The organism is Plantibacter elymi (nom. nud.) (genome assembly GCF_900177795.1).
Classification (GTDB): Bacteria; Actinomycetota; Actinomycetes; order Actinomycetales; family Microbacteriaceae; genus Plantibacter; species Plantibacter elymi.
Genome location: NZ_FXWJ01000005.1, coordinates 394,190 through 451,860 on the forward strand (window position 1 = coordinate 394,190; position 57,671 = coordinate 451,860).

The 57,671-nt window shown below is 68.2% G+C and carries 45 protein-coding genes (2 of these 45 running past the window's edge); 19 read left to right on the forward strand and 26 right to left on the reverse strand.

The genetic code is table 11. The features are described 5' to 3' along the window. A protein-coding gene (locus CCK91_RS17060; RefSeq protein ID WP_133060031.1) for a hypothetical protein crosses the window boundary here: on the forward strand, positions 1–916 show its 3' portion. It extends 167 nt beyond the left edge of the window; only the last 916 of its 1,083 coding nucleotides appear in the window; its start codon lies beyond the left edge, outside the window; it ends in the stop codon at positions 914–916. Between the two features lie 801 nt (positions 917–1,717). Here the strand turns inward: CCK91_RS17060 and CCK91_RS17065 are convergent. Beyond that, positions 1,718–3,316: an HNH endonuclease signature motif containing protein gene (locus CCK91_RS17065; protein ID WP_086475016.1), complete on the reverse strand. Its 1,599-nt coding sequence runs from the start codon at positions 3,314–3,316 to the stop codon at positions 1,718–1,720. 152 nt (positions 3,317–3,468) lie between these two features. Here CCK91_RS17065 and CCK91_RS17070 point away from each other — a divergent pair, with 152 nt between their 5' ends. Beyond that, positions 3,469–3,822, forward strand: coding sequence for a hypothetical protein (locus CCK91_RS17070; protein WP_086475017.1), 354 nt, complete (start codon positions 3,469–3,471; stop codon positions 3,820–3,822). A gap of 310 nt (positions 3,823–4,132) precedes the next feature. On the opposite strand, the gene CCK91_RS17075 is transcribed toward CCK91_RS17070, so the two are convergent. After that, the gene (locus CCK91_RS17075) at positions 4,133–5,893 is read right to left on the reverse strand and encodes an alkaline phosphatase family protein (RefSeq protein ID WP_086475018.1); all 1,761 of its coding nucleotides are present in this window, start codon (positions 5,891–5,893) and stop codon (positions 4,133–4,135) included. A gap of 379 nt (positions 5,894–6,272) precedes the next feature. Between CCK91_RS17075 and CCK91_RS17080 the strand changes: the two genes are divergently transcribed. Then, positions 6,273–7,259, forward strand: coding sequence for an acyltransferase family protein (locus CCK91_RS17080; RefSeq protein ID WP_369821911.1), 987 nt, complete (start codon positions 6,273–6,275; stop codon positions 7,257–7,259). Positions 7,260–7,346: 87 nt separating this feature from the next. Here the strand turns inward: CCK91_RS17080 and CCK91_RS17085 are convergent, their stop codons facing one another. Genes CCK91_RS17085 through CCK91_RS17095 form a run of 3 tightly spaced genes read right to left on the reverse strand, consistent with a single transcriptional unit; the run spans position 7,347 to position 10,922 of the window. After that, positions 7,347–8,570, reverse strand: a complete 1,224-nt coding sequence (locus CCK91_RS17085; protein ID WP_133060033.1) for a lipopolysaccharide biosynthesis protein — start codon at positions 8,568–8,570, stop codon at positions 7,347–7,349. A gap of 22 nt (positions 8,571–8,592) precedes the next feature. Then, positions 8,593–9,855 (reverse strand): rhamnosyltransferase WsaF family glycosyltransferase, encoded by a 1,263-nt coding sequence (locus tag CCK91_RS17090; RefSeq protein ID WP_086475021.1) that lies wholly within the window; start codon positions 9,853–9,855, stop codon positions 8,593–8,595. Continuing rightward, on the reverse strand, positions 9,852–10,922 hold the full coding sequence (locus CCK91_RS17095; protein WP_086475022.1) for a glycosyltransferase family 4 protein: 1,071 nt from the start codon (positions 10,920–10,922) through the stop codon (positions 9,852–9,854). The genes CCK91_RS17090 and CCK91_RS17095 overlap by 4 nt, the downstream gene beginning before the upstream one ends. Before the next feature lie 257 nt (positions 10,923–11,179). Between CCK91_RS17095 and CCK91_RS17100 the strand changes: the two genes are divergently transcribed. Further along, positions 11,180–12,547: a hypothetical protein gene (locus tag CCK91_RS17100; protein ID WP_133060034.1), complete on the forward strand. Its 1,368-nt coding sequence runs from the start codon at positions 11,180–11,182 to the stop codon at positions 12,545–12,547. A gap of 76 nt (positions 12,548–12,623) precedes the next feature. Here CCK91_RS17100 and CCK91_RS17105 read toward each other — a convergent pair whose 3' ends face one another. The 8 genes from CCK91_RS17105 to CCK91_RS17140 all read right to left on the reverse strand — a co-directional run bounded on the left by CCK91_RS17105 (position 12,624) and on the right by CCK91_RS17140 (position 21,360). After that, positions 12,624–13,727, reverse strand: coding sequence for a glycosyltransferase (locus tag CCK91_RS17105; protein ID WP_086475024.1), 1,104 nt, complete (start codon positions 13,725–13,727; stop codon positions 12,624–12,626). Next, positions 13,724–14,620 (reverse strand): glycosyltransferase family 2 protein, encoded by an 897-nt coding sequence (locus CCK91_RS17110; protein ID WP_086475025.1) that lies wholly within the window; start codon positions 14,618–14,620, stop codon positions 13,724–13,726. Before CCK91_RS17110 ends, CCK91_RS17105 begins: the two co-directional genes overlap by 4 nt. After that, a complete protein-coding gene (locus CCK91_RS17115; protein WP_086475026.1) occupies positions 14,620–15,570 on the reverse strand; it encodes a glycosyltransferase family 4 protein in 951 nt (316 codons plus the stop codon). The genes CCK91_RS17110 and CCK91_RS17115 overlap by 1 nt, the downstream gene beginning before the upstream one ends. Beyond that, positions 15,567–16,712 (reverse strand): glycosyltransferase, encoded by a 1,146-nt coding sequence (locus tag CCK91_RS17120; protein ID WP_086475027.1) that lies wholly within the window; start codon positions 16,710–16,712, stop codon positions 15,567–15,569. The genes CCK91_RS17115 and CCK91_RS17120 overlap by 4 nt, the downstream gene beginning before the upstream one ends. Beyond that, positions 16,712–18,220: a sugar transferase gene (locus CCK91_RS17125; RefSeq protein WP_086475131.1), complete on the reverse strand. Its 1,509-nt coding sequence runs from the start codon at positions 18,218–18,220 to the stop codon at positions 16,712–16,714. The genes CCK91_RS17120 and CCK91_RS17125 overlap by 1 nt, the downstream gene beginning before the upstream one ends. Positions 18,221–18,398: 178 nt before the next feature. Continuing rightward, positions 18,399–19,301, reverse strand: coding sequence for a hypothetical protein (locus CCK91_RS17130; protein ID WP_086475028.1), 903 nt, complete (start codon positions 19,299–19,301; stop codon positions 18,399–18,401). An 80-nt stretch (positions 19,302–19,381) separates the two neighbouring features. Further along, on the reverse strand, positions 19,382–19,981 hold the full coding sequence (locus CCK91_RS17135; protein ID WP_086475029.1) for an arsenate reductase/protein-tyrosine-phosphatase family protein: 600 nt from the start codon (positions 19,979–19,981) through the stop codon (positions 19,382–19,384). After that, positions 19,978–21,360: a polysaccharide biosynthesis tyrosine autokinase gene (locus CCK91_RS17140; RefSeq protein ID WP_086475030.1), complete on the reverse strand. Its 1,383-nt coding sequence runs from the start codon at positions 21,358–21,360 to the stop codon at positions 19,978–19,980. The genes CCK91_RS17135 and CCK91_RS17140 overlap by 4 nt, the downstream gene beginning before the upstream one ends. A 148-nt stretch (positions 21,361–21,508) precedes the next feature. Between CCK91_RS17140 and CCK91_RS17145 the strand changes: the two genes are divergently transcribed. The 3 genes from CCK91_RS17145 (at position 21,509) to CCK91_RS17155 (ending at position 24,853) form a co-directional block, all read left to right on the forward strand. After that, positions 21,509–22,258 (forward strand): CPBP family intramembrane glutamic endopeptidase, encoded by a 750-nt coding sequence (locus CCK91_RS17145; protein WP_086475031.1) that lies wholly within the window; start codon positions 21,509–21,511, stop codon positions 22,256–22,258. A gap of 185 nt (positions 22,259–22,443) precedes the next feature. Next, positions 22,444–24,168: a DUF4012 domain-containing protein gene (locus CCK91_RS17150; protein ID WP_165767082.1), complete on the forward strand. Its 1,725-nt coding sequence runs from the start codon at positions 22,444–22,446 to the stop codon at positions 24,166–24,168. A 142-nt stretch (positions 24,169–24,310) separates the two neighbouring features. Next, a complete protein-coding gene (locus tag CCK91_RS17155) occupies positions 24,311–24,853 on the forward strand; it encodes a hypothetical protein (RefSeq protein ID WP_086475033.1) in 543 nt (180 codons plus the stop codon). Between the two features lie 75 nt (positions 24,854–24,928). Here CCK91_RS17155 and CCK91_RS17160 read toward each other — a convergent pair whose 3' ends face one another. Further along, the gene (locus CCK91_RS17160) at positions 24,929–25,108 is read right to left on the reverse strand and encodes a hypothetical protein (protein ID WP_064296076.1); all 180 of its coding nucleotides are present in this window, start codon (positions 25,106–25,108) and stop codon (positions 24,929–24,931) included. Between the two features lie 337 nt (positions 25,109–25,445). Between CCK91_RS17160 and CCK91_RS17165 the strand changes: the two genes are divergently transcribed. Together CCK91_RS17165 and CCK91_RS17170 are read left to right on the forward strand one after the other, a co-directional pair. After that, a complete protein-coding gene (locus tag CCK91_RS17165) occupies positions 25,446–25,868 on the forward strand; it encodes a hypothetical protein (RefSeq protein WP_086475034.1) in 423 nt (140 codons plus the stop codon). Continuing rightward, the gene (locus CCK91_RS17170; RefSeq protein ID WP_086475035.1) at positions 25,865–26,719 is read left to right on the forward strand and encodes a CPBP family intramembrane glutamic endopeptidase; all 855 of its coding nucleotides are present in this window, start codon (positions 25,865–25,867) and stop codon (positions 26,717–26,719) included. The genes CCK91_RS17165 and CCK91_RS17170 overlap by 4 nt, the downstream gene beginning before the upstream one ends. Positions 26,720–26,887: 168 nt before the next feature. Here the strand turns inward: CCK91_RS17170 and CCK91_RS17175 are convergent, their stop codons facing one another. From CCK91_RS17175 to CCK91_RS20100, 5 genes are all read right to left on the reverse strand, one after another. Beyond that, positions 26,888–27,487 (reverse strand): hypothetical protein, encoded by a 600-nt coding sequence (locus CCK91_RS17175; protein WP_086475036.1) that lies wholly within the window; start codon positions 27,485–27,487, stop codon positions 26,888–26,890. After that, entirely contained in the window at positions 27,484–28,794 is a 1,311-nt protein-coding gene (locus CCK91_RS17180; RefSeq protein ID WP_242664591.1) for a signal peptidase I, read from the reverse strand. The genes CCK91_RS17175 and CCK91_RS17180 overlap by 4 nt, the downstream gene beginning before the upstream one ends. A gap of 10 nt (positions 28,795–28,804) precedes the next feature. Then, complete coding sequence (locus CCK91_RS17185; RefSeq protein ID WP_133060035.1) at positions 28,805–29,452, reverse strand: SipW-dependent-type signal peptide-containing protein; 648 nt, start codon at positions 29,450–29,452, stop codon at positions 28,805–28,807. Positions 29,453–29,472: 20 nt separating this feature from the next. Then, on the reverse strand, positions 29,473–30,117 hold the full coding sequence (locus CCK91_RS17190; RefSeq protein WP_242664592.1) for a SipW-dependent-type signal peptide-containing protein: 645 nt from the start codon (positions 30,115–30,117) through the stop codon (positions 29,473–29,475). A 197-nt stretch (positions 30,118–30,314) separates the two neighbouring features. Then, the gene (locus tag CCK91_RS20100; RefSeq protein WP_086475038.1) at positions 30,315–33,203 is read right to left on the reverse strand and encodes a helix-turn-helix transcriptional regulator; all 2,889 of its coding nucleotides are present in this window, start codon (positions 33,201–33,203) and stop codon (positions 30,315–30,317) included. Between the two features lie 513 nt (positions 33,204–33,716). Here CCK91_RS20100 and CCK91_RS17200 point away from each other — a divergent pair. The 8 genes from CCK91_RS17200 (at position 33,717) to CCK91_RS17235 (ending at position 50,403) form a co-directional block, all read left to right on the forward strand. Further along, positions 33,717–42,203 carry a hypothetical protein gene (locus CCK91_RS17200; protein WP_133060037.1) on the forward strand — a complete coding sequence of 2,829 codons (8,487 nt, stop codon included), beginning with the start codon at positions 33,717–33,719 and terminating at the stop codon, positions 42,201–42,203. Between the two features lie 115 nt (positions 42,204–42,318). Beyond that, positions 42,319–43,359, forward strand: coding sequence for a DUF5819 family protein (locus tag CCK91_RS19830; protein ID WP_086475040.1), 1,041 nt, complete (start codon positions 42,319–42,321; stop codon positions 43,357–43,359). After that, positions 43,356–44,381, forward strand: a complete 1,026-nt coding sequence (locus CCK91_RS17210; protein WP_086475041.1) for an HTTM domain-containing protein — start codon at positions 43,356–43,358, stop codon at positions 44,379–44,381. The genes CCK91_RS19830 and CCK91_RS17210 overlap by 4 nt, the downstream gene beginning before the upstream one ends. 145 nt (positions 44,382–44,526) lie before the next feature. Further along, positions 44,527–45,966 carry a phytoene desaturase family protein gene (locus CCK91_RS17215; RefSeq protein ID WP_086475042.1) on the forward strand — a complete coding sequence of 480 codons (1,440 nt, stop codon included), beginning with the start codon at positions 44,527–44,529 and terminating at the stop codon, positions 45,964–45,966. 156 nt (positions 45,967–46,122) lie between these two features. Continuing rightward, a complete protein-coding gene (locus CCK91_RS17220) occupies positions 46,123–46,911 on the forward strand; it encodes a DeoR/GlpR family DNA-binding transcription regulator (protein ID WP_086475043.1) in 789 nt (262 codons plus the stop codon). Continuing rightward, positions 46,908–47,909: a 1-phosphofructokinase family hexose kinase gene (locus CCK91_RS17225; RefSeq protein ID WP_086475044.1), complete on the forward strand. Its 1,002-nt coding sequence runs from the start codon at positions 46,908–46,910 to the stop codon at positions 47,907–47,909. The genes CCK91_RS17220 and CCK91_RS17225 overlap by 4 nt, the downstream gene beginning before the upstream one ends. A gap of 102 nt (positions 47,910–48,011) precedes the next feature. Next, complete coding sequence (locus CCK91_RS17230; protein ID WP_086475045.1) at positions 48,012–50,054, forward strand: PTS fructose transporter subunit IIABC; 2,043 nt, start codon at positions 48,012–48,014, stop codon at positions 50,052–50,054. Between the two features lie 79 nt (positions 50,055–50,133). Further along, entirely contained in the window at positions 50,134–50,403 is a 270-nt protein-coding gene (locus CCK91_RS17235) for an HPr family phosphocarrier protein (protein ID WP_056014456.1), read from the forward strand. Positions 50,404–50,698: 295 nt separating this feature from the next. On the opposite strand, the gene CCK91_RS17240 is transcribed toward CCK91_RS17235, so the two are convergent. Both CCK91_RS17240 and CCK91_RS17245 read right to left on the reverse strand, forming a co-directional pair. After that, complete coding sequence (locus tag CCK91_RS17240; protein ID WP_086475046.1) at positions 50,699–51,334, reverse strand: response regulator; 636 nt, start codon at positions 51,332–51,334, stop codon at positions 50,699–50,701. Continuing rightward, on the reverse strand, positions 51,328–52,524 hold the full coding sequence (locus tag CCK91_RS17245) for a sensor histidine kinase (protein ID WP_086475047.1): 1,197 nt from the start codon (positions 52,522–52,524) through the stop codon (positions 51,328–51,330). The genes CCK91_RS17240 and CCK91_RS17245 overlap by 7 nt, the downstream gene beginning before the upstream one ends. Positions 52,525–52,717: 193 nt before the next feature. Between CCK91_RS17245 and CCK91_RS17250 the strand changes: the two genes are divergently transcribed. Continuing rightward, the gene (locus CCK91_RS17250; protein ID WP_086475048.1) at positions 52,718–53,284 is read left to right on the forward strand and encodes a heme-binding protein; all 567 of its coding nucleotides are present in this window, start codon (positions 52,718–52,720) and stop codon (positions 53,282–53,284) included. 86 nt (positions 53,285–53,370) lie between these two features. On the opposite strand, the gene CCK91_RS19410 is transcribed toward CCK91_RS17250, so the two are convergent. Continuing rightward, positions 53,371–53,538 carry an LPXTG cell wall anchor domain-containing protein gene (locus tag CCK91_RS19410; protein ID WP_133060038.1) on the reverse strand — a complete coding sequence of 56 codons (168 nt, stop codon included), beginning with the start codon at positions 53,536–53,538 and terminating at the stop codon, positions 53,371–53,373. Between CCK91_RS19410 and CCK91_RS17255 the strand changes: the two genes are divergently transcribed. After that, entirely contained in the window at positions 53,537–53,806 is a 270-nt protein-coding gene (locus tag CCK91_RS17255) for an HPr family phosphocarrier protein (protein ID WP_056014456.1), read from the forward strand. The two genes, CCK91_RS19410 and CCK91_RS17255, sit on opposite strands and share 2 nt — an antisense overlap. Before the next feature lie 201 nt (positions 53,807–54,007). Here the strand turns inward: CCK91_RS17255 and CCK91_RS17260 are convergent, their stop codons facing one another. From CCK91_RS17260 to CCK91_RS17275, 4 genes are all read right to left on the reverse strand, one after another. Continuing rightward, complete coding sequence (locus tag CCK91_RS17260) at positions 54,008–54,988, reverse strand: aminotransferase class I/II-fold pyridoxal phosphate-dependent enzyme (RefSeq protein WP_086475049.1); 981 nt, start codon at positions 54,986–54,988, stop codon at positions 54,008–54,010. Beyond that, positions 54,985–56,220 (reverse strand): hypothetical protein, encoded by a 1,236-nt coding sequence (locus CCK91_RS17265; protein WP_133060039.1) that lies wholly within the window; start codon positions 56,218–56,220, stop codon positions 54,985–54,987. Before CCK91_RS17265 ends, CCK91_RS17260 begins: the two co-directional genes overlap by 4 nt. Before the next feature lie 111 nt (positions 56,221–56,331). Continuing rightward, on the reverse strand, positions 56,332–56,781 hold the full coding sequence (locus CCK91_RS17270) for a hypothetical protein (RefSeq protein ID WP_133060040.1): 450 nt from the start codon (positions 56,779–56,781) through the stop codon (positions 56,332–56,334). Positions 56,782–57,209: 428 nt separating this feature from the next. Continuing rightward, positions 57,210–57,671 carry the 3' portion of a glycoside hydrolase gene (locus CCK91_RS17275; RefSeq protein WP_086475052.1) on the reverse strand. Its footprint extends 3,444 nt past the window's final position, so only the last 462 of its 3,906 coding nucleotides appear in the window; its start codon lies off the right edge, out of view; it ends in the stop codon at positions 57,210–57,212.

Sequence of the window (57,671 nt, forward strand, 5' to 3'; positions counted from 1 at the left end):
CGCCACGCCCGGTGCCCCGGCCGTCCTGAGCGACGCCGGTCTCACCATGACCGGTGACTCGCAGATCATCTACGGCTTCAACAACACCGGCGGTGTCCCGGTCGAGGCTGGCGGCTTCCTCGACGCAGCGGCGAGCATCAGCTACGCGTCTGTCGAAGACGACCTGTACTTCCAGATCCCCGTTTTCGCAGACGGCACTTCCGACACCTTCACAACCCTGCGTCCTGTGGCGCCGGGCGTCGAGAACCTCGGTGGCGACTGGGTCGTCAGCCAGAACGTTCCGGGTCTCGCAACCGACGCGACCTACACGCCCGCAGAGCTCAGCGAAGCGCTCGGCGACTTCAACCTGCTCGCGTTCGGTGTCTTCGCCAACGCCGGCACCGTTGACACGCTGCAGTCGGTGACCTTCGGTGCGGACACGTACAACTTCGCCGCTCCGGTCGTCGCTCCTGATGAGCCGTCCGTCGCCATCAACCCGGAGACGATCTTCTTCTCCGATGTCCGCCCCGGCGGCTCTGGCTTCACGGTCACCATCGCGGGCTTCACGCCTGGCGACACGCTGTCGATCGCGGTCACCGACCCGAATGGCGAGATCTTCGGTGCTGCTGACGGTGGGAACACCTTCATCGCCGACGAGAACGGTGGAGCCGTTCTGCCAGGCCTCACCCTGCAGGGCGAGGGCATCCAGGTCGGTACCTACACGTTCACGGTGACCGACACCGCGGGTGTGCCTGCGGCCGACTCCATCGCCGTCATCGCCGATCCGGTCGCCGCTGGCGCTCCGGTCCCGACGCTGGCTGACACCGGCTCGGACTCGGGTGTCCTCGTCGGTGGCGCTGCCGCGCTGCTGCTCCTCGGCGCTGCCGGCATGCTGTTCGCAGCTGCTCGCCGCAAGGGCGCGCAGGTCACGGCCTAGTCTCACCCTGCGAAGCCCCGTCCCCGACTCCGGTCGAGGGCGGGGCTTCGTGCTGTCGCCGGGGTGCCGACGCGTCGACAGCCTCAGTGACCGATCCCCGCCCCGTTCCCTGAGCCTGTCGAAGGGTTGTCCGTGGTGCATTTCGACAGGCTCAATGACCGGTCTCCGTTCCGGAGTGCTTCCTCCGGTCCCTGAGCTTGTCGAAGGGCGAGGTTTCTCGTGTGCACTTCGACAGGCTCAGTGACCGATACCCGCCCCGTTCCCTGAGCGTGTCGAAGGGTTGTCCGTGGTGCATTTCGACAGGCTCAATGACCGGTCTCCGTCCCGGAGTGCTTCCTCCGGTCCCTGAGCTTGTCGAAGGGCGAGGTTTCTCGTGTGCATTTCGACAGGCTCAGTCACCGATACCCCCCCCCGTTCCCTGAGCGTGTCGAAGGGTTGTCCGTGGTGCATTTTGACAGGCTCAATGACCGGTCTCCGTTCCGGAGTGCTTCCTCCGGTCCCTGAGCTTGTCGAAGGGCGAGGTTTCTCGTGTGCACTTCGACAGGCTCAGTGACCGACACCCCCCCGTTCCCTGAGCTTGTCGAAGAGCCCACGGATGACTTCTTGGCTCGAGCCGGCCGGGGAGGAAGGCGGAGCGGCAGCTCCGTTGCTGCACTCCGCCCGGTCGCATGTGCCGGGGCCGCTTGACCCAGGCCATGCGCGCCGGCCATTTGCGCATTCGGGTAACGAAAATGACCGGAACCCATACTTCGGAGCGCTCCGCAGACTGGTTTGGATCAAAGTCGGAGCACGAAGGATTCGTCAGGCGGCGCGCAGTCTCGGCTTGCCGCCGCGTCGTGGAATGCGATGCGGGTCGATATGCGCGGGCGGGATGAACCAGGGCACGTGGTCGCGCACGATGACCTCCCATCCGTCGTTGTGGATGCGATGGTGATGGAAGCCGCACAACAGGATGCCGTTGGACAGGTCGGTCGGTCCGCCTCGTGACCACCAGACGAGGTGATGGGCCTCGGTATACGACGGTGGATGGGTGCAGCCGGTCCAGGCGCAGCCGCCATCGCGCTCGGCGAGGGCCATCTTCTGGTTCTTGGTGAACAATCGTGTGCCAACTCCGAGGTCGAGCACCTGCGACGGCCCGCCGAGCACCATGGGGATGACCCGGCCATCGGCCGCCATGCACCGCGCGGTGCCGGCGGAGATCGGTTCGGAGACGCCGTCGATGTAGGCCTTGCCGTCGGACCACTGGCCGTCGTCGGCCAGATCGGGTTCGTCCATGCGGATGATGAGGGAGACGGGCGCCAGTTCCATGACCGCCGACTCGCAACCCGCGGCGTGACGGAAGACCCCGACGAGGGCTTCCACTCGGCGCTCGTCCATCGTGCGGGTGTCGGGCATCTCTGCGGCCGGAACGTAGGCGTCGTCGAGGGGATCCGCGGAGGGCAGCTCGCTGCTGGTTGCTGCCGCCGCGGCCGTTTCATCGGAGGGATCGACGAACCGGACCTGCCGCAGCTGCTTGCCGACGACGGCGTCCATCGTCGCGCGGACCCATCCCGCCGCCTCGGGTGCGAGGAAGGCGCGGAGCTCGGTCATGCCGTCGGGGAGTTCGCGGAGGGTGCAGCGCTGCTGCTTCCGGAGGGCGATCTCCCGTGGCACCGGCCCGTCTTGGTTGAGGCTGGTGCGGACGAGCTTCGAGAGACTGGTGACCTCGGCGAGGGGCGCGCCGTCGCAGTGCTCGATGCCGGCGCTGACGGCTCGGTGGATGCGTTCGTCGTCGACCCCGGAGCCCACCAGCCGCAGCTCGCGCAGCAGGATGCCCGCACCCTCGACGCTGAGGGCGGACCGGACGAAGCCGGATGGGGTGGTCGCCTCGTCGTGGTCGACCGTGCACGTCGGGTTGTCGCCTTCGGACAGCGGCAGGCACGGGGCGTCGGCGGCTGGCCGGGGTTCGATGGCCGCGGCGATCTCGGGGCGGTCGCATTCGATGACGTCGCCGGTGAGGGCGCGCTTGGGGGTGATCGCCTGGGCGACCGAGGTGATCGTGGCGGCGCGTCCGCGAGGCATGCGCCACCGCTCCGAGAGCATGACGGCCGGCGTCGCATACCCGTGGCTGCGGGCCAACGGGTCGTGGCCGACGATGCCGCTGCGGGAGCGCTCCGACACCGAACCCATGACTCGTGCGGCGAGGACCTCGACCACGTGCTGCACGGCACCCAGCTGGTCGAGCACGCGGACCACGCCGGCGTCGTTCATGCCGGCGAGCTGCTCGATGGCGTCGTCGCCCGGTCGGATCGGGTCGAGCGCGCCCGACCAGGTGCGGAGGAACTCGGATACCGTCTCGCCCAGCGTGCCCAAGGGGTCGGCGGAGACCGGACCGAGGGGAACGCGTGGGCTGCTGGACATGGGACCATCCAAACACGAGCCACTGACATTCGAACGCGGACCGATTATGCCGCTGATCTGGGGTATATAGCCAACAGATGTTGCGCGTAGGTGCCTCGTTGGGGTCGGCGAGCGGGGAGGGGCTTCTCGCGCGGCCCGCGTACACTCGCCGTATGCGCTCCCTGTCCGCTCGCGAGCGCGACCTCATGGTCGCCCTGATCACCCGCGGAACCGATCACGGTGCAGACCGGGCCGTCGCCGCCGTTGATCGGGAACGATGGGCGTGGCAACTCGCAGGCGTCTCGGTGCACGGGACGTGCGGCTGCGGCAGCTGCCCGTCGATCGACTTGACTCCCGACAGCGGCAACCGGCCGACCGCGACGCGTCAGACGGTCCTCGAGGCGAGTACCTCGAACGCGTTCCTCCTCCTCTTCATCGAGGACGACCGGCCGACGTACCTGGAACTCGCCCCGTTCGGCGATGAACCGATCACCGAGTTCCCGTTGGTGGCGGACGTCGAGTTCTGAGGTCGCACCTCGACGGGGGTCGCCGCCCTTCGACAGGCTCAGGGACCGGTGGGGGTGCTCAGGCACCGGGAGTGGTACTCGGGGACCGGGAGCGGTGCGCGGGGACCGGAACGGATGCTCGGGGACCGCGAGGGGTGCTCGGGGACCGGGAGGGGTGCTCAGGGATCGGGTGGGGTGTTCAGACCGGGAGGATGCTCAAGGACAAGGCGGGGTGCGCAGGGACCGGGAGCGGTGCGGAGAGAACCGGAGCGTTCGCATCCGTCGCGATCCGGTTCGGTCCCTGAGCTTGTCGAAGGGCACCACCGCCCGGTCAGTCCCGCGTGCCGAACAGTCCTTCGCCGTGCTTCGTCAGCACCTCGTACGCGTCGGCGTAGTTGTCCGGCAGCGGGGCGCCGGGTTCGTACTTCGCGAGGAGGATCCCGATGAGTCCGAGGGCCGGCGGTGTGAGTGGTCGCTTGCGGTCCTTGTCCTTGTCGGCCCGCGCGTTCGCCTCGGGGTTCGGCGGCACGTAGGCGGGCGTCACCGTCGGCCACAGCACCGGTTGCCGTGGGGACGTGAGGTTCACGGCGTTGAAGATGCTCGTGGCGGTGCGGTCGCGTTCGGTCAGCGGATCGAGGCCGTGCAGTTCGGCGAGGGTCTTCATGAGTGAGCCGTGGTGCATCTCCTCGTTGATGACACCGCCGGCCTTCGTGTACGCGGAGATGACGATGGTGGGCACCCGCAGTCCGAGGCGGTCGAAGGTGAAGCCCATCTCGCCGGCCTCCGGCTTCCCTGACGGCGGGGTCGCCTTGGGTGGTGCGACGTGGTCGTAGATGCCGCCGTGTTCGTCGAAAGTGACGAGCATGACCGTGTTCATCGCGTTCGAGCCGGTGGTCGACGCCCCGTGCTTGATCGCCGTGTAGACCTCGCCGAGGAGTTGCTCGCCGGCGCGCATGTCGGAGTAGGCCGAGTCGAGCTCCGGGTCGACGTCGTCGCGGCCCGGATTGTCGGGACGGACGACCGGCGGGTGCATGTCGTTGTGGTCGAACACCATGCGTGGTTCGACGAAGGCGTAGTCGGGAAGGTCACCGTTCGCCGCGTCCTCGTGGAACTGCTCCATGCTGCGGAAGTTGCTCTTCCAGTACTGCTCGATCGACGGCGCGCTCAGGAGACCGGTGAGGGACACGACCTGTTGGGCGTCGTAGTAGACGCGCCAGGTCTTGCCGGCTTCCTCGAGTCGGTTGAACACGGTGGGGACGGCCGGTGCGCTCAGCCACTTGCCGATGCCGTCGCCCTCGATGTTGGTGACGTAGCCGTGGGAGGTGCTCGCGTGGAAGAAGGAGCGGTTGCAGAAGGTCTGGGAGGGGACCGCCGCGTACCAGTGGTCGTAGACGCCGAAGTTCTTGGCGAGCGTGGACAGCACCGGCAGCATCTCGGGGGAGAAGCCGCCCATCACGGTGGAGTACTCCTCGGGCGTCGGCTTGCGTCCACGGGCGAGCGTCGAGTTGACGATGTAGTCCTTGACGAAGCCGTCGTTCTTGGGGGAGGAGGTGTCGGCGGGGAGGTTCCACGGCGGCTGCAGCGGATTGCGGAGGTCGCCGTTGCTCTCGGGGTCGATGGTGCCGAAGAGCTGCGTGTTGACGTGTGGGTAGAACTCGCCGGGGTCCGGGTCGGGCTGGGCCATGATCTGGTCGGTGGGGCCCGTGTAGACGTGGGCGCGGACGGCTTCGCCGGACTCGCCGGGGTTGCTGTAGTCGCCCTGGGCGAGGCCGTCGAAGGTTTGACCGGCCGGCTCGCCACCCGCGGGGTACAGCCATCCGAGCATGTGGTCGAAGGAGCGATTCTCGAACATCACGACGACGACGTGGTCGAAGCCCGGTTCGCTGCGCTTGGGGAGAGGCGTGAAGCCGTAGTCCTCCTGCGGGTTGGACGCGGTGGCCGCTGCGATCCCGCCGGCGACGGCACCACCCGCCGCTAGCCCCGCGACGCCGAAGCCCGCGGCGCGAAAGAAGTCGCGGCGGGAGGTGGGGCGTTTGGGGTGGGCAGTGGGGGCACCCTCGGCTGCCGGCGTGGAATCTCTGCCTGCTGCCATTCTTTCCTTCTTCGCTCTCGACGGCGTTACCGTGCTGTTAGTAGCGTAAGCCGCTTCGAAGAGATCCACGTGAAAGCGCTCGCGCATCGGGCTGGGTTACGTCGATCTTGTGGTCGTGTTGCACGCCGACGCGAATCGAGCTGGTCAGAGCTTCGCACCCACCGTGGGCAACCGCTACAAACGGCTGCCCACCGCTGGCTGAAAGCGCCATGGTGCAGTTGCTCGTGCGGTAACCTCCGGTGACGCAATCGAAACTTGGGGAGTTCTATTTGTCGCGCACTGCCGCTTTGCCAACGCTCGAGCTTGTGTTCAACCCCAAGCTCAACGCCCTGAACGCGATTCGTCTGCTTCTTGCTGCGAGCGTCATCGTTGCGCACTCGTGGCCGCTCACCGGAAGAGAATTCGGGGGACACCTCATCACACTCGGGGTGGACGGATTCTTCATCCTGTCGGCTATCTCATTGCTGGCAGCTGGGCCCGTCGGCCAGATTGGCGAGCGTTCCTCCTCGCCCGTGCGCGGCGCATCCTTCCCGGCTTCTGGGTGGCGCTCCTCGTTACCGCCTTCGTGCTGGCGCCAGTCGGAGTTGCGCTGCAGGGGAGTGACGGATGGAAGCTGATTTCGTCCGGAGAATCAGTTTCATATGTCGCTCAGAATGCGGCGCTTTACATATTCCAACACTCCATCGGGAACACTCCGAGCGGTGTGCCGTACCCGGGCGTCTGGAACGGGTCGCTGTGGACGCTCCAATGGGAGGCATTCTGCTACTTGGGGCTACTTGCCCTCGGCCTCACCGGGTTGCTCGCTCGTAAGTGGGTCGTGCCAGTGCTCACTGTTGGCTGCTGGGCGCTCTACGTGGCTCTGCAAGGTCGACTCGACGCAGACTCATTCGTGCTAAGCCGTATGGCGGACGGCCTTCGGTTTGCCCTGCTGTTCCTGGTCGGTGTCTTGATCTTCACGATTGGCCGAAGACTGCCTGTGACCTGGCCGATCGTCACCTTGGCCGCTGCGTTGTTCGTCGGATCCCTGTTTCTGCCTGACTATCGGACTCTTGGGGTTTGGCCGTACGCGTACCTCTTGGTGTCCGTCGGCGCACTGACGAAAGTGCGGTGGCTCACGATGAGGAACGACCTCTCGTATGGCCTCTACATTTACGCTTTTCCGATTCAGCAAGTAATGGCTGGAACGATCCTCGCGAGCTTGCCGGTCGCGGCGTTCGCCGGTCTGGCTGTGGCTTCGACTATTCCGTTGGCTGCGGCAAGTTGGTTCTTCGTGGAAAAGCCGTCGTCAAGACTCTTCACCCAACGGAGGCCGGATCTGGCACCGACCGTGGGGCCGCTGTCGTCAGCGACAGGTGAACCTCGCTAAAGCGCGCTCTCGGTGTCGGTGCATAATGCACGCTGTGGCGCCCGTCTCGAACTGCGCGGACGTAGCTGGATGGGCCGCGGGGCAACCTCAGGTCAGGTGCGCGTCGCGCGGCGGCCGCTTCAGGAGGAACAGGCAGAACGCCTGCACCGCGATACCGACGAGTTCCGCGCAGAGGCCGCCGAGCTGCGCGCCCGGTGCGCCGAGCGGGCCCGTGAGGGCGAACGTGGTCGCCACGCCGGCGATGGCCGCGAGGACGTTCGCCAGGGCAATCCAGTTGGCTCGGCCCTCAGCGACGAGCGACAGTCCGAACCCTCGCGAAGCACAGATCGCGAACAGGATCGCGCCACCGAGGACGGCGACCTGCCAGACGATGTCGATCGTTCCCGAGAAGACCAGGTTCGCGACGAAGGGGACGAGCACCGCGAAGCCCACGCCGGAGATAGCACCGAGAGCGGCGTTCATGAGCAGCGACTGTCGGCTTCGTTTGACGCGCCCATCCTCGGGAGCGCTACCGACCCAGCTCTGCAGACGGCTAGGAACGCCGCCGAGGATCGCGAGGGCCATCCGCATGAGTCGGTCGACGGCCGCGAACACCGCCACCGCAGAAGGATTCACCAACCCCACGATCGCGATCGGCAGCGAGGTGTAGACCACGCTCACGGCGCGTCCCCCGGTGAGCGGGAGCTGCTGCTTGATGATCGCCCCACCACTCGTGAATGCTGAGAGCCGCGGCAGGAGTCGCTGACCGAAGCGAAGCGATACCGCGACCTGGGTGAAGATGACCGCGACGAGGGTGCCGATTCCGTAGACGAGCAACGGCGCTCCGGCGAGCAGGAGCCCGGCCACCCCGGCCATGATGAGCAAGCGGGGGATGCCTTCGAATGCCAGGATGGCGAGGGGCCGGTTCGCGCCTACGAGGAACCAACCCGGGCTGAGGCAGGTCGCCACGGAGGCGGCAGCCAGGACCGCGGCGGCAGGCTTGTAGTCGGTGGCGATGACTGCGGCAGCGACCGCCGCGACAGGAGCACCGACCAGCGTTGCAAGGAGCTTGGTCGCCAACGCCGATTGATAGAGCGAGGCGCGCTCAGCCGTCTGTGCTCTCGCGACCCGTTGCGGGCCGAGCACGCTCCACCCGAGCTCGCAGATGGTCGCACCGGCCAGGCCGAGCGACTGCGCGACGGCGACCGCAGCGAAGCCGGTGCTCCCGTACTGAGCCGTCAACGCCGGGTAGACCAGCAGTGGAGTGGCCGCTCCGAGGCCCGGGATGAGCAGGTACAAAAGGAGGTTCGAGGCTTGGCGCAGTCTTCTCATCAGATGTGGGCACGCATCCTGATCAGGCGACGAGCGCGCTGGCGTGCTTCACGACGTCGGTCAGCGGTGCGCCGAGTTTCGTGATGAACGTGGAGTCGAATCCGGCAGGTTCGCTCGATCGGGCCATCTCAATGGCGTCGTTCAGGCGCTGTCCGAGGAGTGTGGGATCAGGTTCGGCGGTGAGCAGTCGTGGGTGCAGCGCGGCCCTGGTGCCAGCCAGTTCATTCGTCACGGTGATGCCACCGGAGACGACCGAATCGAGGGGTGGGTGAGACGGGTGGGGGCTGTGCTGCAGTGAGAACATCACATCCGTGTTCGAGAGCAGCTCGAAGTATCCCTGCCAGGACAACTTCCCGCGCGACGCAAGCGTGGTGGTGCCTGACAGTGCGACGGTCGCGTGCGATTCTCCGACGGACGAATAGGAGACTCCACTACCCGCCGGCGATGTGGCGGAGAGCTTCAAGGCGGAGATTCCGATCGCGAAGAGGTTGCGGGGCTTGTTCGGTCTTCCGTAGAACATCACGGACGGCTGCGCGTACTTCCGACGATTCGCAGCCGATTCCTCGAGGCGTCCGAGGTCGAGGCTCGGCGCGAACACCAGTGCGGGATCGACGTCGAGCTGCTCTGTATCCCGGAGGTACGCAGCGAGTGGTTCGGAGTTCACCACCAGTCGGAAACCGGCGTGGTAGGTGGCACGAGCAATGGCGAATTCCGTCGACCAGGGATAGAAGCCAGGCTCGTAGTCCTGAGCAAGGTAGATGACGCGGTCCGGTCGGATCACGTTGAGTCGAGCAGCGACGTCCAGCGGGTGGACCGTGGTCCAATGCGTGCCGATCCACAGTTCGTCCGCGCTGACGGCCAGACCGGTGAGCGCTGACACGTGGAGGACCTCGGCCTCGGCCCAGCGCGAGAGTCCGAACTCATCCCGCAGGAATTCCCGGATGCTGGCCGACGCCCGCGGGTTGGGCTCATCCCACAGCGCGAAGATGCGGAGTGGCAGCTCGAGCGAGTTCGCGACACCGACACTGACCTCCAGCGCCGTGCGGATCCCGGCGAAGATGGCTTCGGCCTTGATCTCGGGCACGATCAGCGAGACACGAGACGCGACCTGGTCGCTCGGTCGGACCGATGCAACGGCAAGGCTCATCGGGTTGAGGCCTGCGAAGGCGTTGGCTCCCGGAACACGAGCGGATGCTTCGATGAAGCCCCGCTCAACTCGATCCCGCTTCGCCTTGCGTCTGGCTCGCATCGCGAGTGTTCGCGCCTGGTTGATGACAGCGTTCACTTGGTACCCGTCTCCTGCGAGAACCGACGAACGGCGCCCTCGCATATCGCCCGAAATGCGTCTTGGTGTGCTTCGACCGTGAACAACGCGAGGGCACGTTCCCGCGCCTGTTGTCCCAACGACGTCCGGGTGTCCGGAGACGCCACCTCGCCGAGCGCCGAAGCGAGCGCCGAGACCGACGACGGTTCCACCGTCAGGCCGCCGGATCCCACTGCCCAGGTCATGGGTTCGATGTCGCTTACGATGACCGCGCGGCCGGCGAGCATGGCGTCCATCAACTTCGCCGGGAGCTGACCGTGGGCGTATCCGTCGTCCTTGCTCGGGATCACCACAATGTCCGCGTTCTCGACCAGCGCGAGGCCCTCATCGAAGGAGGTCATTCCGACCCACTGTTCCCAGGGGCGAGCGTCCTCAGGCGCTTCGTCGGTGAGCTTGAGCGTGATGCCAAGATCCTGACGGTTCTCGACCGCCTCACGCAGGATGTCGACGCCCTTGTGCTTCCGATTCGTTCCGACGAATGCGATGGAGGGCTTGGAGCTGGTGTGCGGTGCTCCGAAGCCGCGGTCATCGCGAACGTGGGGAACGATGGGCCCGCCGTAAATGGCTTGGAGGACCGGATTGCTCACGATGGTGTCCGCCTGCAGTGCGAGCCGCTTCAGCTCCGTGTTCTTGCGCACGGCGCTGAACTTCAGGATGCTCTTCGCAAAGCGGCGCAGCGGGCGCCGCCACGACAGCGCGGCTTCGAGATCCGGGTCGTCGACATCGAGAAGGAGCGGCCGTTGTGCAGCGCGCGCGAGGCGTCTTGCGCGCCCGAAGGAGGTCTCCACCGGCTTGACTGCGAGGACCAAGTCGGCAGCTTCGACAGCCGCAAGGAGTTCGGGATCATCCTCGTCGACCGCGCGGCAGTTCGTGGCGAAGTCTCCGCCGCGCAGCGGACCCCATATCTCGCCGCCACGTGGCGCGAACACCTCGGTCTCCCAGCCGTTGGCCCGCATCAGCAACCAGAGGCAGTACGTGCGACCAAGCGAGTTCGACGTGATGTCGGGGGTGAAGATCGCGATTCTCATGCGTCCTTCTCACCTCGAGAGAGCTCCGGGAAGCACAGCCGACCCATACAAGATGCCTTTCAGGGCGAAGCGGGAACAAATGGCGTGATCTCAGCACTGTCCTGAGCATGATGGTGCGTCCCAGACTACCAACGGGGTACATCACTGAACATCGCATCACTCATCCGGAATGCCGGTCATTCTGCGGGGTGTCGCTCGTCCCATCGATATCGGAGAGAACTCCCGGGACCACTGGTCGGGTGAGACATACTGGACCAGTGAACAATCGCGGGGTGGTCTGGGGGATCGGCGGTGCTATCGCCACAGCGGTCCTGGTGCTCGCCTGCCTTCGTTTTCTCTCTCCAGTGATCTCCCTGCTGCTCCTCGGGGCTGGGCTGCTGATCGTGTGGGCACTCTTCAAACCGCTCCAAGCGGCGTGCGTGCTCGCCTTCTTGACGGCAGCGTTCCCGAAAGCCGGAATCAAGGTCGACGGATTCCCCTTCCCTGTGTTCTTGTTCGGGCTCATCCTCGCTGTCGGCCTCGCCACGATCGCACTCGGATGGAAGCGTCGCGCGCCGACGATGGACATCCTGCTGCTGATCTACCTGGTCTGGGTCCTGTGCCGGGTCGTCGCAGTCGGGCTCCCGGCCGGTTTCACACCTGCATTCCAGTTGCTCGCCTGGTCGGCGATCCCAGTCGTCCTCCTCGTCATCACGACTCACCTCAAGGGTGACGGGACGCCCATTCGAAAGAGCTTGGAGCGCGGATTCCTGGTTGCCTGCGTATATGCGCTGGTCCAGTTCGTCGGTGGAGTGGTCGAGACAGCGATTCCCGGCCTTTCCTACGCTCTGGGCGACGACATCCTGGAGAAGAACAACGTCATCTACTCGAGCACTGTCGCCGACTTCTCCAAGATCCCGTCGACCTACCAGAACGGCAACATCTTCGGGCTGGCGGCCGCAGTGTTCTTCTCAGCCGCACTGTTGCGGATCGCGAAGAAGCAATCCAGCGTTCAAGACGTCGTCGTCCTCCTGGGGGCGCTCGCGGCGATCGCGCTCTCTGGCTCCAGGACGGCCATCCTCGCGGCCGTGATCGTGACGCTTGTGGTGTTCCTGCGCGGAGGAAGCCTCAGCCGCAAACTCGCCATCTCTGCCGTGGCAGTGGGCGTCGTGATGACCGTGGTCACGATTCAGCCAGGCTTCATCGAGCGGTACTCGATCGACAACATCCTCGCATCAGGTGGTGCCGGCAGGAGCGATGTCTGGTCCATGGTGTTGTCGCAGCTGACACCGCTCGAGTACTTCTTCGGGATGGCGACCTGGCGAACTCCCGCGGAGGGGATCATCGGGATGATGATGCAGATCGGCATCTTCGGGATGATCCTGCTCGTCGCCATCATCGCGCGTTCCATCTCGCGCCGAAGCGGCATGTGGGTCGTGTGGTTGACGCTCGCTATTGGAGCGAGCATCGATTCCAGCTACATGCTGTTCCCGACCTGGTTCATCCCCGCAGCACTCGCGGCCGCAGCGGTGACGGCCCCGGCTCGTCCGGCGGAGAGTCAGCCCAAGATGGTTCTCCCGAAGTCAACGACCTGGACGAGAGCGACCGGCCCGTCTCGAACTGCGGCCGGAACGTCGTCGGTCTGAGACTCGGCTTGGAGCAACACCCTGCAAGCTCGATGTGAGTGACGACGGTCCGACACAACCGAGGCCGTTACGGCGATCAGATCGACGGGACGAACAACCATCGATCAGCGGCAAGTCGACCGTCGACCTGAGGGAGATCGTCTAGTACAGCCGAGCGCGGCCGCCGGGATTGGAGGGCGTCGACGACTGCGGCCGCTAGCGCGCTTCGCGGAGTGTGAGGTGCCAGCACCCGATGTCCGTGCTGCTCGAGCCAGCCAGCAATGCCGGTCTCCGAGCTGGCGACGATCTCAGTTCCGACGCTCAGACCCTCAACGATCGGCAGGCCGATCTGCTCTTTCCAGTTGGTGAAGGGTTGCGAAAGCAGGACGGCGACGTCCGCGTGGCGCTGCGCCTCGAAGATAATGTCACGGGTGGGGTCGATGACGACGGTCGTGCGCGGAGCGGTCTGCGCCCATTCGAGAACCTCAGCTTCAAGAGACCCCTTGCCGAGGATCTGCAGTTCGGCGTCCGGCGAAGCGGCCAACACGTCTGACCAGCTGTCCATGAGCTGGCGAATCCCCTTCCGCTCGTCGAGCGCACCCACGAACAGCACCTTCGATGCCGGCCCGTCGCTGTCGACGGTGAGAGCGGACGGGTGGGCTGTCGGCAGGCCCCAGATCAAGGTCGTCTCCGGTGGACGACGCTTCATCCGAGCGCCAAGGAGGGCTTCGTAGTTCGTCTCCGCGTCGGCGGTGCCGAAGACGACGCGAGTCAGTGACCGGTAGCAGAATCCAACCGTCAGACGGAGCAACGCTCGGGTCACGACGACTGGCAGATGTGTGCTTGCGGCGACCTTCCGCGGCAGGTCGGCGTTCTCGATCGCGTAGGTCACGAGCTGCGTTGGCTGCCGATGAAACACTCGGCCGATACGTGCCGCCGCCGAGAGAACCAGGTTTTGCGGCAGTGCGCTCGGAGCGTACGGTTCGACGATTTCCAACCTCGAGTAGGTGCCCTTGAGGACCAATGCCGCGATGTGCACGAAGGACGTCTGTTCGACCCGGACTCCTGCAGGAGCTCGCGTCATGTCGAAGTCGTACATCGGCTTCTGATAGAAGAAGTCGCCCGGGGCGCTGTCGTGCAGCCGCTCGAGGTGCGTCGTTCGCGCGCCGCGGTAATACCGGGCGGTGGGTTTCTGGGTCATCGGGGCCAAGCGTCCTTCGTCACACGTTCGAAAGCAGGCTGTTCCGTCTGGCGCAGACCGTCTTGATACGCCAGCCAGATGTCAGCACCGAAGCGGAATCGGCCTGCGGCGACGCGTTTGCCAACACGCAGCGTCGCGCGGATGACGGACGCCAGGAGGAAGTGCCGCTGACGCGCAGCGACACGGCCGAGTCCATACGCCGAGTAGAGCTGGACTCGGTCGCCGGCGATGCTGTGCGACGACGAGACCGCATGAGCGACGGTCGCGTCGGGTGCGATCGCAACCCCGAAACCCGCGGCGCGGGCGCGGTAGCCGAACTCCACGTCCTCCCAGTACATGAAGAAGGTCTCGTCCAGCAGGCCGATCGTCTCCAGAAGTCGTCGGGAGACCAGGACACACGCCCAGGTCACGAAGTCGGGGCTCGTCGACCCCGCCGTCTCGTCGATCCGCAATGGGAACCCGATGGCCGGGCCGAGCGCCTGGAGTGAGCCGTCCTCATTGAGAATCGCCGGGCCGACGATTCCCACACTCGCATCGCGTTCGAACTTCGCCAGCATCGCGGACAACGCCCCCTCGTGCAGCCGAGCATCGTTGTTGATGACGAGCGCGAAGTCTGCGCCAGCGTCGAGGGCGTAGCGCAAACCGACGTTGACTCCGGCGGAGAAACCGCCGTTCTCCGACCGTTCGAGCAAGACGTGATCCGGAGCGTCCGACGTGTCGAGCGCTTGCCGAAGCGTGCCGTCCGCCTCGTTGTCGACGATGACGATCTGGTTCAGGCCGCCGTCCTGTGCGAGCGAGGCGATGCACGCGCTCGTATTCGCGGCGTCGCGCCAGTTCAGGACGACCGCGGCAATCGACGGTTGGGGCGAGGAGACCGCTTCAGGACGATCCATCAACGCTCTCGCAACACGTTCGAGACGATCTCGGCCGTCCGGTCCCAGCTGTAGGTCGCCGCGAGCGCGTCCGCACGGGGTCGTTCGACAAGGGCGCGTTCCATCGAGTTTGCCCAGGCCAGGTCGTCGTGCGCGTCACCGACCGGGAACCCCTGTCCGCTCGAGATCTCGGCGATCGACTCGCAGCCCTCCCAGAAGATCACCGGGGTTCCGCAGGCGATACTCTCGACAGCCGGAAGCCCGAACCCTTCGACCAGTGACGGGAAGACTGTCGCGACTGCGCCGCGGTAGAGGTCGGCGAGCTCCGGGTCGGTCAGGTCACTCCACACTTCCACGCGATCTGCCACGCCGAGTTCGCCTGCACGACGCTCGGCGCCCTCACGATCGTTCATGACGACGACGAGCTTGGCGTCGGGAACGCGAGCCAAGGCACGGAACACCACATCGACGTTCTTGTGCGCCCGCAGGTTGCCGACGTAGAGGAAATATGGCTCGGAGACGTCAGTAACCGGGGTCTCGCCCGGGTGGAATGCCTCCGACAGCCCGTTGCCGGCGTTGACGACCTGGACGCGATCGTCGTCGACCCACTCCTCGATCGCGCGCTTCGACGTCTCCGACACGGTCAGCACCAGTCGGTTCCTGCGGATGATCGGGCGCAGGACAGCCGAATAGTGAGCGAGGTACACGGCACGACGGTTCGTCGTCGGATGCAGATGGATGAGGTCGTGCACCGTCACCACCTGTGGCGAGCGCGCGAGGAACCCGTTGTAGCCGGGGGAGTAGATCGTCTCGCCGCCGGGTGTCCGGCGCACGCGGAGGAAGTCCTGCGGGTCGGACGGCTTGCCGCTTACCTCGAGCGGCGACCAATCGATGCTCAACCGCGGGAGCACTTCGGACGCGTAACGACCGATGCCGTGGACGCCGCTCCACCTGGTGTCGGCAAGGATCATGAGGCGAGGGTCCGATCGGTTCCGTCAGTGCGGGCGGAATGACCGACCCAGCCGGTGAGCTTGGTGGCGAAGGCGGCGGAGCCGAACAGCGCGTTGACGCGCTCCTGCGCCGGAACCATGTCGACCAAGAGGGCGCGCTCGACCGCCTCGCGCAGCGTCGCGTCGTCGAGCGTATCGACGACGACACCGCCGTCGATGGCGAGCACGCTCTCGGACGCGCCACCTTCGGACAACACGAGCGCGGGCGTGCCGAGGGCCATCGCCTCGACGGGCATGATGCCGAAGTCCTCCACTGCTGCGAACACGAGGAGTGACGCCGCCTGGTAGAGCGCGAAGAGCAACTCGTCGCTCGGCCTCGACATGATGATGACCGGCACCGTCGCGGCGTCTGCCAGTGCTTGCAGTTCGGCATGCTGCGGCCCGGCGCCCGCGAGCACGACCGGCAGACCGGCGAGTTCACCGGCGCGGATTGCGACGTCGAGTCGCTTGTAGTCGACGAAGCGGGAGGCGCCGAGGACGAACTCTGACGGCAGCGTCGAGAACAGGTAAGCGTCCTCGGCGCTCAGGCGGTCAGCCCAGGACGGCACGCTCTGGAGGTACTCGACGCGGACCGGCGGATGGATGACCTCGGCCTCGACGTCCCACGAGCGTTCCATCCGCTGGCGGATGTAGTCGCTGTTGGCGGCGAACGTCGCGCCGTCCTGCGCGCGCTTGCGGTCGACTCGACGGAGTGCGGGCGCGAGTGCGCGGGCAGCGAGGCTGCCGCCGCGGACGTCCAGCTCGGGGGCCCAGAGGTATCGAGCAGGCGTGTGGACGTAGACGAACCGCTGCGGGCCGTCCGCTCCCTGCCGTCCGCCGGCGTGGTGCGCGAACGCGTGCGAGCTGATGAGGACGAAGTCGGCGGCGGAGACGTCGGTCCTCGCCCACGTGGTCGGCATGAACGGCAGCGCGGCTGCCTTGCTCTTGCGGAGTGGTGTGCGGGCGATCCAGGATTCACTCACGGAATGGCCGGGGAAGCGATCGGGCGCGTTGCTCCACAGGCAGTGGATGTCGGCGTCGGGATAGGCGGCGGCCATCGCATCGACGACGTTTTCAGAACCACCGTGCCGCTCGATCCACTCGTGGATGATGAGCCCCGGCATCAGTGGGCTTCCTTGCCCGGAGCCACGACGGCCCGGATCGTGCGCCAGAGGATGATGACGTCGCCGGTCAACGACCAGTTCTCGACGTAGTACAGATCCAATCGGATCGCGTCCTCCCAGCTGAGTGCTGAGCGCCCGCTGACCTGCCAGAGTCCGGTCATGCCGGGCTGCACGATGAGGCGACGCTTCGCCGCGGAGTCGTAGAGCGCGACCTCGCCCTCACGCTGTGGGCGCGGACCGACCAGGCTCATATCACCGCGGAAGACGTTGATGAGCTGGGGGAACTCGTCGAGTGAGAACTTCCGCAGGGTGGCACCGACACGGGTGAGGCGCGGGTCGTTCTGCACCTTGAACAGCGGGCGATCGCTCGTGCCCTGCTGGGCAAGCAACGTGGCCAGCTCGGCGTCGGCGTTCACTCGCATGGAGCGGAACTTCAGCATGTTGAACGGCTCACCGTTCAGGCCGATGCGCTCCTGGCGGTACAGGACCGGTCCCGGACTGGTGAACTTCACCAGGAGGGCGACCACCAGCAGGATGGGCGAGGCGACGAGCAGGATGAGGCCGGAACCGAGGATGTCGAAAGCGCGCTTGGAGAAGCGCTTGCGACCCTCGTAGCGCGGTGTCTCCACATGGATGAGCGGTAGACCCGCCACCGGCCGGGTGTGGATGCGTGGGCCACCGACGTCGGTCAGGCTCGGGGCTACGATGAGGTGCTGACGTCCTGGTTCGAGGCTCCAGCTCAGCTCTCGGACGCGCACCGGGGTGAGCTCGTCGGAGCTTGTGATGATGATCGTGTCAGCGCCAGTGACCGAGATCGCCTCGAGCACGGTGTCCACCGTTCCGGACACGGGGATGCCCGTGTCACCGAGCGTTCCACCGACCTTGCCCGTCGGGACGCAGGCGCCGACCACTCGGTAACCGGCGTCCGTGTTGCGGGTGAGTTCTTTGGCGATGTGTTCGGCCGAGTCAGCCGATCCCACGAGGAGGACCAGTGACGCGTACCGACCGTGCGCACGTTGAACCGACAGCCACTGGCGCCACATCCACCGTGAAAGCAGCAGAACGAGGATCCCGAGGGGGAAGGCCAGCAGGAAGTATCCGCGCGCGAGATCGAGTTTCACGAGGAAGGCGATGATCGCGATGATGCCGAAGAGGCGGATGCTCGCGTCGGCGATGAGCCGGTACTCCGCGTTCCCACTCCCGACCACTCGGTACTCCCGAGTGCCGAAGATGCGAAGCGTCACGAGCCAGGCGACGATGAGGGTGATCGAGATGACGGTGTAGTTCACGACAACGCGTGTCATGTCGAAACCGACCGAGGTCGTCTCCTGATCGAAGTCGAACCAGAACAGCTGGGTGCCGAAGACGATCCAGATGAGGACGATCGCATCGGTGACAGCGAGACGACGTGCGTAGACCCGTCGCCAATCGCGCGCGACAGTGCGAGTTGGGTCGGGGGGAGTGCTCGCAGGCGTCGTTGGCAGCGGCACGGAAGGCTGCGACAGCATGCGGTCTCCGTGGTGGAACACGTAAGTACTACGGGTGACGAGGGAAGAGCTTTGTCGTTCGATACGCGGATGTATCCATCCTGTTGCTGAGGATAGCGGTCGACGTACCCGACATCTGTCCTCCTTTTAGCGATTGACCCCCAGTCGGGGTCAATCGGCAACAAGTGTAGGGAAAACCCTATCCCCAGGTGACGCCCCCGTCTGCCGAGCGGTACAGCTGGTCGCCGACCCAGAGCCACGCGCCCTGGCCAGCGATCGTGAGTGCAGCGGGCGCTGAGGCGTCGGCTCCGTCGATGCAGCCGACGAGCGGGGCGCTCGCGAACGCTGCGGGGACCCCATTGATCGCCAGCGCGCCCAGGCCGTTGCACCCGGGGACACCGCGGGCTACGAACATGAGGCGGTCGCCCTCGGTGGCAAGCGCGTGCACGCCGGCGTACGGGGTGGTGTTCCACGATCCGGTGGTCGGGTCCCATTCCGCCATGACGGCCGCACAAGCGGTCACGGTCCTGTCGGTCGTCGCACTCATGACGTCGACGGCTGGGCAGGGAAGCCCGACTCCCTGGCCCGACACGACGATGGCCGCGTCATCAGGGGTCGGGTAACTGATCTCGCCGGGCAGAGCGGCATCCGGTGCCCAGGAGTCACCGGCATCTGAAGAGGAGAAGCCTCCGACCGCACAGGCTTCGCCGGTTGCACCGATGATCTCGATCTCCCCATCGTCGCCGGTCGTGAGAGCGAGCACCTGACGGAGGTCGAATGCGCTCGTCGCCAGCGGTGTCCAGGTCTCCCCGGCGTCGACGCTCCGCTCGACGACTGCGGGCGTCGATGAGCAGGCGCCCGCAGTGGCACGCCAGAGGGTCTGGCCGTCCACCGTGGTGATGAAGCGCTTGCCGTCCGCTGCGGCGTCGCCCGTCGGCTCCGCCGATGCGCCAGGCGCGGGTTCCGGCTCAGGCGTCGTGTTGAAGGTGACGAGTGGCCGCGGTGTGCGGTCAGCTGTCGGTGCACGGTTCGCCGTGAGGGCGAGCCCAACGAGGATCACATCGACGATGAGGAACAGCACCAGACCGATGATGACCAGCACTCGCTGGCTGGAACTCAGGGAATCGCGCCACCGCGACCGGACGTTCGCCGATCGGAATGTGGAGCGTCCGCGCTTCGTGCTCACCGCCGATCGCCCGACTGCGCCAAGTGCTTCGCGATGATGTCGATGAACTCATTGATCTGCGCACCGACTCGCTCGTACGTTTCCGAGCTGCGACGGTACGGGTCTTCGATGTCGTCGTCGTCAGGGTTCACCGGAGGTGGCACCAGGCCGCGTTCGGCCGCGACCGACGCGACGAGCTCCCGGAGATCGGCGGCTGGTTCAGTCTCCGCGATCAAGCGAGCGAACTGCGGGACGGTGAATGTCACTCGCGAGGCACGGGGGAGGAGACGGGCGACATCGCTCCGGTGCTCTCGCGTCGCCGTGAGGATGAGATCCGCTTCCGCGACGATGTCCCGGTCGAGCTGCCGCGCGACGTGGTTGCTCGGATCTCCGCCGAAACGACGTGACTGCTCGACGACCTCCGGCGGCATGGTCAGCTCAGGTTGCATCCCCGTGCCTGCACTCGACACGCGGATGAGGTGGCCACCCGCGGTGACGCCGGCACCATCGAGCCGTACCTTGAGGAGCTGGGCACCAAGCGCCGACCGGCAGATGTTCCCGGTGCAGACGAAGAGCACCGAGAACGGACGGGTGACCGCCATCGTGGCTTCGGTCACGCCTTCACGTCCTCGGCGTAGCCGTAGCCGGCGCCGTAACCGTAGCGCGCGTATCCGTAGGCGTCCGGGCCCTTCGTCGGGACCATCGTCATGACGAGACCGGCAACCGAGGCGTTCACGTGGACGAGCGCCTCGAGCGCACCCTTCAGTTGGTTCTTGTGGGTCCGACCGGCAGCGACGACGACCAATGCGCCGCCAGTGTGGCGAGCCAGCAGGGCGCCATCCGTGACGGGCAGGAGCGGCGGAGCATCGATGAGCACGTAGTCGAACTGCTTCTCGAGACCGGAGATGAGCTTCTGCATAACGCTCGAGCCGAGGAGCTCGCTCGGGTTCGGCGGGATCGCGCCGGCAGGGAGGATGGTGAGCGCACCGCGACCCCATGGCTGCATGGTGTCCTCCAGCGTCGCGCGACGGATGAGGACGTCGCTGAGGCCGACGGCCCCTTCAATGTCGAAATAGGTCGCGAGCTTGGGTCGACGGAGGTCGGCGTCGATGATGATGACGCGGTGGCCGGCGTCCGACAGGGCAATCGCGAGGTTCGCCGCCGTCGTGCTCTTGCCCTCGCTCTGGATCGATGAGGTGACGACGTAGCTGCGCGGTTGATCGCTGACGTCGAGGAACTGGAGGTTCGTTCGGAGGCTGCGGAACGATTCGGCGCGCGGGCTCTTCGGATCGGCTTGGACGATCAGGGGGCGCTGCTTCGCCTTCGGATCGAACGCGATGCCGCCCATGATCGGGATCTCGGTGAGACCCTCGATGTCGCGTTCGTTCCGGATGCGGGTGTCGAGCGTTTCACGCAGGACCGCGAAGGCGATGCCGAGAGCGAGGCCGACGAGGACACCGAGGGCGAGATTGAGTGGCACGTTCGGGCTGCCCGGCGTCGTCGGCACGTTCGCCTCTTGCACACGGGTCAGTTTCACCGGGCTGGTCGCACCGTCGTCGGTGCTCTCGATCTTCGCGACGACACCGGTCAAGCTCTCGGCGGTGGTGTTCGCGAGCTCGGCGGCGAGAACGGGGTCCTCACTCGTCGCAGTGATCTGGATGATCGTGGTGTCGGGCGTGGCCACGGCGGACACTTGCCCACCGAGCTGACCGGCGGTGATGTTGAGTTCGAGCGCCGCGATGACCGGCTGGAGCACGATCGGTGTGCTCACGAGGTTGACGTACGTCTTGACCCGCTGCTGCGAGTAGGTGTTCCCCTGCGTGAGGTCCGACACGTTGTCACTCGACTGTGTCGACACGAACACCTTCGCGGACGAGCTGTATTCGGGCGTTTTCGCAAGAGAGTAGGCAGCGGCTGCGGCAACGCCGACGAGCACGAGCGCAACGATGAGCACCCAGTACTTGCGAAGGACACGGAGATAGTCGGTGAGCTCCACGCGGTGGCTTCCGTTCGATGAGGAGAGCGGTTCACCCTGATGCCAAGGCGTGCCCCGAACAGGGCGTTGGGAGCCATGCTGCCATAAACCGACGCCTGTTCCCGAGCGACCACGTCATGAGCGTGACCGATTGCCGTAGTTTGCTCTCGTGACGATCCCAGGTGAGACCACTCCGCGCGATGAGCAGCAGGCGGCTCGGGCGCGCCTCGTCGTCGCGACGATCGGATTCGCAGCGACCGTGGTGATCGCGCTGGGATTCCCGGGCGGTGTCCGGATCGTCGGGCCGTTCTCCCCGCTCGGCGGATATCTGCTCGTGTGGCTTCCACTCGTGCTGACCCTCGTCATCGTCCTGCTCGTCCCCAGCCTGCGCCCGATGGCTCCGTCCGCCGTCCGGTGGAGCATCCGCCCTATCGACCTTCTCTGGGGTGCGGCTGCCGGCCTCCTCCTACGGATCATCGTGAGCTCGCTCGAGGTGCTCTCCTATGGCGGACTCCCGGCTACCGCCGGGAACGCTGTGCCTCTCGCGACCGCGGACGAGGTGGTGTACGTCATCGTCGCGCTGCTTTCAGTGGTCCTCATCGCGCCGGTCATCGAGGAGTCCTTCTTCCGTGGACTCGTCCTCCCGTCGATCATCGGAATACTCCGCGGCGGGCGATGGATCGCGGTCGTGATCAGTGCGTTGCTCTTCGCCGTCTTGCACCTCCTCGCCGTCGCCACCGTCGCACAGGCGATCGTCGTCGGGGTCGGGACCCTCCTCGTCGGACTGGGCGCGGGAAGCCTCGCGGTGCTGACCGGTCGGCTGGGCCCCGCGATCGTGACGCACGTCGTGTTCAATGGGTCGATCCTCGCGCTCGGTCTGTCCGCCGTAACCGGCGGCACCGGCGTCGTGATTGAATAACCCCCATGCCGGCACCCGAATCCGACAATCGTCGTTCGCCTTCTTCAGGCCCACCGAGAACCTCCTCCCGGGGGTCCGGAAGCCGGCGAGCTACGAGCGCGCGCTCCCGCGCTCGACGACGGGAGAACGCTGACCCCGAGCGGCTGCGTGCTCGACGCCGGAGGACCGCGCTCATCGTCTCCGGTGTGCTCGTCCTGTTGTTGGCGGTCGTTGCATGGATCGGTGTCCGTGCGTTCCTCGCCAAGGGGGAGCTGGAAGCGGCGGTGCCTTTGGCCCAGCAGGTCCGCGAGCAAGTGCTCGGCGGAGACGCAGCTGCTGCAGGAAAGACCGCTCGTGAGCTCGCATCCCACGCCCGCGAGGCCGCTGCGCTGACGAGCGACCCGATCTGGCGCGCCGCCGAGATCGTGCCGTGGGTCGGGCCGAACCTCGCAGCAGTTCGGAACCTGGCGGGTGCCACCGATGAGGTCGCGGTCGGAGCGATCGCTCCGCTGGTGAACCTCTCCGGATCCCTTCGCCCCGACCTGTTCAAGCCTGTTGACGGTGCGGTGCCGCTACAGCCGATGATCGATGCTCAGCAGGACGTCCGCTCAGCCGACGATGCTCTTGAGGGCGCGGCCAAACGCGTCCGAGGGATTGACCAGACCAGCCTCATCAGCCAGGTGTCCTCGGCGGTCGACCAGCTCGGACCGGTCCTCACGGAGACCGCTGACACGGTCGATGCGGCACGCCGCGCGATCGACCTGCTGCCGACGATGCTCGGCGCGGACGGTCCACGCAACTACCTGATCATGTTCCAGAACCCGGCCGAGCCGCGCGCGAGCGGCGGTAACCCTGGTGCTCTGGCCTTGATCGGCACGGACGGGGGCCGCATCTCGCTCCTGCAGCAGGCGACCTCAGGTGATTTTCCGCGGTTCCCGGAGCCGGTTCTGCCGCTGTCGACGGAGACCGCCGGCATCTACGGCAACATCACCGGCCGTTTCATCCAGGACGTCACGCTGACACCCCGGTTCGACGTGTCCGCCGAGCTTGCATCGGAGATGTGGTTCCAACGGTTCGGTACCCGCGTCGATGGCGTCCTCAGTATCGACCCGGTCGCCCTGGGATACCTGCTCGCGGCGACGGGGCCGATCGACCTTCCCTCGGGTGATCAGCTCACGACCGAGAACGCCGCAGATCTGCTGCTGAACCAGGTGTACCAGCGCTACCCCGCCGGTGCCGAGCAGGATGCCTTCTTTGCAGCAGCGTCGGCTGCGGTCTTCGACCGCATCTCGACTGGTAACTTCGACGCCACGAAGCTGGTGGCGGCACTCGCCAAGTCTGGCGACGAACGACGTGTTCTGGTGTGGAGCGCTGCTGAAGCGGAGCAGGTGCTCTTGGCCGGAACCACGTTGACCGACATGCTCCCGACCGAGGAGCAGCAGGCCGACGCGTTCGGCGTCTACATCAACGACTCCACCGGTAGCAAGATGGGGTACTACCTCGACGTGGAGACGCAGAGTGGCATAGCACAGTGCGGTGCCGCAGGACAGGTCTTGGGTTTGCGTCTGAAGATTACGAACACGGCTCCGGCTGACGCAGCCAGCTCGCTGAGTGACTACATCACCGGCGCTGGCATCTACGGGGTCACGCCAGGCAACTTCAACTTCAAGGTCGCGGTCTACTCGCCTCCAGGTTCCTACACCGAGGGAGTTCAGCGTGATGGCGCTGATCTCTCGGTGCAGCCGGGGCTCGACGGTGATTTCCCGGTCTCACAATTCAGGCTCGAGTTGGCTCCAGGTGAGAGCACGACGATCGACGTGGGGGTTTCGACGTCCGGCGTGTCGAAGCAGCCTTTTGTCGTCTCGACCCCGAAACTTCATCTTTCCGAAACACAACAGCTGGTGCCTACCTGCAAATTTGCCGTACAGTAATGCGTGTTGTCGGATTTGAGCCGTTTTCGGGGGGTATCAGAGTCGGCTCAATATTCTTCGTCACGACGCCGCTGGTTGTGACGGTAGCTACAGCTATGCCAGCACAGCACTGCTAACTGACAAGTCTCCAAGGGGAATCCACATGCTCAAGAAAATCACCGCGGTCTTCGCGCTGGCCCTCGCTGGCCTGTTCGTCGCTCCGCTCGCTGCAAACGCTTCCTACGTTCCCGGCGCCGACATCGTCGTCTCCGGCAACGTCGCTCCCGGTGGAACGTTCGACGTCACGTTCACGGATGGCGCTTTCCAGCCGAACGAGGACGTGTCCCTCGCCCTCACCGGTGAGAATGCGACCGGCGCGACGCTCGCAGCCGTCGACACCAAGACGCTCGTCAAGACCGCCTCGGCCACCGGGTCCGTCGTCCTGACCGTCACGCTCCCGACTAACGCGACCGGCACGTACACGGTCACCGGCACCGGCCTCTCCTCGCAGCTCATCGGCACCATCACGGTCACCGTGAAGGCGGCTGCTGCAGGTGACGGCGCCGGCAACGGCGGGCTCGCCGACACCGGTTTCAACACCCCGGCCTTCCTCGTGTGGGGTGCTGCCGGAGCAGTCGTCCTCGGCGCAGCGCTCATCGCGGTCTTCGTGATGATCCGCCGCCAGCGCGCAGGCGTCGCAGCGTAACAATCCTCTCGACCTTCGGGTCAACAAGAACGGCCGGTGCATCCGCACCGGCCGTTCTTGTTTGTGTCCGAGACCCTACGCGTCGTCGCTCGGGTGGTCGGGGTCTTCTTCCTGGTTGAAGTTCGAGGCGTCGGGGTCGTGCCCCACCGCGAGGCCGTCCTCGCTGTTGGGGATGGTCTGGTTCTCGCCCAGGCCGCCCGGCTTCGGCGTTCCCTCGCTGCTGTTCTGGTCGGTGTCGTTCGTGTCGTTCGTCATGGGGAACAGGTTAAGAGGTACGGGATCGCGGGTGAGCGGGCTTGACAGGGTGCCTGGGCGGCGGTTTCGGGCCCTTCGACAGGCTCAGGGACCGGGTAGGAGGGCTCAGGGACCGGGAGGAGTGCTCGGGGAGCGGGGCCCTTCGACAGGCTCAGGGACCGGAAGGAGCGCTGAGGGACCAGGCCTTTCGACAGGCTCAGGGACCGGGAGGGGTCGGCTATCTTGCGGAAATCGGATAGGCCGGGACATACCTCCCTTCCGGGGGACAGGTGATGGGCAATACAGTTCCAGCAGCCTGGGTCCGGTCGTCGGATCCTCCACGACCGAAACGAGCATCATGACCATGACCATCGGCAAGAAGACCGTCCCGACGCCCATCGCCGTCTCCTTCTGGCTGTGGGTGGTCGTCGCCGTCCTCCTCGTCATCACCGGCATCATCACCGCCACCTCGCCCGCCGAACAGACCGCCGCCGCCAACCTCAAGCTGCCCGTGCCCACCGAGGTCATGACCATCTCCTCCGGCATCGGCTCGATCATCGGCGCCGCACTCCACGTGCTGTTCGCGTGGTTCATGGTCCAGGGCCGCAACTGGGCGCGCGTCGTCCTCACGATCTTCGGGGTCCTGTCCGTGCTCGGTTCCATCGCCACGATCTTCACCGGCAACATCCTCGCGATCATCGTCGTGATCGTCACGATCGTCGCCGTCGTCGAGATGTACCTGCCGGCAGCCCGCGCGCACTTCTCCCGCCCCGTCCGATGACCCAGGAACGGACCGACTCGCCGCTGACCCCGCGCCAGCAGCGCGCCGAGGATCGCCGGGCGGCCGCGGCCCTGCCGTACACCCCGGCGGACGGCAGTCGGTGGGGCGCCGGCACCGCGCTCGTGGTGCTCGCCATCACCCTGGCCCTGCTGGTCGTGCTCCGCATCGTGCTCCCGGCGACCCTCGGGGACACCCAGCTCGCCGACCTCCTCCTCTGGACCGTCTTCTACGCCGGCATCCTCGTGGCGATGGGCGTCGTCTGCAAACGGCTCGGCACGGGTTCCTGGGTCACCGACTTCGGTCTGCGGTTCCGCTGGTTCGACGTCTTCATCGGCCTGGGCTCGGCGATCGGCATCCGTCTCGTCGCCGGCATGATCGACGGCGTCGTCATCACCCTCATGGGTGGAACGCCGAAGTCCAACATGGCACCACCGGCACCCGAGATCGGGTGGGTCATCCTCAACTCGGTGATCGCGGTCGCCATCGTCGCGCCCTTCTGTGAGGAGCTCCTCTTCCGCGGCCTGCTCCTGCGCGGCTTCCGGAACACGATCCTCCGCGGACGGTCCACCGGAGCGGTGCGCGGTGGCGCTGCGACGCCGTCCACCTCCCGTCGCCGGACCGCGGCCGTCGTCTCCGTCGGGGTGAGCGCGCTGCTCTTCGCCGCCGTGCACCTCTATGAAGGATGGGGGAGTCCGGTGACGATGGTCACGCTGGGCCTCAGCATCCTCGTGCTCGGCATCGTCAACGGCGTCTACGCCGCGACCACGAAGCGCCTCGGCCCCGGCATCTGGACGCACGTGTGGTTCAACGGGATGGCCGCCGCGACGGTGATCGCGACCGCGATGAGCTGACGGACCGAGGGGTTCGGGGCGGGGCTGCTCGGAGCGGAGAGGTGTGCTCGGGGGCCCTTCGACAGGCTCAGGGAACGGGCGAAGGCTCGGGGACCTGGCCGGGGCTCAGGGACTGGGGGCTCGGGACCGGAACTGGAGCGGGCAATGGGCCGTGGGCCTCCTGCGGGTTCAGCCGACGATGGTGCACGTCGGATTCGAGGCGAGCGCGCCGGTGGACACCTGCACAATGGCCCACTGCGACGCCCAGATCTGGTCGCGAGTGACCGGCGAAACGATGTAACTGGCTGGCGCGGTGCGGACACCGAGGTAGCCGGTCCCGCCGAGCAGACCCGTGAGCAGTCCGTCCAATAGCCCGCGGTTGAACGTGAGCGAGTACTGCCTGTTCGGGTTCGGCGTGGGTGCCGATGCCATCGGCGTGTTCGCGACTGAGGCGAGGACCATCGCCTGCTGCACGGTCACACCGGCCGCGGGCTGGTTGGCGCTGCCGACCTGGATGTCCGCCGCACCGTAGCCCTCCGGCATGGTGAACGTCAGCGTGTAGGAGTTGAGGACAAGACCGATGCCGAGCACGGATGTCGCCGAGATGGAGCACCCGTTCGCTCCAGGAAGGTATACCGGCTTCGGAACCGTGAGCGCACCGAAGGTAGCCGCGCCGAATCCAGCGCTCTGCCACGCGGCTTCCGACTGCTGCGGTGTCGACGCGGCCGAGACTCCGATGGCCGTCAGCGCAACGAACACCGCGACGAACTTTCGGCGCGCCCACCTCATCTCGAGCCCCTCGCGGAGCGCGAGTGCTGACGCAGCGCGCCGAACCACGCGCCGACGAGACCGATCAGGATCGCGCCGGCAGCGGTCCACACGGCGAACTCGATGCTCGCACCGGTCCGGGGGAGCGTGGTGATCGGTCCGGGCGAGACCGAGACGTCGTCACCGATGCCTTCGGCCGTGACCGTGAGGGCGACCGAGGCGTTCGCCACCGCTGCGCCGGACGGCATCCGGACGTCGAACTTCAGCCACCACGCCTCCGAGCTGCGCATCGAGAGGACCGCACGCTCGACGCCGTCGACGGGCACCGCCATCTCGTCGAACAGGTGGGTGATGGTGCCGACGCATCCGGCCGCTGTCCACTGGACGGAGCAGGCGTCGACCACCATGACGAGCCCGAGCTCGGGAGAGCCGGAGCCGACCATGGTCACGTCGATGGAGCCCGGTGTGGCTTCGGGCTTGGTGCTGATGCCCACCTCCCAGGGCGTCGACCGACCGGGGGCGAGGGACCGCATGGCCGACGGGTCGCCGATCGAGGTGAGGACGACCGCCTCACCGGCGATGACGTCGACCGTCGGTTCGGCCTGCGCAGGAGCCGATCCACCGATCGCGAGGCCGGCTCCGAGGAGCAGGGCGACCGGTGAGCAGCGGAGCGCGGCGTGGCGGGCCGGTCGTGGTCCGGCTCCGTCGGCCGTGGTGGAGCGGCGTCGGGAAGCAGCACGACCGTTTTCGCCGGTCCCTCCCGAGTCACCTGGCGGGCGCTTGCGGTCGGAGCGCGGCCAGAACGCCCACATGACGAGGGCCGAACAGCTGAGCGTCAGCCCGGCCAGGACCCACGGGTTGGACAGCCACACCACGAGGTACGCGAGCCCGGGGACCGAGGCGAGCACGATGCGGACCGTCGAGACGGTGTACGGCTCGGGGTCCTCCGACAGGTTCGCGTCGCCCTGCATGGTGATCGTCCGCTGTGGTCCTGCGGTGTCGACACCGCCGGTCACCGAGGTGACGCGGTGAGTGACCGGCAGCTGACCAGCGCGATCCACCGTCACCACATCGCCGACCGCGATGTCGGACGCGGGGATCTCGCGGACGAGCGCGAGTGAGCCGGTGGGGATCGTCGGGCTCATGGAACCGGTCTTGAACATGATGAGGGTGATGTTGAAGCAGGTCGCGAGGATGACGAGCACGATGCAGACCACCCCGCCGACGGCGGCGAGGTTCAGCAGGGTGCTGCCGACGATCGACGCCACCGAGCGGCGGGGTTGCTGCCGCTCGGTGGCGTCGATCGCTTCCGTGGAGGGTCGGGTCACGGTGCTCCGATCAGGAACTGGAGGTGCTGGTGATCTGCCATGTCGCCGACGCCGTCCCGCCCTGGAAGCTGGAGGCGGTGCCGGCCTTCACCCGCACGTCGAAGCAGAAGCGCACGGTGGAGTTGCCCGCCGCGGTGAGCGCTCCGGTCGCGGTCGGCGGAGCCGTGCCCGTCGAGAGCGACGCGGTGTACGCGGGGACCGTCGGGGAGGTGAACGCGGCGGCGTTACATGCTGTGCCCGCAGCCGTCGTGACCACGCGGTACTCGAGCTGCGGCAGGAGGGTGCCCGTCGCCACCGAGACCGCTGACAGCGCCGCCGTCCCGCCGATGTTCGTCGCGGCGGTCGTGCGGATGTCGATGAAGGCGAACTGGGAGAGCCCTGGCGACATGGCGGTGGCGTTGAAGACCAACGTGGCGGGGTTCGCCGCCTCGTGGGCCGCCCAGGTCGACGACGAGGTCTGCGATTCCACGGCGAAGGTGCTCGCCGCGAAGGTCGCCGTTCCGAACTCGTCGTCGCTCCAGGCCGCGAGGGTGAGCGAGGTCCCGACGCCGAGCACGAGCGCTGCTGCGAGGGCCGCTCTGGCCTTCGTGTAGCGCGACGTGCTCCGTTGTTCAGCGGGGCGGTGGTGCCTCCCCGCCGCCGGTGTGTGTCGTCCCATGATCGCCGTCCCGCCGCGGGTCAGGGCAGCGGGGTGGTGGACTCGGCCGCGAACTCCCAGACCACGGTGCCGCTCGGCGACGACTGCGGGAGGCTCGCCGCCGGGGTGACCTCGAAGCAGAGGAACACGGGCGTGGTGACGGCACCGAGCGTGAAGATGTCCGCGGCCGTGCTCGACGTCGTCGCGGCGTCCGTCACGAGCGCGGTGCCGGCGGCGAAACTCGCAGCATCGCAGCCGAAGGTGGCGGTGGTCACAACCGAGTAGGTGAGGGACGAGGCGATGGTGGCGCCGCTCGTGGCGGTGATGTCGACCGTGCCGGCGTACGTCGACGCGGCGGTCAGCTGCACGGCGAAGCCGGCGTAGACGGGCTCCTCAGGTGCCAGGTTGTCGGCTTCCACCGCGAAGGTGAGCGGGGCGGCCGCAGCCTCGGTCGGGTGCTCGGTGAACGCGGTGCCGTCGGTGCTGCCCTCGATGCCGAACCCACCACCGGCGAAGATCCCGGTCGCGAACTCGGAGTCGTTCCAGGCCGCGAGCGTGATGGCCGCACCGACGCCGAGCACCAGGCCGCCGGCGAGGATCGCCTTCGCCCGCTTGCTGCGCTGGCCGCGGACGGGCGCGTCGGTGCCGGTGGCCGCTGGGGCCTCGGTGCTGGTGTCGATGGTCATGGAAGCCCCCTGGAGTCCGCCGGTGACGGCTGGCGTCACCACAGGTGTCGGGCGTGCGGAGACGGCCTCCGCGCGTCTCACGACACTCTCAGGACGATAGGCAGCGGGCTGACGGTTGTAACCAGTAGTGGGGTACTGGGATCGACGGACGCTACCGAGAAAACTGCTGAACCGCGCCGCGGGGCCCGATCCGGGGGTCAGGCTTGACGCTGCGAGGACTGCGCGACGAGGCGGCCGAGGTCGCGCCGTCTCCCCGCACCCAGCTTCGTCCGTGCTTGGAGCACGTGCGACTCGACGGTGCGGACGCTGAGGAAGAGCCGCGTCGCGATCTCCTGATTGCTCAGTCCTTGCGCGATGAGCAGGGCCACCTCCAGCTCCCGCCGGGTGAGCGCGCTCAGGTCGGCCGAGGCGGTCTCCTGATCGGAGTCCACGGGTCCCAGCGAGAGGTAGGCCAGCGGAGCGTGTGTCGACGGCGGCTCCACTGGGACGGTGCGCTCGACCGGCGCCGTCTCCTCGGTCGCCTCCGCCCGGTAGGTGGAGAACACCGGTGACGGATGCGCGAGCGGGGTCCGTCGGGCGGCCGCATCCGCAGCGGTGCCGGGAACGGGACCCACGAGTTCGGCGGCCCGCTCCGCGCAACGGTGAGCGTGCTGCAGTCGACCCTGGGCCGCATGGAGTCGTTCTGCGAGCAGATGGGCCCCGATCGCCCGGTGCCGCGCTCCGACCTCCTCGAGCGAACAGGCGGCCTCTTCGACGCGGCTCGCGTCGCCGGCGGCGCCGGCCTCGAGGAGCAGCATGAGCGACGCCTGCAGTGGCGTGAGCTCCTGCGTTCGGGCGTCCACGACCCAGGACAGGGTCTCGGACAAGTCGGCGCCGGCCGCGGAGGCCAGGCTCGCGGAGTAGACCCGCTCGGTCAGTGGCTTCCGGATGTCCTGCGCGAGCCGGCGCAGGTGATCCCGGGCGTCCATGACACGACCTCCTGCCATCAGCAGGCCGAAGTCGGCGATGTCCGCCAGATAGGAGAGGACCGTGGAGGCGGCGATGAGGCGTTCGTCCTCGGCGGCTCGCCGTTCCGTCGCCTCCTCGACCTCGCCCGTCTGGGCGAGAGCGCCGACGAAGAGCAGCGCGGTCTGCGTGTGCACCTCGGGCGGGACGGTCGAGTCGAGCAGACGCTCGACGACCCGGAGGTCGGCCACGGTGCGGTCCGGGCGGCCGTCGAAGAATGCCAACTGGGCTCCGAGGATCCCGACGATGCACTGGTCCGTCGTCGCCAGGCGCCCGGTCCCGCGCTCGGCGCGAGCGACGAACTCGTCGATGTAGCGCGCGAAGCCGGCCCAGGAGAGACCGGTGAGCAGGCGGATGGTGCCGGCCGACAGGACGTACATGGCGCTCGCGTCGCGCAGGGCGTGTGACAACGGCCGCGCTGCGCTGTAGGGCACCGACCGGTAGACGGCGTCACCCAGCTGGAGCAGCTCCCGCAGCTCGGACGGTGGCAGCCGGAGGCCGAGCCGGGTCACGAGCGCAGCGGCGGCATAGAGTCGCGAGGACTGCGCGGCGTCGACGTCGCGCAGGACCTTCCAGAAGACGGCATCGCTCTCGGACGGCTCCTGCCGATCCTGGTCTCGCCAGGTCTCGACCATCAGGATGCGCTGGGACAGCACGCGGCTGTGCTCCTCCTGCTCCGTCAGCTCCTGCGCACAGGTGCGTTCGGACCAGCGATCGAGGGTCGCCCGCCAACTCAAGACCTCCGCCTGCATGTCCTCGTCGGAGTCGGCCGCGGGATCGACCTCGAGGACCCGCTGAGCCCCTTCACCGTCGCCCAGCATGGCGAGCGACCGCGACCATTGCAGTGCCGCTGCCACGGACGGGCGCCAGGTGTACGCGCGTTCCGCGAGCAGACGACCGTCCTCAGCGAGGCCGGAGACGTTCGCGACGTGCGCCGCCTCGAGGAAGGTGCGGGCCATCGTGAGCGACTCGAACCCCTCGTCGAGCTCGGTGTGCGGGGCCGTCAGCCAGTACCGGCCGAGGATGAAGGACTCGTTCGGGGTGAGACGGGCACCGCCACGGAGGTCCGAGATGAGCGTCCGTTGGACGCGGTCGTGGCGGTGCAGTCGTCCGCTGTGGCGCCACTCCGCGAGTGCCGACCACGCGTGCAGTTCGTCGGCGACGATGCGGTCCTGGTTCGAGCCGTCGTTCCGCGCGAGTCCGAGCCGGAGGAGCGCGTGCAACTGGTGCTCGCCGAGCAGGCGGATCGCGCGCGAGTAGGGGACCGGGCCGAGCTTCGCCAGCATGACCAGCGCGTAGCGACCCTCGTCCTCGAGCCGCGAGAGCTGGGGTTCCGTGAGGTCATGCACCCGCGGTGAGACCCCTGCGACCCCGAGCGAGAGGATGCTGCGCGGCAGGTAGAACTCCCCGCCCGTCTCGAGGGCGTCCTTCGTGAGCTCGTGCACGAGTCGCGGAGAGCCGTTGCTCAGCCGCACGATGACGGCTTTGGCCATGTCGTCGAGGACCGCGTCGTCGGCGGCCTCGTCCACCATCGCCGAGGCTTCGAACCCATCGAGCGCCGGGAGGTCGATCCGGGTGAGCGATCCGCTCCGCCAGACGGCGAGGAGCCGATCGGCGGACTCGTCGCCGCGCCCCTGCAACCCGGCGAGCTCCTGCTCCAGCGTCACCAGGGCGACCTGCTCACGCGACCGCGAGAGTTCGATGATGTCGGCGAGGCTCGCCGGGTGGAGGTTCGCGCCGTCGTCGACGATGAAGACGGCGCCGCTCGGCGCCCTACGCCAGTCGCTCAGCGTGTGCGAGGCGTCCCGTGACGCACCCGACACGTGGATGACCGGACGTCCGTCCTCGTGCATCCGTCGCCCGATCGCATCCGAGGTGAAGGTCTTGCCGTAGCCGTGTGGTCCGACGAGGAGCGTGCTGGTCCGGTTCGCGATGAGTGACGTCATCCGGGTGATCGCCGCCGATCGACCGCTCGGTTGGGCGGGAGCGCGGGTGGCGGACTGGCGGAACTCGCCGGAGCGACGGGTGGGCGATGCGGCTGACCGCGCGCCGCCGCTGAACCGATGCGCACCCGGGTTCATGGGATGACCTGCTCGGCCGACCTCGGATGTGGCTTTCGCTCCACTGCCGTCGCAACCGGTTCTTCCATATCGCAGCCCCCTCAAGCTCCGTCAGGACGACGGGACCCGCATCACCAGGGACGCTGCGAATACTCCGTCGGATGCCCCATTATCCGTAATCCCTGAGTGCTTCCGCAGCCCTAAGAGAGCGTTCTCAGTAGAAACTACGCACCCCACTCGGGGGTAAACCCCCGGCCGGTGAGGGTTATCTCTCAACCGTCATCGATGACATGACACGGATGGAACCAACTGCACTGGAGCCCCGCCACCGATGACGGGTCGGAGGCCCCCGGGACCGATCGAAACCCGGCGTCCTGCGCCGCCGCCTCGCACTGCGGAGGCCAGTACCGGTTTTCGATCCGGCACTACGGAGGTTGGGGTCCCTCCTCTGGGGGACAGGGACACCCGCCCATAGATTGGCCGGGATCGACGCCAGTCGCGGGTCTGCCCGTGCACCGAAGAAAGGGTTCCACCGTGGGGGAACAGCAACGCAGCATCCTCGGCCGAGGCCGTGCATGGAAGGTCGCGGCGATGGCCGTGGTCGGCACGGTCATCGCCATGGGATCGACGACGGCGGCCACAGCAGCCCCGTCCGACGTGTCCGACGGCTTCGGCCGCTTCCTCGGTGGACAGGCGGCCGGGATCAACCTCGACGCCCTCGCCGCAGTCGCCGGCGCCCGTGCCGAGAACCCGAGCGGGGTGCACCCCGTCGCCGCGAACCCGCTGTCCGCCGACGTGCTGAACACCCTCGGCGTCGACCTCGGCAGCTCGCTCCAACTGTTCGGTGCCAACGGTGTCATCGAGCTCGGTGCCGTCGCCCAGTACGGATCCGCCGCCGACAACGGCGACGCGATCGCCGGTTCCGGCGCGGTCACCGACCAGGGCGGCGTCTCGATCGGTGGACCCGATGCCCCGCCGGCGAACGCCGAACTCGACCTCACCGGTCTGCTCGGCCGGGTCGGGACCCCGACCGGCGGCATCCTCAGCGACCTCTCCCTCAGCCTCGGTGCCCTCGCCTCCACGATCTCGCAGACGGGTGGCGCCACGGCCGTTCCCGACTACCAGATCGCCGGTGCGACGCTCACCTTCCAGAGCCCGCTCGTGCAGAACGTCGGGACGCAGGTGACCGGCCTCCTCCCGCCGCTGCAGACCACCCTCAACGGGCTGACGTCGGCGCTCAACACGGCACTGAACGCGAATCTCATCGGCGTCCTCCGCGTGAGCGCGACGGCGACGGTCACCCCGCCGAACCTCGCGACCGTCGTCAACGGCATCCTCACCACCCAGGCGTCGCAGTCGGCGGCGACCGGTGTCTCCGTCAACCTGCTCACCGGCGCGGTGACCGTCGACCTCGCGACCCTCCTCGCGAACGACCCGAACCTGCCGGACCTCAACGACCTGCCGCCGAACACCTCGCTGCTGTCCGGCCCGATCGGTGCCGCCATCGCCGCGGCGATCACCTCGGCGATCACCGCGCAGGTCACGGCCGTGTCGGCCGGCGTCCAGGCAGCCGTTGACGGCACACGCATCCAGGTCACCGGCAACGTCACGACGAACGTCGTCGTCACGCAGGTCCCGGTCATCTCCCTGTCACTCGACTCGACCCTCGGTGCGGTCCAGAACGGGACCGCCGCCTTCACCTCTGCGGGGCTCCTCCCGAACGTGCTGAACCCGATCCTCGCGACTCTCAACCTGAGCCTGGACCAGGTCGTCAACCTCGTCCTCAACCTTGTGAAGAACACGGTCGCCACGGCCTACACCGGTCTCGGAACGCTCGGCACCGGCCTGAACGGCATCACCGGTGGTCTCGCCGCGAACGTGGTCGGCCCCATTCTGAACATCGTGCGGCTCGTCGCCGACGTCACCGCCAACGTGCAACCGGCGACCGGCGACCTCGGTGACGGGTCGGCGACCGTCCGAGCGGTGCAGATCTCCCTCGTCCCGGCGATCTCGCTGGCGACGGTGAATCTCGCGTCGTCCTCCGTCCGCGGCACGCTCGTCGTGTACGACACGGCGATCACCGCCACACCGGCGACGGTCAACCCCGGCCAGTCCACCGTGATCGACGGCACCGGGTTCGCGGCGAACGAGCAGGTCACCATCACCGCGCCAGGCCTCGACCCGGTCGTCACGACGTCGGATGCCGCCGGTGTGATCAGCCAGAGCGTCGCGATCCCCGCCGGCTTCACCCCGGCGACCCTGACGTTCACCGCCACCGGTGCGACCTCCGACACCCCGGCCACCGCCGACCTCGTCGTCGCGCCGTTCGTGACCGCCATCACCGCCGACCCGGCGACGATCGCTCCCGGCGGCAGCACCACGATCACCGGCACCGGGTTCCTCCCCGGCGAGTCGGTGTCGATCACCGTCCCCGGCCTCACCGACCCGGTCGTCACCACCGCGACGGGCACCGGCACGATCTCCACCAGCCTCACGCTCCCGGCGGACTTCCCGCTCGGCCCCGTGACGGTCACGGCGACCGGTGCCTCCTCGGCCAGCCCCGCGACCACGACGGTCACCGTCGAGGCGACCCAGTACGTCACCGCCATCACCGCCGACCCGGCCAGTGTCGTCGCCGGTGGGACCACGACGATCACCGGCACCGGCTTCGCCTCGGGCGAGACGGTCTCCGTCTCGATCCCCGGCGTCGACCCGGTCACCACGACGGCCACCGGAACCGGCACGATCTCGGTCGACCTCGATATTCCCGCCGACTACGCCGCAGGCCCGGTCGTCGTGACCGCGCTCGGTGAGACGTCCGACACCCCGGCCACCACCAACCTCACCGTGGTCTACGAGACCTCGATCGTCGCCGTCCCGGCCACGGTCGCGGGTGGCACGACCACGATCATCAACGGCGCGGGCTTCGCGCCCGGCGAGGACGTCGTCGTGACGTTCCCCGGCCTCGATCCGATCACCGTCACCGCCACCGCACTCGGCGCGATCGGCACCCCCATCGCGATCCCGCAGGACTTCGCGGTCGGCGACGTCACGGTCACCGCGCTCGGTGCCGTGTCCGCGACCGAAGCGACCACCGTCGTGACCGTCACTGCGACGGTCTACGACACCGCCATCACGCTGGACCCGACGTCGCTCGTCCCCGGGAACACCACGACCGTGACCGGCACCAGCTTCCTGCCCGGCGAGACGGTCACCGTCGGCTACCCGGGCGGCACCCCGGTGACCGTCGAGGCGGACGGCGACGGCGGCTTCACCGTCGACCTGCCCGTCCCGGCCGGCACGCCGGCCGCGACGCTCGTCGTCACCGCCACCGGCGAGACCTCCGCCACCCCGGCGACCGCCGACCTCGAGGTGCTGCCGTACGACACGGCCATCACCGCCGACCCGGCCTCGCTCCTCCCCGGCAACTCGACCACCATCACCGGTACCGGCTTCGCCGCGAACGAGTCGGTCTCCGTCTCCTACCCGGACGGCACGCCTGTCGTCGTGACGGCTGACGGCGACGGCGGGTTCTCGGCCATCCTGCCGATCCCGTCGGGTACGCCCGCCGGCCAGCTGACGGTCACCGCCACCGGCGCGGTCTCCGCGACGCCGGCCGAGACGGTCATCACCGTCGAGGCGTACGACACCGCGATCGCGCTCGACCCGGCGACCATCGCCCCCGGCGGCAGCACCGTCGTCACCGGTTCCGGCTTCGTCCCGCTCGAGTCCGTCTCGATCACCATCCCCGGTCTTGCCACACCCGTGACCACCACGGCGAACGGCGACGGTGAGATCACGGTCAGTGTCACGCTGCCTGCGGACTTCCCGCTCGGCGACGTCACCGTCACCGCCACCGGCGCCGTCTCGGCCACCCCGGCCACGGCGACGCTCGCCGTGGAGGCGACCACTTACGTGACGGCCATCACGGTCGACCCGACGACCGTCGTCGCGGGGGAGAGCACGCTCGTCACCGGTACCGGCTTCGAGCCCGACGAGACCGTCACTGTCTCCATCCCCGGTGCGCCCGCGGTCACCACGCAGGCGTCGGCGACCGGCACCATCTCCGTCTTGCTCCCGGTCCCGGCGGACTACGCGGAGGGCACGGTCGTCGTGACCGCCCTCGGCGAGGTCTCCGAGACCCCCGCCACGACGAACCTCGCGGTCGACGTCGTCTACACCCCGACGATCACCGCCGACCCGGCCACGGTCCCCGGCGGCACCAGCACGGAGATCTCGGGCACCGGCTTCGCGCCGAGCGAGAGCGTCACGGTCACCTTCCCCGGCCTCGGCCCGATCACCGTCACGTCGAACGCAGCGGGTGAGATCACGACCACCATCGACGTCCCGCAGAACTTCGCGGTCGGTCCGGTCACGGTCACCGCCCTCGGCGTCGTCTCCGCGACCGAAGCGACCACCACCGTCGCGGTCGAGGCGACGGTCTACGACACGGCGATCACCGCCGACCCCGACACGCTCCTCCCCGGCGGCAGCACCACCGTCACCGGAACGGGCTTCCTGCCCGGCGAATCGGTCTCCGTCTCCGTCCCCGGCGGCACGCCCGTCGTGGTGACGGCCGGCCCGGACGGCGACATCACCGCCATCCTGCCGATCCTGCCCGGCACCCCCGCCGGCCCCGTCGTCGTGACGGCCGTCGGAGCCGTGTCGAACACACCCGCCACTGCGACCATCACGGTCGAGGCGTTCGACACGACGCTCACCGCGACGCCGTCCACCCTGAACCCCGGTGACTCGACGATCCTGTCCGGTACCGGCTACGCCGCGAACGAGTCGGTGACCATCTCGGCTCCCGGCTTCGACGACGTCGTCACCACCGCCAACGGGCTCGGCGAGATCAGCCAGGTCGTCGCCTTCCCGGCGGACTTCGTCCCCGCGACGGTGACGTTCACGGCCACGGGCGCTCTGTCGCTCACCCCGGCGCAGACCTCGGTCCTCGTCGAGGCCGTCGTGTACGACACGGCGATCACGGTGGACCCGACGACGGTCAACCCGGGTGGCACGACCACCGTTACGGGCACCGGCTTCGCACCGAACGAGACCGTCATCATCACCATCCCGGGCGGCGATCCCGTCACGGTGACGACCAACGGTGACGGCGACTTCACGCAGCCCATCACGATCCCCGCCGGAACCCCGGCCGGACCGATCACGATCACCGCGACCGGCGAGACCTCGAACACACCGGCCGATGCTGACGTGACCGTGGCGCCGTACGAGACCGCGATCACCGCGGACCCCGACACGCTGCTCCCCGGCACTTCGACCACGATCACCGGTACCGGCTTCGCGCCGAACGAGTCCGTCTCGGTCTCGATCCCCGGTGGCACGCCGGTCGTCGTGACGGCGAACGGTGACGGTGGCTTCACCGCCGCCCTGCCGATCCCGTCGGGAACGCCGGCCGGACCGCTGGTCGTCACCGCGACCGGCGCCGTCTCCGCGACGGACGCGACCGCGACGGTCACCGTCGAGGCCTACGAGACCTCGATCACGGTCGACCCGACGACGGTCGCCCCTGGCGGCAGCACCACGGTCACCGGCGACGGCTTCGCGCCGAACGAGGCCGTGAGCGTCACCGTCCCGGGCATCGCGACGCCGATCCCCACCACGTCGAACGGCAACGGTGAGATATCCGTGAGCGTCGACCTCCCGGCGGACTTCCCGCTCGGACCCGTGACCGTCACCGCCACCGGGGCCGTCTCGGCGACGCCGGCCACGGCGACGCTCACCGTCGAGTCCACGACCTACGTCACGGCCATCACCGCCGACCCGACCACCGTCGTCGCGGGTGCCAGCACCCTCGTCACCGGCACCGGCTTCGCACCGAACGAGAGCGTCGCGGTCTCGATCCCCGGCGCCGACCCGGTGACCACCACGGCGACGGCGACGGGCACCATCTCGGTGTCGCTGCCCGTGCCGGCCGACTACGCCGAGGGCGTGGTCGTGGTGACCGCGCTCGGTGCCACGTCCGACACCCCTGCGACGACGAACCTCACGGTCGACGTGGTCTACACGCCGACGATCGTCGCCGACCCCGCGACGGTCCCTGGCGGCACCTCGACGGAGATCTCGGGGAGCGGCTTCGCTCCGACCGAGAGCGTGACGGTCACCTTCCCCGGCCTGGAGCCGGTGACGGTCACCTCGAACGCCGACGGTGAGATCACCACGACGTTCGCCGTCCCGCAGGGCTTCGCGACCGGTCCGGTCACGGTCACGGCACTCGGCGTCGTCTCGGCGACCGAGGCGACCACCACCGTCACGGTCGAGGCGACGGTCTACGACACGGCGATCACCCTCACACCGGACACGGTGAACCCGGGCCAGACCACCACGGTCACCGGTACCGGCTTCCAGCCGAACGAGTCGGTCAGCGTCTCGATCCCCGGCGGCGACCCCGTCGTGGTGACGGCGGACGGCGACGGCGGCTTCACCGCGACGCTGCCGGTGCCGCCCGGAACGCCCGCCGGCCCGGTCACGGTGACCGCAGTCGGTGAGACCTCGGCGACGCCCGCTGAGGCGGAGCTCACGGTCGAGGCCTACGAGACGGCGATCACCGCCGAGCCGAGCACGGTCACGGCCGGCGGAGCGACGCTGGTCACGGGTACCGGCTTCGCGCCGAACGAGTCCGTCACGGTCACGGTCCCGGGTGGCACGGCTGTCCCGGCGACCACGAACGGTGCCGGCGAGTTCTCGGTCGGGATCACGGTCCCGGCGAACGCGCCGGTCGGCCCGCTGGTCGTCACGGCGGAGGGAGCGGTGTCGCAGACGCCGGCCACCGCGACCGTCACGGTCACCGCCATCGTGTTCTCGCCTGTCATCACCGCCTCCCCGGACGCGCTGATCGCCGGTAACACGACGGTCATCACCGGATCGGGTTTCGCAGCCAACGAGACGGTCACGGTGTCGATCCCGGGCGCCCCGGTCGTCACGCAGGTGACGAACGCCGGCGGCGGCTTCACGGTGACCCTGCCGGTCCCCGACGGATACGCGCTCGGCGACGTCACGGTGACGGCACTCGGTGCTGCATCGGACGAGCCGGCGACGACGATCATCGAGGTCCTCGCGTACGACACGGCCATCACGGTCGACCCGTCCTCGGTGCTGCCCGGTGAGACGGTCACGGTCGATGGGACGGGCTTCGCCGGAGGGGAGACCGTCACGGTCTCGATCCCAGGCGCACCGTCGGTCACCGTGGTGACGAACCCCGACGGCTCCTTCTCCGTCGAGCTGCCGATCCCGGACGACTACACGCCTGGCCCGGTCACCGTCACGGCCGAGGGCGACGTCTCCGAGACGCCGGCCGAGTCCGAGGTCACCATCGAGGACGGAGCGGTCGACGTCGACACCGACACTGCGGCGGTCGACGTGGACGCTGCTGCCGATGTGGATGCCGACGTGGACGTCGATGCCGCCGCTGACACCGACGCTGCGACTGACGTGGACGCCGCGGCTGATGTGGACGCTGCTGCCGACACTGATGCTGCGACTGATGTGGACGCTGCCGCCGATACCGACGCTGCGGCCGATGTGGATGCTGCTGCCGACACGGACGCTGCTGCCGACACGGATGCTGCTGCTGATGTGGATGCTGCTGCGGACACCGACGCTGCGACTGACGTGGACGCCGCGGCTGATGTGGACGCTGCTGCCGATACCGACGCTGCTGCGGATGTGGATGCTGCGGCGGATGTGGATGCTGCTGCCGACACGGATGCCGCTGCTGACACGGATGCTGCGGCGGATGTGGATGCTGCTGCCGACACGGATGCCGCTGCTGACACTGACGCTGCGGCCGATGTGGATGCTGCTGCGGACGTGGACGCTGCGGCTGACACGGATGCTGCTGCCGACGTCGATGCTGCTGCTGATGTGGATGCTGCGGCTGACACGGATGCTGCGGCTGACGTGGACGCTGCGGCTGACACGGACGCTGCGGCTGATGTGGATGCCGCTGCTGACACGGATGCTGCGGCTGACGTCGATGCTGCCGCCGACACGGATGCCGCTGCTGACACTGACGCTGCGGCCGATGTGGATGCTGCTGCGGACGTGGACGCTGCGGCTGACACGGATGCTGCTGCGGACGTCGATGCTGCTGCTGATGTGGATGCTGCCGCGGACACCGACGCTGCGGCTGACGTGGACGCTGCGGCTGACACGGACGCTGCGGCTGATGTGGATGCCGCTGCCGACACGGATGCTGCGGCTGACGTCGATGCTGCCGCCGACACGGACGCTGCCGCCGACACGGATGCCGCTGCTGACACGGATGCTGCGGCTGACGTCGATGCTGCCGCCGACACGGATGCCGCTGCTGACACTGACGCTGCGGCCGATGTGGATGCTGCGGCTGACGTCGATGCTGCCGCTGACACGGACGCTGCTGCGGACACGGATGCTGCTGCGGACACGGATGCTGCTGCCGACACCGATGTTGCGGCTGACGTGGACGCCGCTGCCGACACCGCCGCTGACGGCACCGACCTCGACCTCAACGCCGACGCGGACACCGCGACTGACGCCGACACCGCGACTGACGCAGACACGGCGGCCGACGCCGACGGCGACACCGACGCCGGTGACGAGCGTCAGGCGACCGTCAAGTACTCGACGATCGTCCGCGACACGGGTGTGATCCAGGAGGTCTACGCCACCGGCTTCGAGCCCGGCGAGACCGTCTCGGCCACCGTCTTCTCGACGCCGTTCGCCCTGACGCCCGTCGTCGCAGACGCCTCCGGCAACGCCACCTTCACCTTCCCGGTCGACTCGTCGCTCGAGCTGGGTGCCCACCGGGTGGAGCTCTCCGGATCCGTGACCGGCGACCTGCCGCTCGACCGCGAGGCGACCGCCTTCACGGTCACCGCGGTGGCCGCTGCAGCACCGGGGTCACGCCCCGGTCTGCCGAGCACCGGCTTCGACGGCCTGTGGCTCGGGGGACTCGGCGCCATGATGCTCCTCCTCGGAGGTGGCTTCGTGGCTACGCGACGGGCGCGTCTGGAGTGACGCGCCGAGTGGGCCGCGCCGCATTCGGGTCGGCGCGGCCCACTCCTTCCCCCGCGGACGGCACCACCGAACGGGTGCCCCGCGGTTCATCACCACCCAGCACCAAGGAGGAACCGTGACTCCCATCACACGTACACCCGTCGAGGGTCGGTCTGACACCCTTCGACAGGCTCAGGGACCGGAAGGGGCTCAGGGACCGGAAGGGGCTCAGGGACCGGAAGGGGCTCAGGGACCGGAAGGGGCTCAGGGGCCGGACGGGGCCGAGGGGCTCGAGGCCGGGCAACCGGTACCTGAGCCTGTCGAAGGGCAGGCTTCGGCGGAGACCCTTCGACAAGCTCAGGGACCGAAGGGCGCTCAGGGACCGAGCGGCGGTCAGGGAGCGGAGTCGGCGGCCCCGCCGAAGCGGGCCGCGCGCATCGCCGCCGCGGTCTCGATCGCCCTCGTCGGCGTCTACGTCGCCGGCACCCTCGTCATCGTCTCGCCGACCACACCCGTCCGCGGTGCCGTCGTCGCCGCGGCGGGCCCGTACTTCACGCAGAAGTGGAACGTCTTCGCGCCGAGCATCATGAAGACGAACATCACCTTCTCCGTCCAGGCGCAGTGGCGCGACGCCGACGGGACGCTCGTGAAGTCCGACTGGGTGAACGTCACGAAGCTCGAGCAGCAGGCGGTCCCCGGCCACGCAGAGCCCTCGCGGATCCAGAAGTCCTCGTGGAACGCGATGCTCGCCTACAACGCCCGCTACCTCGCGCTCGATGCCCAGCAACGCGAGCTCGTCCGCGACACCTTCATCCAGCGAGCCGACGGTGGCGGGTACCGCGCGCAGTCGGCCGAGTCGCTCATCGCCGACCTCGACGCCGTCAGCACGACGCCGGGCTCAGGGCAGGGCGACGTCGTCCGGTTCCTCCGCTACGACTACATGCTCAAGGAGTACGCGACCGCGTTCTCCACGGCGTACTTCGATCAGGACGTCGAGCGCGTCCGGTGGCGGATCGACCGCACGCGCCCGAACGACTTCGAGAACCGCTTCTCCGAGGAGCAGCAGTTCGACGACACCGCCGTCACCTTCGGCTGGCGGCACGTCGACGACGTCATCGACCCGGAGACCCTCGCCGTCTACCGGGATGTCATCGCCCGCTACGGAGGTGCACGATGAACGCCGTCCGAGCAACATTCGACCGGTTCGCCGGCTGGGTCACGGGCGCCAAGCACGCCGGCTACAGCCTCTCCGCCCTGCGGATCCTCTACGGTGTCGCGATCGTCAGCTTCCTGTTCACGAGCCTCGCCGACCGCCACTACCTGTGGGGCGTCGCGTCGAAGTGGGTCGACCCGGAGGCGAACCGTCGCGCCTGGTTCCCGCTGTTCGAGCTCGTCTTCACGAAGGACAGCGCCTTCGTCTTCGACCTCGCCTACGGGGTGCTCATCGTGCTCGGGCTGCTGTTCCTCATCGGCTGGCAGACCCGGTTCGTCACGCCCGTCCTGCTCGTGTTCTGGGTGGGGCTCGCGACCAACAGCACGGTGCTGACCAACGGCGGCGACACGATCATCCGCATCACGCTGCTGTTCCTGGTGTTCGCGGACCTGTCGCGTCACTGGTCCGTCGACGCGTGGCTCGCCAAGCGACGGGGCCGAGCGCTGCGCCCGATCCTGCGCGGTCGGTTCGCGATTCCGGCGTGGCTCGCGAACGCCGCCAACAACACCGCAGTCCTCCTCTGCGCCTACCAGATCATGCTCGTCTACATGAACTCCGGCATCTACAAGCTCATGGGTCCCGAGTGGCGGGAGGGGACCGCGTTCTACTACTCGCTCGTCCTCGACGTGTTCCGGCCGTTCCCCGCGCTGAGCGACCTCGCCTGGCAGGTCGGTCCGTTCGTCTGGGTCGCCACGTTCCTGTCCGTCTGGGTGCAGCTGCTGTTCCCGGTGCTGATCCTGTGGCGACCGACGCGCATCCTCGCGCTCGGTTTCACGATCCTGATGCACCTCGGTATCGGCCTCTTCCTCGGGCTGTGGCCGTTCTCGCTCGCGATGATCGCGCTCGACCTGCTGTTCGTCCGCGACCGCAGCTGGGTCGCCGTCGGTCGGTGGGCGTCGCACGCCGGGGGAGTGCTCCGCCAGTTGTTGCCGGAGCGCCAGGCGACGGAGAGACCTGTCACGACGTCGGCCGGTTCGCCGTCGTGACACCAGCCGTCTCGCGCGTTCGGGTGCGAGACGAACCGGCGGTCGGCGCCACGGTTGCGCCGACCGCCACCCCTCCTGTTCGAGGTGGTGCCGGTGGTGGGAAACCTGCCACCCGTGCCACCGGCCCGAGACCTAGGCTGGTGCGATGGTGGATGCGGTGGTCGTCGGGAGCGGGCCGAACGGACTCGCCGCTGCCGTCACCCTCGCCCGCGCCGGCCTCGAGGTCGAGATCCACGAGGCAGCCGACACCATCGGCGGAGGACTGCGGACGCAGGAGCTGACCGAACCGGGCTTCCGACACGACGTCTGCTCGGCGATCCACCCCATGGTGCTCACCTCGCCGTTCTTCCGGGCCTGGAAGGCGACCGAGCGCGTCGAGTACCTCGTGCCGGAGGCGTCCTACGGGCACCCGCTCGATCGCGGTCGCGCGGGCATCGCCTATCGTGACCTCGATCGGACGGCCGCGACCCTCGGCGTCGACGGCGTGGCCTGGCGGGAGCTGCTGCAGCCCATCGTCGACCGCATGGACGCGGTGACCGAGTTCACGCTCAATCCGTTCCTCCCGGTCCCGAAGCGGCTGTTCGACGTCGTGCCGTTCGGCCTGCGGGTCCTGGAGCAGGGGACGCGCACCTGGCTGCGACGCTTCGAGGGCACCGTCGCCCCTGGCCTGCTCACGGGCGTCATGGCGCACACGATCACGAGACTGCCGGGGTTGCCGGCCGCAGGAGCCGGCCTCGTCCTCGCGGCGACCGCGCACGCCGACGGCTGGCCCCTCCCGATCGGCGGGGCGCAGTCGCTCGCCGACGCGATGGTCCGCGACCTGGAGGCCCACGGTGGTCGTGTCATCACCGGGCACCGGGTCACCTCGACCTCGGAGCTCCCACTGGCGGCGGCCGTCCTCTTCGACACCTCGCCACGCGACCTGGTCGCCGCCGTCGGCTCGCGGCTCCCTGCCGACTACGTGCGCGCTCTGGAACGGTTCCGGTACGGCAACGCCGTCTTCAAACTCGACCTCGCCGTCTCGTCGCCGATCCCGTGGCGCAACCGGGCACTGCTCGACGCCCCGACCGTCCACCTCGGCGGCACGGCGCAGGAGATCGCGGCGTCGGAGAACGCGGTCGCGGCGGGCAAGCACCCGGAGCAGCCCTACGTCCTGTTGGCGCAGCCGTCGCTCTTCGACGCCACCCGCGCGCCCGCGGGGAAGCACACGGTCTGGGCATACTGCCACGTGCCGAAGGGTTCTCGGGTGGACCGGTCCGAGGCGATCATCGATCAGATCGAACGCTTCGCGCCGGGGTTCCGCGACACGATCATCGCCCAGGCCGGACGTGACACCGTCGTCGTCGAGCGGGAGAACCCGAACGACCTCGGTGGCGACATCTCCGGGGGAGAGCCGTCCGTGCGGCAGCTGCTGCGGCGCCCAGTCGTGCGTCGCGAACCGTGGCGGACGCCCGCGGCCGGGGTCTACCTCTGCTCGAGCTCGGCCGCGCCGGGCATGGGCGTCCACGGCATGGCCGGGTTCCTGGCGGCGCAGTCCGCGCTGCGGCACACCTTCCGCTTGCCGGTCCCGTCCCTCGCGCCCTGAGGTCCCCATTCGTTCGCCCATCTTTGGGCGAGGGAACGCTCCATCGCCCAAAGATGGGCGAATGAACGCACCTGGATCTGTGTTTCTCTGCGTTTGTGTGATACTTTCTTCGCACTGCAAGCCTGCAACACCGGAAACGAAGGTCAAGGACGACGCATGTACGCGACGGAGCGGCACGAGCACATCACCAGCCGGGTGAAGACGAGCGGACGGGTCTCCGTCGCCGACGTCTCCCGTGAGCTGGGCGTCACCGCCGAGACGATCCGCCGCGACCTCGACCAGCTCGAAACCTCCGGTGTCCTGCGCCGCGTCCACGGCGGTGCCGTCTCCGCCGCACGTGCCTCCGTCGCCGAGGCCAGCCTCGCCGATCGCCAGGGCCAGCGGAGCGACGCGAAGGCCACGATCGCCCGTGCAGCCCTCCGGCTCATCCCGTCGACGTTCAGCGGCTCGATCGTCATCGACGCCGGGACGACCACGGCCCACCTCGCCGACCTCCTCGTCACCTGGCGCCCGGCCACCGCCGGCCAGACGCTCACGGTCATCACCAACTCCGTACCGATCGCCGCGACGCTCCACCACTGCGACCACGTCGAACTGCACCTCCTCGGTGGCCGGGTCCGTGGCATCACGAGCGCGGCGGTCGGCAGCACGACCGTTGACGAGCTCGGCCGGTTCCGCCCGGACATCGCCTTCGTCGGCGCCAACGGGGTCAGTGCCGACTTCGGCCTCAGCACGCCCGACGAGCTCGAGGGCGCCGTGAAGTCGGCGATCGTCCGCGGTTCGCGCCGGGCCGTCGTCCTCGCCGACGCCGCGAAGCTCGGTGAGGAAGCGCTCATCCGCTTCGCCGCCCTCGACGAGATCGACACCGTCATCACCGACGAGGTCGTTCCGACGACCCTCGGGGACGCCCTCGAGGCTGCGGGTGTCGAGGTGGTCGTCGCATGATCATCACCCTGACCGCCAACCCCTCGCTCGACCACACGGTGGAGCTCCCCGGCATCGTCGAGCGCGGCGAGGTCCTCCGTGCCCTCGCCAGCCGGGAGCAGCCGGGCGGCAAGGGCGTCAACGTCTCGCGGGCCATCGCCGCCGCCGAGTTGGCGACCATCGCCGTCCTCCCCGGCGAATCGACCGACCCGATGATCGAGTCGCTCCGCGCGCAGGGCATCGACGTCCTCGCCGTCCCGACCGGGCAGCCCGTGCGTCGCAACATCACGCTGACCGAGCCCGACGGCACCACCACCAAGATCAACGAGCCGGGTCCGCTCCTCACCGAGGACGATGCGGCACGCCTCGTCGACGCGACCGCTCGTGCCGCTGCGAGTGCCGAGTGGCTCGTCATCGCCGGTTCGCTGCCACCCGGACTGCCGGCCGACTTCTACGCACGGATCGTCCGGGCCGCTCGCGCCCTCACCGACGGCGCCCGCCCGCTCGTCGCCGTCGACAGCTCGGGGGAGCCGCTCGCCGCCCTCCTCGCCGCCTTCGCCGCCACCGGGGAACGCATCGACCTCATCAAGCCGAACGGTGCCGAACTCGCCGAACTCACCGGCACCGCGTCCGGCGACGAGATCGAGGCGGACCCGGCACTCGCCGCGTCCGTCGCCGCCGCGCTCGTCGGCACCACGGACCGGCCCGGCCCGGTCGCCGCCGTCCTCGTCACGCTCGGCTCCCGAGGTGCCGTGCTGGTGGAGGGCGACACCGCCTGGTCGGCTCGGGCCCCGAAGATCGTCGCGCGCAGCACCGTCGGCGCGGGGGACTCCTCCCTCGCCGGCTACCTGATCGCCCGAACCGCAGGTCTCGCACCTGCAGCACGCCTCGCGCAGGCCGTCGCCCACGGAGCCGCAGCCGCGGCACTCCCCGGCAGCGACGTACCGGCGCTCAGCGGGACGGACGCCGCCGCCATCGACGTCGTCCAGCTCCCGCAGCGGATCCCCTCCGCCCCCTGACCGCCCACCCCGGTCCCTGACCGCCCACCCCGGTCCCTGAGCTTGTCGAAGGGCCGCCCCGACCACCCGAAGCACCAGCATCCGTTTCGAAGGAGAACCCAGATGTCCACCCCACTCATCACCCCAGGGCTCGTCGCCCTCGACGCCGACCTCGGCACCGATCGCGCGGGTGTCATCCGCGCGCTCGCCGAGCTCGTCGTCCGCGCCGGCCGTGCCACCGACACCGAGGCCCTCTTCGCCGACGCCTGGGCGCGGGAGAGCAAGACCGACACCGGCATCCCCGGCGGCATCGCGATCCCGCACTGCCGTTCAGCCGCTGTCACCGAGCCGACGCTCGCGATGGCCCGCGTCTCGCCGCTCGTCGACTTCGGTTCCGACGACGGCCCGGCCGACCTCCTCTTCTTCATCGCAGCCCCGGACGGCGCCGACCAGGCGCACCTCGCCCTGCTGTCGAAGCTCGCGCGCTCGCTCATCAAGGCCGAGTTCGTGACCTCGCTGCGTGAGGCGCCCGACGCCGCCGCGGTGGTCGCCCTCGTCGATGGTGCACTCAGCGACGCACCCAAGCCGGCAGCGGCTCCTGCCGCCGAGCGCGCCGCGACGGCTCCCGTCGAGGCAGGCGACCAGGCCGCACGGCCCGTGCTCATCGCGGTCACCTCGTGCGCGACGGGTATCGCCCACACCTACATGGCGGCCGACTCGCTCGCCGCCACCGCGAAGCGCCTCGGTGTCGAGCTCCACGTCGAGACGCAGGGCGCCTCCGGTGCGACCCCGCTGCCCGCCGACGTCGTCGCGAAGGCACAGGCGGTCATCTTCGCCGTCGACGTGGACGTCCGCGACGTCACCCGCTTCGCCGGGAAGCCCGTCATCAAGGCTCCCGTGAAGCGCGGCATCGACGCCCCGGAACAGCTCATCAACGACGCGGTCGCCGCGATCTCGAACCCGAACGCCCCACGGGTCGCCGCAGCTGCCGGTGAGGCCTCCGCGTCGACGTCGGACAAGAAGGACGCCAACGTCGGTCAGTCGATCAAGCGCTGGCTGCTCACCGGTGTGAGCTACATGATCCCGTTCGTCGCGGGTGGCGGGCTGCTCATCGCCCTCGGCTTCCTCCTCGGTGGATACAACATCACCGAGAACGCCGGCAAGATCATCGTCGAGAACAGCCTCGCGAACCTGCCGGCCGGCGGCCTGGGCGCCTACCTCGGTGCGGTCGCATTCTCCATCGGCGCCGCCTCGATGGGCTTCCTCGTCCCCGCTCTCGCGGGCTTCATCGCCTTCGCCATCGCCGACCGACCGGGCATCGCGCCCGGGTTCGTCGCCGGTGCCGTCGCCCTCCTCATGAGCGCCGGCTTCCTCGGCGGACTCGTCGGTGGTCTGCTCGCCGGTGGTGTCGCCTACGGCCTCGGTCGCCTGAACGTGCCGCGGTGGCTGCGTGGGCTGATGCCCGTCGTGATCATCCCGCTGATCGGCTCGATCGTCGCGTCCGGCCTCATGATCCTCGTCCTCGGCGGCCCGATCGCCGCGCTCATGGGCGGGCTCAACTCCTGGCTCTCCGGCCTCACCGGTGTCTCCGCGATCCTGCTCGGCGTGATCCTCGGCACGATGATGGCCTTCGACCTCGGTGGCCCCGTCAACAAGGTCGCGTACTCGTTCGCCGTCGCCGGTCTCGGTGCTGGCACGCTCGCCAACCAGGCACCGTGGCAGATCATGGCCGCTGTGATGGCCGCCGGCATGGTGCCGCCGCTCGCGATGGCACTCGCCTCGACCGTCCTCAGCCGTCGTTCGTTCACCGCGGTCGAGCGGGAGAACGGTAAGGCAGCCTGGCTGCTCGGCGCCGCGTTCATCAGCGAGGGTGCGATCCCGTTCGCCGCGGCCGACCTGTTCCGCGTCATCCCGGCGTCGATCCTCGGTGGTGCCGCCACCGGTGCGCTCATCATGGCGACCGGCGTCACCTCGCAGGCACCGCACGGTGGCATCTTCGTGTTCTTCGCCATCGGCAACATCGGGATGTTCATCCTGTCGGTCGCCGTCGGCACGGTCATCACCGCCGTCGCCGTCATCCTGCTCAAGCGGTTCGCCCGTCGTCGTCCGGTGGAGGGTGCCGACACGGCAGCCCCCGCGGTCGCCACCGAGCCCGCGACCGTCTGATCCGTACCCGTCCGATCCACAGCCTGACCTGATCCACTGGTCCGGCCGGCACCAACCGAACCGCAGAAGGAGCATCATCATGGCCGAACGCCAAGCCACCATCGCCAGCCGCGTCGGGCTGCACGCCCGCCCCGCCAAGCTCTTCATCGAGACGGTCAAGCGCCAGCCGGTGCCCGTCACGATCGAGCTGGGCGACTCTGGCCCGCTCGACGCCTCGAGCATCCTCACGATCATGAGCCTCGGCGCCACCAACGGCGACGTCGTCACCCTCCGCGCTGAGGGCGAGGGCGCCGACGAGGCGCTCGCCGAGCTCGCCGGTCTCCTTGAGACGGACCTCGACGCCGAGTAGTCACCCTGCACCACGAAGCCCCGCCGCCCGAGTCATCTCGGACGGCGGGGTTTCCTCGTGGGCCCTTCGACAGGCTCAGGGAGCGTGGAACCGTTTCGGTCACTGAGCTTGTCGAAGTGCCCTCGGGGAACCGTTTCGTGTCGTGCGTGGTTGCTCGTGGGCCCGTCGACAGTCTCAGGGAGCGTGGAACCGTTCCGGTCACTGAGCTTGTCGAAGTGCCCTCGGGGACCGTGGCGTGTCGTGCGTGGTTGCTCGTGGGCCCTTCGACAGGCTCAGGGAGCGGGCTTTCGCGGGTTCAGCGATGCTCGGGCGGACGGACGATGCCGCGCTGTCGAGCCGCAGCGATGGCGGCGCCGCGACCGTCCACCCCGAGTTTCGTGTAGATGTGCGCGAGGTGGGTCTTGACGGTCGTCTCGCTGATGAACAGCCGACGCGCCAGTTCGCGGTTGCCGAGACCGTCCGTGAGCAACTCCAGGATCTCGGCCTCGCGCGGGGTCAGGGCTTCCTGGCGATGTTGCAGGTGATGCATGAGCCGTGATGCCACCTGTGTGCTCAGCGCGCTCTGTCCCATCGCTGCCGTTCGCACCGCGCGGAAGATCTCCTCGGGCGACGACGTCTTGAGCACATACCCGACGGCTCCTGCGTCGACGGCCCGGACGATGTCGGCATCCGTGTCGTATGTGGTGAAGATCAGTACCTGCGGTGCCGGGCTGAGCGCGCGGAGACGCCTGGTCGTCTCGATCCCGCCGATCCCGTCGCCCATCGCGAGATCGACGACCACGAGGTCCGGCTGCACCTCGGCGACCAGTGGAACCGCGTTCTCGCCGGACGACGCCTCACCCACGATCTCGAGGTCGGGTTGGGTCTGCAGGATCAGGCGCAGACCCGCTCGCACCACGGCATGATCGTCGACCAGGACGAGCCTCAGCACGTCGACCCCGCATCGGTCGGGAGCTGGGCGACGATCACGGTGCCGTCACCGGGGGCACTCTCCACCGTGAACCGACCGCCGAGTTGCTCGATCCGCTGTCGCATCGCCCGCAGCCCGTAGCCGCCGGTGCTCGACGGTTCGGGGACCGCCGACGCATCGAATCCGACCCCGTCGTCGGCGATGTCGACGACGACCTGGTCGGCCAGACAGCTGAGGGTGACGTGGATCGCCGATGCGCCGGCATGGTGATCGGCGTTCTGCACGGCACTCTGACAGACGCGCAGGATCGCGTGGGCGATCTCAGGCGGGTAGGGCCTCGGCTCGCCGTCGATGCGCAGCTGGGCGGAGGGGGTCTCCGCGACCAGATGTCCGAGCGCGGATGCGAGACTGATGCCGTCGAGCCGGGGTGAACCGAGGTCGTGGACGAGGTTCCGCGCCTCGCCGAGCGTCGAGCGGATCAGCTCGACCGCCTCGCGCAGACGGGCGCGGCTGGTGGCCGGAGACGTGTCGATCGTCTGCGCGGTGGCCTCCATGATGAGGAGCGAACTCGCGAGTCCCTGGGTCACGGAGTCGTGGAGTTCGCTCGACACCCGTGCCCGCTCCTGAGCGATCCCGGCTTGTCGCTCGGTCGCGGCGAGTCGCTCCTGGGCTTCCGTCAGTCGACGGATGAGCGCCGCCTGTGTCCGGTTGTCCGACTCGATCCGTGAGGTGACGACGCTCACGAGCGCAGCCACCACCGCTGTCCCCACCACGATCGTCCAGTCGAAGCCGCCGGTGAGGACGAGGAGCGAGCGCGCGCAGACAGCGGCGAGACCGACGGCGATCCACGCGGTCGGGAAGGCGCGGCGTGCGAGGAAGTAGACCGAGAACGCCGTCCACCAGAAGCTCGGGGCGATGAGCACGAGCAGCGTCCACAGTGCGAGCAGGATCACGACGAGGATCCGGTGTCGGACGCCCGTCTTCCGCGTGGCGAGGAGGTAGGCGGCCGCGGTCGCGACGGTCAGTGCAGCGACGGTCCAGTTCACCGCCTCGACCCCGTGACTCATGACGTATCGCACGGCCGAGGTCACGAGCAGCGCGAAGAAGGTGAGGTTGAGCACGACGTCGAGGGGCGTCGCGCCGAGGGCTGCGGCTCGGCGGTACGGGCGGGAGTCCGGGGTCGGTTGGGCTGATGTTCGAGCGTCTGACATGGGACCTTTCCGGCGATCCCTCCATGCTAGGCGAGCCTTCGAGGGCCTGCCTCATCCGAAGGGATGAGGGCCGGTCCGCCATCGGCCCGACCGGATCCGGGCGGCGCGGACGAGGTGGAGGCAGCACCGCCCGGACGAGAGTTGTCGGAGCGCATCATCCGATGCCGAAGCACGAACAACCCAGAGGAACACCATGAAATCGTCACGCACCGCACGCCTCGGCACCATCGTCGCCGGACTCGCCGTCCTTGGAACCTTGACCGCCTGCACCGGCCCCGCCTCGTCGACGACCGCGACCTCGGCGTCGCCGGTGGCCGAGGCCGCGGAATCCCGGACCGTCGAGCTTCCGCGACTGTCCGCCGACGCAGCATTGGAAGCTGCGACCGCCGCGCTGGACTCGTGTCGAGCGAGCGGGGTCGGGTTCGTCACCGTCTCCGTCGTCGACCGCTTCGGTCAAGTGCAGGCCGTGGTCCGCGGTGACGGCGCTGCGGAGCACACCCTCTCGGCGTCGGCCGAGAAGGGATACACGGCGGCGGCGTTCGGAGCCAACACCTCCGAGCTGACGGAGCGCCTGCCGGAGGGCGGCGGGGCGACGCTTCGCGACCTCGAGGGGACCCTGTTCCTGGCAGGCGGGGTGCCGATCAAGGTCGGTACGGCGACGATCGCGGGCATCGGCGTCGGTGGAGCCCCGGACGGCATGGTCGACGAGGGTTGTGCGGCGGCCGGCGCTGCGGTCCTGGCGGAGGACGCGGCGAGCTGACGGTCGGCTCACCGGAACGCGAACGCCCGTTCGCCCACGTTTGGGCGAACGGGCGTTGCGTCGCCCGAAGATGGGCGAATGGAGGGCTAGCTGGCTGTGCGACGGCGACGCGCGAGCAGCACCGAAGCGAAGCCGACGAGGCCGAGGAGCAGCGCGACGAGCCCGATGCTCGACACGTCCACACCCGTGCGCGACAGCGAGTCGGCGCCGGCGGCCGAACCACCCGAAGGCGAGCTCGTAAGGAGCATCATCATGGCCGAACGCCAAGCCACCATCGCCAGCCGCGTCGGGCTGCACGCCCGCCCCGCCAAGCTCTTCATCGAGACGGTCAAGCGCCAGCCGGTGCCCGTCACGATCGAGCTGGGCGACTCTGGCCCGCTCGACGCCTCGAGCATCCTCACGATCATGAGCCTCGGCGCCACCAACGGCGACGTCGTCACCCTCCGCGCTGAGGGCGAGGGTGCCGACGAGGCGCTTGCCGAGCTCGCCGGTCTCCTCGAGACGGACCTCGACGCCGAGTAGTCACCCTGCACCACGAAGCCCCGCCGCCCGAGTCATCTCGGACGGCGGGGCTTCCTCGTGGGCCTGTCCTGAGCTCGTCGACGCGCGGTGTTCGCTTCGATCCTGCGGCCGGTATCGGGGAATGTGCACGCTGAACTCATGCACTCCACCCGTCGAGCGTGTCGATGTGCATCACGGGAGCGCGACGATCGGGTCAGCACGTCAAGCAGCTGGTCCGACCGGATGAACCGAGCTGAGGTGAGTGATGTTGTGATCGCACGAGGTGATGCGGAGGAACCCGTCGTCAGCGAAGCGTTTTGCATGCAGTGCCGCGTAGGTTTGCCGGTCGGCAATGCCCCAACTGTCGGTGGGGTCGAGCACGGTGATGAATGACAGAGCCGAAGAGGGGACGGAGACCCACCCGAGAGTGGTCAAGGCGTCGGTCAGACGCGCATGCTCTCGCCGCATGTGGTCGTGGCGAGCGATCGCTCGACCACGCCATGCGGGAGAGAGGAGAACTTCTGCGGCCGCCAGCTGCAGCGTATTCAAGGCGAACGGGGACTCCTCGGCCGTGTAACCGGGGTCGTGCGTCGCGAGGACGATCCCGCCGAGGCGTACGCCAGCAAGACCCTCGGTTTTTGAGCAGGAGAAGATCACGTTGTACTGGCTTTCACTCCGTGCGACCAGAGCGGAGAACTCGTTAGAAAAGATGGACAGGTACGTGGCGTCCACTGTCCAACTCACCTGATCAGACGCAAGGGGGACCGGCAGAGAATCCATCCCGATGGGATTGCCTGGCCAGGTGAGGATCACGTGGGCCGGGCGGACATCCACGAGCGTGCGAATCCGTTCCACGTCGAGCACTGCCTGGTATTCGTGAGTGGCGCAACGATTTCGTGCGGCGGCCAGCCGATATCCCGGGTACGCGGGAGACGGGATATACAGCGACGAGGCAGCAGGCAGGAACCGGGTCACCAGATCGACAGCTCCGTCAGCGCCGCTCGTGAATCGGATCCGTTCGACATCGATGCCCAGGAGCTCGGCCATTCTGCTGCGCGCGCGGTCTGGTTGCGAGACGGGGTACAGGCGCCAGGGTTGGTCCATCGCCTGCTTCAGGACAGCCTCTTTGAAGTCGACCGGCCACTCGACCGAGGACTCCGTGTAGTCGACGCCAGGCCGCCGGGGTCGGAACAACCGGGTCATGCCACGAGCTCTGTTCGGCGTCTGCTCGCTCTCACGAGCCCAACCCAGACGCACGCGCAGAAGGCGCCGCGAGCGGTGAGCAGCACCGCCCAGATAGTGGGGAGGGATAGCGCCCCCGCAGCGCTTCCGATCGCGATCACGGGCAGGGTGAGGCCCCACATGCAGATCGTCAGCGGGAGAAGGACCGCTGTCGGTTTCACGATGACCTTCAGCATCGCTGAACCGACTCCCGCGATCGGTTCGAGCATGAGCTGGAACCCCACGAGTCGAACCACGAGCTCGGTGTCATGCCCTTGGGGGAGTCCGAGGACGTGCTGAAGGGGCCAAGGAGCCAGAGCCAGAGCTGCTCCGACGGGGACGAGGACGTACGCTACCGTGCCGATCGCTTGTCGGATGAGTCCCGAATCGATGAGGCGACGATCGGAGCGGTGAACGACGAGCCGCCCGCCGACCAGCCCGATGCTCTTGAGCGGAATGACGACCGAGCGTACGAACGCGATGGCGGTGACGGTCACCGCGCCGGGAAGTGGACCGACGCTCGCGGCGAGCTGGGACACGAGCGCGAACGTGCTGAGCAACACGACGCCGTCATATGCTCCCGCGGCGGTGCGGGGAACGTTGCGAAGCGTCTGAGCAGGGCTCGACGTGAACACTGACCATCCGGCCCGGATGATGCCGCGGTCTCGTTCGCCGAGGCTGTCGCGTCGCCGAGCGAAGCCCCAGGCCTCCGCGGCTATTCCACTCAGGCCGATGGACAGGAGTGCCGTGGTGGCGTCTGGCGCAACTCCAGTGCCGAGCAGCGCAAGGCCCGTGCCGATGACGAATGTCTCGAACGAATGTTGTGTGCTGAGCCGCTCCAGTCCGAGGAACTGCTGCTTTCCGGCAAGACACTGCCCGAGCGGCAGGAGGATCGCGCCCACCGTGGCGGCCGCGTAGGCCAAGACATATTGACCACGATCACCGGGTATGAGAGCGGTGCTGATGGCTCCGAAGCCGCAGGTGAGCACCACGAGCACGAATGTCGAGGCCCAAGCCGTCGAGATGATCTCCGTGAACTGCTCGCTGCCCGCTGCGTCGCTCTGCCCTCGCATGCGTAGATGGCTGAGTCGTGAGACAACAGCGATGCCGTGCCCCGCGCACAGAACGACGGCTATGCCGTACACGTTCACGGCGATGCCGTACGTGGAGACGGTTGTGGGTCCGAACTCTGCAAGGGCGATGATCGTGACCATTGCACGCACACCACCGAACGCCGAGCCCAGCGCCATGAGCGAGCCGCGGCGGAGGAAGTCTCGCCGAAACCTCCGTTTCGACTCGCTCATGGACACTGGCGCGCTTGTCCGTCAGACCGAGACCGGCGAGCCGAGCGCGTTGACTTCGTCGAGTGAGAGACCAAGCTCCTGGCGGAGGAACTGCACCACGGACCAGTGTGACGCGCTTGGCTCCGTGAACGGTCCGAATCGGGACGTGTAGTCAGGAATCCATTCCACGAACTGTGCGACGGCCTCTCTGCGGCCGATCCGCTGAGCGAAACCATCGATGCCGATGGACTCATGATGGATATATCGTCCGCCCGGAAGTGCCTCGCACAGATCGAAGTATGACTGTGTCTGCACGATCATCTCGTGCCAGATCTCATCCGCTTCACGAGTCAACGGGATGAACCGCGCGCGCGAACCCTCCGAGAGAATCGTGAGGTATTTGAGTACCTCGCCGATCTGCTCGTCAACCAGCTCCATACTTCGGTCCGGGAACTCAGCTGCGATGTGATTTCGGTAGTCGTCGTCGATCAAGATGGTCTCCTTCCTCATCACATTCGGCCGCCCGTCCTCACTGGTCGGGTCCTGGGCTCGGAGCACCGCCGCAACAACTTTGTGCGTGATTTCTGAGCGCGTCGAAGTGCCGATCCAAGATGCGGTCGATCAGGAGCTCCATAGTGTTCTTCCTTTCGTCAGCAGCGATTCGCGAATGCGAACTCAATCACCGTACAAGCTGCGAATATGTTAAGCAAGAATTTGTGCATAGAATATATATTATCTCTTATGATCTTGGGCGAGGGCGCCGACGAGGCGCTCGCCGAATTCGCCGGCCTCCTCGAGACGGACCTCGACGCCGAGTAGTCACCTGCAACGACGGAACCCCGCCACCCGAGCTGACTCGGGTGGCGGGGTTCCGTCGTCGTGCCCTTCGACAGGCTCAGGGACCGGGGTGATGCGGTCGGCTACGCCGAGCGACGGCGACGCGCGAGCAGCACCGACGCGAAGCCGACGAGGCCGAGGAGCAGCGCGACGAGCCCGATGCTCGACACGTCCACACCCGTGCGCGACAGCGAGTCGGCGCCGGCGGCCGAACCACCCGAGGGGGAGCTCGTGCCGTCACCGCCACCGGCCGTGCCACCACCGGAGCCGGTGCCAGGACCGGTACCGGGGTTCGTCCCCGGGTCGGTGCCGGGGTCGGTCCCCGGGTCCACCGCGGCGGCGAGCACCGTCACCGGCGTGGACGTCGTCTCGACCGGCGCGAAGCCATCGGCCGAGACCGTGACCCGCACCGCGAGTGCCGCACCAGCGCTGCCGGTGGGTGGCGTGAACGTCGCCGTGTCGGCCCCGTCCACGACCTCGTCGTCGAGCAGCCACGCGTAGACGACGGCCGCGTCCTCCGGGTCCACGACGACTGCCGCGGTCGT

Coding starts and splice junctions, on each gene's coding strand:
- CCK91_RS17065 (WP_086475016.1), bottom strand. CDS start 3,316: ATGTCCAGCAGCCCACGCGTTCCCCTCGGTCCGGTCTCCGCCGACCCC.
- CCK91_RS17070 (WP_086475017.1), top strand. CDS start 3,469: ATGCGCTCCCTGTCCGCTCGCGAGCGCGACCTCATGGTCGCCCTGATC.
- CCK91_RS17075 (WP_086475018.1), bottom strand. CDS start 5,893: ATGGCAGCAGGCAGAGATTCCACGCCGGCAGCCGAGGGTGCCCCCACT.
- CCK91_RS17085 (WP_133060033.1), bottom strand. CDS start 8,570: ATGAGAAGACTGCGCCAAGCCTCGAACCTCCTTTTGTACCTGCTCATC.
- CCK91_RS17095 (WP_086475022.1), bottom strand. CDS start 10,922: ATGAGAATCGCGATCTTCACCCCCGACATCACGTCGAACTCGCTTGGT.
- CCK91_RS17105 (WP_086475024.1), bottom strand. CDS start 13,727: ATGACCCAGAAACCCACCGCCCGGTATTACCGCGGCGCGCGAACGACG.
- CCK91_RS17110 (WP_086475025.1), bottom strand. CDS start 14,620: ATGGATCGTCCTGAAGCGGTCTCCTCGCCCCAACCGTCGATTGCCGCG.
- CCK91_RS17115 (WP_086475026.1), bottom strand. CDS start 15,570: ATGATCCTTGCCGACACCAGGTGGAGCGGCGTCCACGGCATCGGTCGT.
- CCK91_RS17120 (WP_086475027.1), bottom strand. CDS start 16,712: ATGCCGGGGCTCATCATCCACGAGTGGATCGAGCGGCACGGTGGTTCT.
- CCK91_RS17125 (WP_086475131.1), bottom strand. CDS start 18,220: ATGCTGTCGCAGCCTTCCGTGCCGCTGCCAACGACGCCTGCGAGCACT.
- CCK91_RS17155 (WP_086475033.1), top strand. CDS start 24,311: ATGCTCAAGAAAATCACCGCGGTCTTCGCGCTGGCCCTCGCTGGCCTG.
- CCK91_RS17160 (WP_064296076.1), bottom strand. CDS start 25,108: ATGACGAACGACACGAACGACACCGACCAGAACAGCAGCGAGGGAACG.
- CCK91_RS17165 (WP_086475034.1), top strand. CDS start 25,446: ATGACCATGACCATCGGCAAGAAGACCGTCCCGACGCCCATCGCCGTC.
- CCK91_RS17170 (WP_086475035.1), top strand. CDS start 25,865: ATGACCCAGGAACGGACCGACTCGCCGCTGACCCCGCGCCAGCAGCGC.
- CCK91_RS17175 (WP_086475036.1), bottom strand. CDS start 27,487: ATGAGGTGGGCGCGCCGAAAGTTCGTCGCGGTGTTCGTTGCGCTGACG.
- CCK91_RS17185 (WP_133060035.1), bottom strand. CDS start 29,452: ATGGGACGACACACACCGGCGGCGGGGAGGCACCACCGCCCCGCTGAA.
- CCK91_RS17190 (WP_242664592.1), bottom strand. CDS start 30,117: ATGACCATCGACACCAGCACCGAGGCCCCAGCGGCCACCGGCACCGAC.
- CCK91_RS20100 (WP_086475038.1), bottom strand. CDS start 33,203: ATGAACCCGGGTGCGCATCGGTTCAGCGGCGGCGCGCGGTCAGCCGCA.
- CCK91_RS17210 (WP_086475041.1), top strand. CDS start 43,356: ATGAACGCCGTCCGAGCAACATTCGACCGGTTCGCCGGCTGGGTCACG.
- CCK91_RS17215 (WP_086475042.1), top strand. CDS start 44,527: ATGGTGGATGCGGTGGTCGTCGGGAGCGGGCCGAACGGACTCGCCGCT.
- CCK91_RS17220 (WP_086475043.1), top strand. CDS start 46,123: ATGTACGCGACGGAGCGGCACGAGCACATCACCAGCCGGGTGAAGACG.
- CCK91_RS17225 (WP_086475044.1), top strand. CDS start 46,908: ATGATCATCACCCTGACCGCCAACCCCTCGCTCGACCACACGGTGGAG.
- CCK91_RS17230 (WP_086475045.1), top strand. CDS start 48,012: ATGTCCACCCCACTCATCACCCCAGGGCTCGTCGCCCTCGACGCCGAC.
- CCK91_RS17235 (WP_056014456.1), top strand. CDS start 50,134: ATGGCCGAACGCCAAGCCACCATCGCCAGCCGCGTCGGGCTGCACGCC.
- CCK91_RS17245 (WP_086475047.1), bottom strand. CDS start 52,524: ATGTCAGACGCTCGAACATCAGCCCAACCGACCCCGGACTCCCGCCCG.
- CCK91_RS17250 (WP_086475048.1), top strand. CDS start 52,718: ATGAAATCGTCACGCACCGCACGCCTCGGCACCATCGTCGCCGGACTC.
- CCK91_RS17255 (WP_056014456.1), top strand. CDS start 53,537: ATGGCCGAACGCCAAGCCACCATCGCCAGCCGCGTCGGGCTGCACGCC.
- CCK91_RS19410 (WP_133060038.1), bottom strand. CDS start 53,538: ATGATGATGCTCCTTACGAGCTCGCCTTCGGGTGGTTCGGCCGCCGGC.
- CCK91_RS17260 (WP_086475049.1), bottom strand. CDS start 54,988: ATGACCCGGTTGTTCCGACCCCGGCGGCCTGGCGTCGACTACACGGAG.
- CCK91_RS17265 (WP_133060039.1), bottom strand. CDS start 56,220: ATGGTCACGATCATCGCCCTTGCAGAGTTCGGACCCACAACCGTCTCC.